Source organism: Candidatus Paceibacterota bacterium (genome assembly GCA_028716825.1).
GTDB lineage: Bacteria > Patescibacteriota > Minisyncoccia > Minisyncoccales.
The window spans coordinates 1-57,671 of record JAQUPA010000001.1 but is presented as its reverse complement, the minus strand read 5'-3'; the positions used below and the strand labels follow the sequence as shown (position 1 = coordinate 57,671).

Here is a 57,671-nt window from a genome sequence, read left to right as displayed (position 1 = left end):
TTCTTCCCCATCTTTCTTTCTTATTTCACTAAGAAACTTATTAAAATCCATATTTTGATTTTTAGTTAGTTTATATTGTGACCTTTAATTTTTGTCTTTTGGTGGACATGGATCATTTCCATAACTATCTCTGCCTTTAATAATCCCCTGTTTGTTATGATAGATTGCTTCTACTTCAACCCTTCTAGCAAGAACACGAGTTTTTTCTTCTGCAATGGCCTGTGTTCTGTGTTTTGAAACCGGCCTATCAACACCCTCTTTTTTTATTGCCCAAGCATCACCCTGAGGAACGCTGTGAAAATTTTTCTTGATCATAAATTTTGAAATAGTTTAAAAATTCGGCCTTTTGTAAAAAAACCAGCCGTTTTATTGCTGGTTTTCGGAAAGCGTAGGTTGTTTAAGGGTTGTCTTTTAAAAAGAGATAACTTAAAGAAAAAACGGTTTCTTAAAAATCCAGCAATCAAGATTACATGCAGGATTTTTTAATTGTTTAATTACTAAATATACTTAATTATAAAAAAATAAATTTAGCAGTCAAGTGTTTAGACTGCTAATTTAAATAGAAAAAGCGGGGGTCTTGCGACTCCCGCCCACATGTTGCGATTGTGTATGTCTAAAGTAGGTCGATCAATCCTGTAAGGATTGCCTCCTTGCGCCTGGTACTCTCGAGCTCCTCTTCGAGGAAAACCTTCAATGATTTGAAGACTCCCTCCAGAGACGCTGGTATCACCGGTTCTGAACCTCCTCTTTCAGCTTCAGGAAAAACCTTATTAGAGTCCCTTATCTACTTTGCTTCGTTTGACAACACTTCCTTCTTCTCCGGTGATAGCTCTCTATAGGCCTCAAGAGCTTGATCCATTGTTAGTCCTTTTCTGTACTGCTCTTTCATAAAGATGGTGTATCCGCTAATTGGCACCTTTAACACCTCCTTTTTTTTATCCTTTGTGTCCATGTATTCTGCATACCGCTTGGTCTTAACCCTCGCTCTACAGAGAGCATTGTCAACCTGCTTTTCGGATATGCCCAGCTTTTTGGCTATTTCCCTGTAAGAAAATCCTTGAATAAATAGCTGAACTACCGCAAATTCAAAGGGTGACAACTTCTCTCGTAAGAAGACCTCCATCTCCTCTCTTTCTATATTGTTGATAAAAATCTCTTCTGGATCTTCCAAGTAGCTGGCCGGCAAATGGTTATTGCCTTCTTCCCCATCTGGGCTAACGTATTTATCTAAAGAGGAATAACCATCAAGAGCTTTGTGCTTCCGGCGATTTGCTAGTATTAGTGCTGTGACTATACTTCGAGAAACGCACAAAAAAGCAAAGCTCTTAAAAGAAGAATCGCGCCCCTCTTGATAACCGCGAATTGCCTTAAAAAGGCCAATCATCCCTTCCTGGAATAAATCGTCTTGATCTCCTCCGGGAAGAAAATACAAACTTGCTTTCGTGCTTGCTATGTATTTATAACGCTCTAACAAGACTCGCTGGGCTTCTTCGTTTCCTTGCTGAGCCAGCTTTACCAAGTCCTCATCGTTTTCAAGCTCCAGTTTGTGGTTATCGTTAAATGACAAGCAAATCACCTCCCCTCCTTTAACTCAACTTCCTCCTTTTTTTATATATTTTAAACCTCTTTTGGCACTATGTGCTAAATAGGTTAATTCTGATGTATACAATAAATTCCGATTTTATTCAAGAATAAACTCAATTGATAAAATAGAGAGCTCTCGGAAGTGTAATTCCGTTTACAGGAACACTTTCGGGGAAAACGGTCTTTTAAAGCCGACCCTCTTCCTCCCATTACTCTTCTCCTTCAACCAAGTTATAGAAAAACAATAAAAAAGCGGATCAATAAGATCCGCTTTTTCTGCTAAGATAATCAATTTTATCTTTCGCGCATTGGTCTTGCAACGTTAACAATGATTTTCCTTCCTTCGAGGTCTGTTTCGTTTAGCTGCTCAATAGCTTTTTCAGCTGCAGCGTCATCTTTCATTGTAACAAAGCCAAAACCCTTTGAACGTCCGGAAATCTTGTCCATGATAACAACGGCTTCTGTTACTTCACCGGCAGCTGAAAAAATTTCTTTCAGCTTTTCATCGTTGATTTCATATGCCAAGTTTCCAACGTAGAGCTTGTTTTTTGCTTCTTCCATACGTTTTCTCTAAATTTTATCCTGTTTAATAACAGGCATTTATCCTTTGAAACCCTGCCAAGCAGGAGCGGTAAAAAACCGCTGTTTCAAAGGACTAATCGACCCCGTTTGATCCCCTCGGAGTACAAAATTTAAAGATAACTTTAAATAAGAAACACGAGAGTTAACTCAAACCAAAGACAGTATAACATAAAAAACTTCCCTTTACAAGGCGGAAAAAATCAAATCTCGAAAATCTTTCAGGAATAAATAATCTTGTTTTTATATTTGAAAATAAAACAGGCGGGAAATCCTTAGACTTCCCGCGTTTTAATATTGTCTCTTGGCCCATAAGGGACTCAATCTCCTTCTAATTTACCGCTGAATGGTATATGTTCTGAAGTATCATGCTCTGTACTCTCACAAACTCCACACTCTTTGTGATCCAAAGTTATGTGGTATTGACTTCCACATTCCCTGCATTCGCTTGGAGACTTTTCTGCATGACTACCATGTGCAAAGGTACTATGGTTAAAGCTTCCACACTTTCTGCAATATTCCTTTTCTTTCCTGCTCTTTGAGCTTCCTATAAAGGAATCTCCTGAAGAACCCCCTGAAGAACCCCCTGAAGAACTTTTTCCTTCAGAGGAACTAAAGAATTCTTCAAAATCAACCAATCCAATTTCTTTAAGAAATACGTATATAATAGCTACAAGAACAAGAATAGCACTTGTTGCTAAGAAATACAGAAAGTATTTCCATTGGAAGTTGAAAATCATTGCAAAGAAGAAGTACAAATCGACAAGGCCGATGGCTGATATAATATATTCGCCGTATGCCGCTATAAATAATACTGCTATTAGCAACATAACAAGGCCCACCCAAGCCCAAGCATAGATATCATCAAGAATGCCAAGAACAGCAGTTATTATAATACCCCCTATCAAAAGGACGGACATTATAATTGCAAAATAAATCCAAAACTTTTTCATTTTCACCACCTTCTCTTTTCCCTTCTCCGAACAACCTTACAAAACATATAAAAATCCCTTAATTTTAAGGAACTAATTTAAAAATGCTTACTTTATTTTATAAAATGATTTTCCTGAAAAGTCAATAAGATGCTAAGATATATTTGAAAACAGAAATAAAAAAGCGGCCGTATTTCAGACCGCATGAACCACCTCCTTTATCTTTTCTTACTTGACCTAGGTTTCCTTCTTGTAAAAAGGAATTCTGGTAACCTCTCTACGTAAATCCACGACCATGATCTCGTCATCCTGGATGAATATACGTAAGACATTACCGTCCTCGAAGGCGACCTCGAAGGAAGGAAAATTTGGTATAATGCAGAGCTCTCTTATGTTGGCCTTCTGCCCTGAAAGATCGGGAGAAACTATGACAACGGTTCCGTCATCTTTTTCGAGCTCCGCAGTTACCACGCTTCTGCCCCCTGCAGAGATCTTTTTGTAAACCCAAACACTTAAAGGTCCTATGGAAAGCTTCATCTCTTTCACCTCCTTTCTCGATGCTCTACGTCATTATCTAATTCTTCGGCTTGGCATGAAACTATGTTTAGCCACTCGTCGAACAGATCGAAATTCTTCTTCCACATCTCATCTATATTTGTGAGTATCTTTTTCTTGCGACGGGCGGAAGAAGTTTCGTCTGCTTTTTTGGAAAGTTGTTCTATCTCTCGCAAGACACTCTTTCGCTCTTCTTCGTTCCAAAAAAGCCTCTCATCCAACGAATCTGCGAAATTCAATCTTATCCCCCCCTGTTCCTTAAGACCTTAATATTCTGGTTAACTCATCGGATAAGTTATAATACTTTTTCCAGGCCTCGTCTCGTCTTCTCCGGGCTTCTTTAGCCCTTTGGAAAATATTCCTTTCTGCGATGATCTTCTCAGCTTTGTTTACTGAATGACTAGATACAATTTCTCGCCATTCTTCCTTGGCTTCATCTATCTCAGTCTTTGCTTCCAGCACTTCATTAAGCGCTGAATCCACAGCTTTTCGCAATTGGTTAGCTCTATTTTTATCCACCTTCGCACCTCCTAAACTCTTTATGTTATATACTAGACTAACCCTTTTATTATACAATAAATTCTTTATTTTTCAAGTTTAATATAAAAGCGGAGTGTAAAGCCCCGCTTTTACGAATTTATTTATTAAACAATTAAGCCGCTTTTTCTTCTTCAGCGTCAAAAGATCCTTCCTCAATTTTTGATCTTAACTGTCCCTCTTTAATTTCTATCTCTTCCTTTGTCGTCAAATCGGTTTCTGCATTTACTTGTGGAGTAGTTTTGGATTCTAATTCTAAAATTTCATCGCACATCTTTATAATTTCTTCATTTTTTATCAAGACCGGCATCATCTCTTTTTGCTTTTGATCTGAAAAGCCAAGTTTACGTATTTGTTCTCCTATAATATTCATACGTTTTCTATTAATCATTGGCTGCTCAGCTTTTTCTAATACTTCGCTTGTTTTCTTTAACTGGTCTTCTAAATTCTTTTCATTATTTTCTTGTCCATTTGGTGGTTGGTCTAAATTTGAAAATGGTCCTTCCATGGTTCTTATAAGTTTTTAAAAAGACCTTTGTTTCGGGGCACTGGGAATCGAACCCAGGTCACAAGACCCCCAGCCCTGCATAATAACCATTATACTATGCCCCGGCTTCTGATTGAAACTATTTCGTTTTTGAAAGGGTCTTGATACACTTTGTGCAAGCTTTGACGCGCTTGCCAGATGGCAAACGCACCCATTGTAAATTTGGATACTTCCTTTGTTTGCTTGTGGGATTATATTTACCTCTTAATTTCTTTCGAACGGTTTTTACAGTATATGTTTTCCCGCAAATTTCACATTTCCTCATGTTTTTTATAAAATTACCTTTTCCTTTTAACATATTTCTTGTTTTTTTTCAATGATTGCTCAAAATCAAGCAAAAAGCTTATTCTTGAAAATTTCCAATATTTAACATAAAATAGATGATTGGATTAATTTCTGGGATGTTTCCAGGGATTTCTCTTTTATTTGCTTAAAATGGGAAAAAATACTAAAAACGGGAAGGAAAACGTTCTGAAAATAGCGATGTTCAGCATACACTCCGACCCCCTCGCACATCTTGGTTCTCAAGAAACTGGAGGACAAAACATCTACGTAAGATCTTTAGCCGAAGAACTCGGCAAATTAGGACATAAAGTAGATGTCTTTACTCGTTGGGACTCCACAAATAAAAAACATATTTCTCAAATCAACAAAAACGCAAGAGTGGTTAGGTTAAGAGGCGGTAAGAAAAGTTATGTCCAAAAAACCGAACTTTTTAATATATTGCCAGAAGTTTATTTAAATTTCTTGAAATTCATTGAAGTTAAAGATAACTACGATGTTTTCCATGGGCATTACTGGGATGGAGCATGGATGGCGTTAAAAGCAAAATGCCAATTTTCAAAACCGCTTATTGAAAACTTTCATTCTTTAGGAAAAATCAGGCAAGCCACAAAAAAGAAATATTTAACGAACAAAAACGAAACTGATTATTTTCAGAAAAGATTTGACGTAGAAAAAGAAACGGTAGAGAGAGCTGACGCAGTCGTAAGTCTTGCAAAAAGCGAAAAAGAATCGCTGGTTAAAATCTATGATTCCATTCCAGGAAAAGTAAAAGTTATCCCTGGGGGCGTAAATCTTCAGAAATTTAAGCCACTTTCAAAAGAAAAAGCGAGAGAGAGCTTACGAATAGACCAAAAAAACTTTGTACTTTTGTACGTTGGCCGACTTGAGTGGCGTAAAGGAATTGGATCTTTAATAACCGCAACCAAACTTCTAAAAAAGAAAATTCCAAATATTAAAATTGTTATTGTTGGAGGGAAAATACATGGCAAAGAAAAAAATGTTTTAGATTTTAAAGAATATGAAAGATTACTCGAGAAAGCAAAAAAAGAAAAAGTTGAAAATCTCATTAAATTTACCGGTATGATAAATCACAGAAGATTAAGAAATTTTTATTCTGCCGCAGATGCTTTGATTGTCCCCTCTTACTATGAACCGTTCGGTCTTGTAGCACTCGAAGGAATGGCAACAAAAATACCTGTTATTGTATCTGCCGTTGGCGGATTAAAAGAAATAATTTCTCATAAAAAAACAGGCCTTTTATTTAAAGCACGTAGTCCCGTTGACATAAAAAACAAAGTCCAAATGCTATATTCTTCAAAAAGACTCCAAGAAAAACTCATTAAAAATGGCTATAAATACGTATCAAAAAATCACTCTTGGCCTTTTATCGCAAAAAAAATTAGCGACGAATATAAAAAGTATATATAAAATTCAATGAAAATAGTTCAAATTTCTGCCTTTGAAGAACCCGTTCCTGCAAAAAAATATGGAGGCGTTGAACGTGTTGTCTATAGCATAACAGAAGAACTTATAAATAGAGGGCACGAAGTTTATCTTTTTGCGTCGGGAGATTCTAAAACAAGCGCTAAACTAGTACCGGTATTACCGAAAGCCATGAGAAAATATCCTTTAAGCAGAGATTCAAGATTTAGAGAAACAATGAAATGGGTTGGCATAAACAAAGCAATAAAAAAAATAAAAGAATTAAAACCCGACATTATTCATAGCCATCTTAATTGGAGGTTCATTTGTGTAGCAGAACTACTTAACACACCAACCGTAAGCACTCTACATGGACCAATTAACGACAAACCTAGAAAACCTGCATATAAAGAATTAAAGCACTTAAATTATGTCTCAATAAGCAATGCTCAAAGAAAATTTTTACCAGAATTAAACTTTGTGGCCACGGTTTATAATGGCATTGAAGTTAAAAAATTTGATTTCTCAAAAAAGGGCGGGAATTATTTAGCTTTTCTCGGCAGAATGTCAGAAGAAAAGGGAGCGATTGAAGCGATAAAAATCGCGAAAGGAGCAAATCTTCCCATGAAGATGGCATCAAAAATAGATGTTGTTGATGAACCATACTTTAAAAAAGGAGTAAAACCATTGATTGACGGAAGAAAAATAAAGTTCATTGGAGAAATCGCCCATACAGAAAAAGTTAAACTTTTAAAAAATGCAAAAGCTTTAATCCTACCTATAAACTGGGAAGAGCCTTTTGGTCTTGTAATGCCAGAGGCTATGGCTTGTGGAACGCCAGTAATCGTTTTTGACCGTGGCTCTGCAAGAGAAGTTGTAAAAAATGGAAAGACTGGTTTTGTAGTAAAAAACGTAAAAGAAGCAGTGAAAGCAGTAAAAAAAATTGATACAATAAAAAGAGAAAATTGTAGAAAGTGGGTTGAGGAAAAATTTACTGTTGAGAAAATGGTAGATGGATATGAAAAAATCTACAGAAAAATAATAAAACCTAAAAAATAATTTTAAAAAATTATGGTAAAAAAAAGGAAACTCAAAATAGCAATGTTTTGCAGCAACGAATATTCAACTCCCCCACCAGGAGAATCTATTTATGCTCCTCTCTGGTTAACGTCGTGGATCGCAGAAGGAATGGTAAAAAGGGGTCATAAAGTTTATCTTTTTGGATCTTCTGATTCTAAAACAAAAGCAAAACTTATTTCGGAAGAAAAAAAATCTCTATATAAAAATACGAAAAAGTTTTCAAAAAGCAATGTAACTCATAGTAGCATGGTGGGAATGTATGAAAATATTTTAGTTGGAAAAATGTATCAAATGGCCCAAAAAGGAATGTTTGACTTAATTCATGTCCACCCTTATCGCCGAGCTTTCCACCTTGCTCCCCTTATTAAAATACCAACTGTTATCACTATACACGATCCCTTAGACGATCCTTTTAGAAAATTTATATTCCAATATTATAAAAAATACCCTCAACTATTTTTTGTCTCTATTTCAAAAGCACAAAGAAAAGCTGCTCCGAACCTTAGATATGCTGGAACAGTTTATAACGGCATAGAAATGACAAAATATAAATTCAATAAAAAGGACGGGGATTTTTTTCTCACAGCAGGAAGATTAACTAAAGAAAAGGGAATTCATGTCGCTTGTAAAATAGCAAAAATAACAAAAGTACCCCTAAAGATTGCTGGACAAATAACTGACGAGGAATATTTTAAAAAAGAAATAAAGCCGAATCTAAAATACAAAAATATTCAATATATCGGAGTTGTCCCTTATAAAAAAATGCCGCAACTTTACAAGAAAGCAAAATGTTTTCTATTTCCTATTCAGTGGGAAGAGCCTTTCGGGCTTGTAATGACAGAAGCGATGGCATGTGGAACACCAGTTATAGCATTCGGACATGGTTCTGTGCCAGAAATTATCAAGGATAAAAAAACAGGATTTATAGTAAATAATTTAAAACAAGCAGTAGATGCTGTGGAAAAAATTGGTCAAATTAAAAGAAGTGATTGCAGAAAGTGGGTTGAAAACAAATTTGGCGTAGAAAAGATGATAGATGAATATGAAAAAATATATTATAGAGTGGCTAAAAAATAAAAATGAATAATGTTGAAAAAATTCCTCAAATACCCGGAGAAGAAGAAAAAATAACGCCCGAACAGAAAAAGCAATTGAGATATTCAAAAAAAATAATTAAGGAAATTTTAAATACTAAAGGGATATGGACAGAATAAATACTACGCAGAAAAAAAATAGCGTAAAAATTGAAAAAAATCTCTGGATAGCAAATGGCTATTATGTTGATTTTGACGAACTAGATCAGTTTAGAATTATCGGCCCAAATAATCATTTATATTGTGGTTTAGTCGATATACCCCTCCATAAAATAAAAATAAAAAAAGTAGAAAATATAAATCAACACCTTGAAATTCAAGGAAGTTTTCTCGCAGGCAAAATCAATCTTTACTATCCCATAATGGATGATATTAGAACATTAAGAAAACTAGTAGAAAAGACAGGAAATTTTCTACAACTAAGATATAAATTTTTTAGCAAGGCTTACCCAAGAATCATAAAAAAAACCTCTAGTAAAAAACTAACAAAGATAATCTTCAAAAGAACTTACGGAGAATATTGTTATCAAGTAGATTTTTTATTCCCAAAAAAAATCAAAATAAAAAAAATAACCTCTCCCCTTTTGGGGTTTGAGCTAAAAACGGAAGGGAAAGAAATACCTTTTGTTATCCAGGCAAAAACAAATGAAATAAACTACAAAATTTTTAGGAAGTTTTTTCTCTACTCTGCTAAAGATTTCAATTATGAATTCTTTGGAAAACATAAAAAAACTGTTAAAGGAATAATGGAAAGAACAGAAATCGAAATAAAACACTTAATAACATGGGGGAAAACGTCTGGAGACCGGTTTGGAACTATTTTCCCAAGAGATTGGATGGAAAGCGCAGTACTTGGAACTCACGACCTAAGGCCTGAGGTTATAAACTATATGTATGAAAAATCAATCTCTCACGTGAATAAAAAAGGCGAAGGTTGGCACGAAGAACTAATTGGCGAATATAAATATGAGCATGAAATCGCCGGAAAAGATATTTATGACAGAAGGATGATAGATATCGAACCAAATTATATAATCGGATTAAATTACTTACCAGAAACATTCCTTGCTAAAGAAAATAACAATAAAAAAATAAGAAAAGTTGCGAAATATATCCTAGATGAGGCAAAAAATAAGGACCTTATAACTTTTAAAAAAATACCAGAAAAATTAAGAAAAAACGAAGAAGAATATTATCCTTTCGGTAATTGGAGAGATTCTCATTGGGCCTTCAAGAAAATTGACCCTATTATTGCTCCTTTTGATGTAAATTGTGTTTTCTATCCTGCAGCACTTTTAACGATTAAAAAATTCCAATCAAAATTGGGATTACAAAAAAGGGCAAAAGAAATAGATAGGCTGATTAAAAAATGGACGGACAAAAAAATTGATTATAAATTTATAAATAAAAATAAAAGAGATAGAATAGGTTATGCGCTTTGTTTATATGGCACAAAAAAGAAAAAAGGAGGTGTTAGTTTTGATAAAATGAAAATTAATAATCTGGATGAAGCTTATCTTTATACTTATCTTGACGGTACACAAAAAGAAATAAGAAGTTTCTGCGAAAGATTGCTTTCAAAAGAATATTTTTACACACCTTCTGGACCTATGGTTATTGCAAAAAATAACAAATATGGATATACAACTCAAGAATACCACGGGCTTGTAATATGGACAAAGCAAACCGCTTTCTGTGTTTTAGGACTAAGTCGTCATCTTAAAAAAGCTCTTACTGAAAACTGGCCAAAAGATTTACAAAAATTGATCAAAAAAACTCTCCTAAATATTTGTGAAGACACAATAAAAACATTTGCGGAACTAAAAGCAGTCCCCGAGGTTCATTTTGACGAAAGGGGAACACCGAAATTTTTTAACGAACAACCAGAAGCCTACTACAGAATGAGTAAAGTTCAGCTCTGGTCTGCTGTTGGAGCAAGAAGAATTATAAGAAAATACTACGAATTAAAAACAGACCCTACCTACAAAAATATTTAATTTAGATAAATTTCCTTAAATGCTCAGCTGCTCTTTCCGGCTCAATCGTACAAATCTCAATTCCGGTTCCCAACTCAAAACCAGCTGGGATATCTGTTTTTGGTAAAATTTCAAAGTGCCAATGATAGTGACTATAATCCTTTCCATCACAAGGAGCTGTATGTAAAAAGAAATTATAAGAAGGATCTTGGAGCCCTTTAAATAAAGATTTTAAAGCAATATTTAAAGCTTCTGCGAAATTTGTCTTTTCTTCTTCTTCAAACCTTTCAAAGTAAGCTTCGTGTTTTTTAGGATAGATTCTCATCTCAAATGCTATGGTGGAAGCGTAAGGGCAGAGAACAACAAAATCTTTGTTTTCAAAAATAATTCTTTGTTTATCTTTAATGTCCCATCTCATCATTGTACAGTGGGGACACTGGCCGTACTTTTCCCAATATCTTTTTGAACCCTTAAGAGATCTTTTGATATCGGGGTCAATTATTGGAATTGCGATGAGCTGGGAATGAGGATGAGATATGGAAGCGCCCGCCTCTTTACCATGATTATGAAAAATAGAAATATAGCTAACAAATTTCTTGTCCATTAAGTCAACATATCTTTTATGATAACAATCAATCACTTCTCTTGTCTCTTTAATAGAAAATTCTGCCATCTGCTTTTTGTGGTCTTTTGTAATAATAACTTCGTGGTACCCCACCCCATTCATTCTTTTGTAGGGTCCAACTTCTCTCTCGTCTAATTTACTTTCTTCAGAAAAAGCAGGATATAAATTAGGAATTACAGTAATATTTTGTGATTCATAAACTGGTGATAATTGACTTTTTAAATTACAAAATGGACATTCGCCTTTCTCCCAATTTTCTTTACGTCTTTCTTTTTGAAAACTCTCTGGTCTTTTTGCTCTGCCGGTTGCAATAACTATCCAATCCTCAGAAACAATATCAAATCTCAATTCAGAGGATTCTTTTTTTGTTTTTTTCATAATTTTTCTACTTTAAAAGGGTAACCCTAAGATTACCCTTTTAAATTATAGCTTTTTTTCTTTTCTTAGCCAAACTTTAATAACCCTCTGGCATTTGCGGCATTTGAGGAACACCTGAACTCTCTTTTTTCTCAGGCTTATCAGTAATTGCACTTTCTGTTGTCAAAATCATTCCAGCAGCAGAGGCTGCGTTTTGTAAAGCACTCCTTACAACTTTTTTTGGATCAATAATGCCAGCTTCCATTAAATCTTCAAAATCATTGTTTTTGGCATTGTATCCAAAATTTTGTGATTTTTCTTTGACTCTCTGCAAAACAACTCCATCGTCCTGACCTGCGTTCTTTGCAATTTTCCTTAAAGGAGATTCTAAAACTTTCTTTAAGATTGAAAGTCCTATCTTCTGATCCCCTTTTAATTTTAGAGCATCAAGCGCAGAAATACATCTTACAAGGGTCACTCCCCCACCGGGAACAATGCCCTCTTCGATAGCTGCTCTTGTAGCAGCAACTGCGTCTTCAATTTTCTGTTGTTTTTGCTTTTGTTCAACTTCTGTAGCAGCGCCTACCTTAATGACAGCGACTCCACCTTTTAATTTCGCCAATCTTTCTTGTATCTTCTCTTTATCAAAATCAGATTCTGTAACTTCAAGCTCTTTTTGTATTTGCTCTATTCTTGCCTCTATGTCTTTTTCTTTACCTTTGCCAGCAACAATTGTAGTTTGCTCTTTCTGTGAAACTACTCTTCTTGCCTGACCAAGCTGGTTCATCTCAACATTTTCTAATTTCAAACCCATGTCTTCTGAAATTACCTGCCCACCAGTTAAAATTGCAATATCCTGGAGCATTTCTTTTCTCCTGTCTCCAAAACCAGGGGCCTTTATCGCAAGAGTATTAAATACTCCCCTTAATTTATTTAAAATTAAAGTTGCCAAAGCCTCGCCATCAATGTCTTCTGCCACAATTACAAGGTCCTTTTTACCGGCTTGGGTCATTTTCTCAAGCAAAGGCACAATTTCGTTTATCGCAGATATTTTTTTGTCAGTAATTAAAATGTAAGGGTCTTCATAAACTGCTTCCATTCTATCTGGGTTTGTAATCATATACGGAGAGATGTAGCCATTTTCAAACTGCATTCCTTCAACAATTTCGCTATCCAAACCAAAGGTTTTTGATTCTTCAACCGTTACAACTCCGTCTTTCCCAACCTTGTTAAAAACCTCTGCAATCATTTTGCCCATTTTCTCATCCTCTGCTGAAATTGTAGCAACCTGTGCCATCTCTTCTTTTGTTGAAATCTTCTTTGAAACATCACCAAGCTTCTCAACTATTGCATCAATCCCCATATCGATTCCTCTTTTAAGTTCGAGAGGATTAGTTCCAGCTGTGACATTTTTGAAACCTTCTGAAATTAAATTTTGTGCAAGTAAAGTGGCTGTGGTTGTTCCATCTCCTGCAACATCATTAGTTTTTGATGCAACCTCTTTTACGATTTCAGCACCCATATTTTCAAACTTATCTTCAAGCTCTATTTCTTTTGCGATTGTAACTCCATCGTTTGTAACTTCGGGTGAGCCAAAACCTTTATCTAAAACAACATTTCTGCCCTTAGGTCCTAAAGTTACAGTAACAGCGTTTGCCAACTTATTTACTCCTTTTAAAAGCTTTGTTTTTGCTTTTTCTGAATATAAAATTTGTTTTGCCATGAAATTTAAATTTAATTAATAATTGCTAAAATATCTTCTTGTTTTGCGATTAGATATTCTTTTTCATCGACTTTAATTTCATCTGGACCGTATTTTCGAAAAAGGACTTTATCGCCCTCTTTTACTTCCATTTTTGCTCTCTCCCCTGACTTTAATTGTTTGCCGGGTCCTGTGGCAACAACTTTTCCTTCCTGCGGTTGTTCTTTCTCGGCTGTCTCTGGAAGAATAATACCTGACTTTGTTTTTTCTTCCTCTTTTAAAGGTTCAATTAAAATATAATCCGAAAGTGGTTTTATATTCATAATTATTTTTATTCATTAAATTAGCACTCTCGACCTTTGACTGCTAATCTAGTATTTTAAGGAAATAAAAATTGTTGTCAAGGGTTTTTATGAACAAAAACAGCCCCGCGACGCGGGGCTGTTTTAAATTAGCTAAAATAGCTATTAACTTTTAGAGTCCTTTCTTCCTTCTTGCAATATCCATTGCGTTCTGGAGTTTTGAACCCAAAAGTTTTTCTTTGAGTTTCTTTCTTGCAACTGCTCCATAACCCAATGCGGAAGAAACAAATGTTAGAGCTACTGCCGAAGAAGCACCTGTGATTGGAATTTTTGGAAGTTCCTTCTCAACATACGCTCCAAGGACCTCACCTTCAGGTGTTGGAGTTGGAGTTGGAGTTGGAGTAGAAGTAGGTGTCGGAGTAGGAGTTGGCGTTGGTGTTGGTGTTGGAGTAGGAGTTGGTGTTGGAGTTGGTCCCGAAGGAACAATAATTTTAACACAAACTTTGTTACTAAAACGAACTCCTAACCTATCTGCTCTTAAAGCCGCGTCATTACAGATATAAGTATCTTTTGGTGTATTACTTTCTACTTTTGCTCTAAAAGTTGCAATACCATGCGCTCTTGGAGCTCTTCCTGGAGCATACCAAGCAAGCATTCTTGAAACTTTATATCCTGCAATATCTACTCCACTTGGGTACCAAAGAAAATATTGCGATGGTTCAAGCCCCCATGGGTTAGATAAATATTCTCTGTAGCTTTTTTTGCCATCAGCAGTATTTGCTAGCAAAGCATCATAAAGCCAGACATTATTTAAGGATTCGTCACCAACGTCATAAGTAAGCCTATACTCAACTGTATCTCCCCTTCTTCCTTCAACAGTGCCTGTTGACCAACCGCTATTTCTTGTAACGTTTCTTATTTCTTTATGTAAAGTAGCAGAAGGTGAACCCCAAACCTTGATTGGATTTCCACAAGACTTAACTACCGCCCAAGAAAACCTACCATTTACAATATGAATAAAAGCAGATAGTCTTGAGGAATTAAAACTCACAGAGGGATGTCTCCAATAGATTGGCAATCCAAAAACATCTGGTGTAGATCCTGAAAGATTACTTCTTCCTGCAGAAATAACATTTCCGGAAGCAACAACTGTGCCATTCGCCAAAACGACTCTCCCATCTTTATAAACCCAACCATCAACAGTTTGACGATTTGCGCCATCAATGTTTCCGTTGAATTCATTTGGATAAATTCCAAGAGTCTTGAAAATAACACCAATATCACCATGTCTACCATCGCTTCCTGAGTTAATTTTTGCAGCTAAATCAGAAAGAGAGTATGTTCCACCATATATTACATCGTTGGAACTGGCAGCAAGAGCTGTTTTTGGTGCAAGACCAATTGGCAAAAAAGCAAGCTGAAATACGCATGCTCCCAAAAACAATATTTTTGCTTTCTGAATTAAAAAATTCTTAATATTTTTCATTTTTTTGGTTTTTTTTATTTTGACCTTTTTTGAATACTTTATTAAATATTCTTTTACATTTACTATTATACGAAATAAAGATAACTTTGTCAACAACATTACCTATTTCTGAATTTTCAACTTTAAAGTGAAAAATTCAGAGATAGGGAGGCTAGGTAATACTACCATAGCCTCGCCTTGTATGTTTACTTTCGGCCCTCTGTGAGAGCCTTTGCTTCCTCGAGGGAAGTACATACCTCACATGAAGCCGAAAGATAAATTTTGCGTCCTTTTGTTGCTTGTTTTTTATTATCCAATTTTCACCTCCTTTCGTTCACCTATTTGAAGTTACTAATATTATTAACAAATTCAAATAGGTGGGAGAGGACGAAAGAATTCGTCCTCTCCGTGGCCATCCATGTAGGTCCGAAGACCCAGGGGAAATAGCCTCAATGTTTCGAATGAGAGAAAAAGTGGTTGCGACCTCCTCAGACCTTTGCCACCCGGAAAGCTTTTGTGAGCTAACCTTTTGTAAGCATTTGGTCCGAAGAGATCGCAATCTAACCTTTCCCCTCACTTTTTATCTTAATGTGCTATCTTTATCCTTTCCATCTATATTATAACATATCATATATATTTTTGTCAATGGTTTAAAGGTTAAATTAAGACTTCTCATAAGAGAAGTCTTAACATTATTTATATTTAATTATTATTTCTTATCTTTAAAATACCATTCCAAAACCTCTCTCGCGATAGGTTCTGCAACATCAGAGCCTCCGCCGCCGTATTCAACAAAAATTAAAAGGAAAATTTCAGGTTTTTCATATGGAGCAAAAGACACAAACCAAGCATGCGTTAAGTCTCCCCTATCTGATTCTGCAGTACCCGTTTTGCCAGCCGAAGATACTGGTAGAGAATTTAACTGACGGCAAGAACCGGAAGAAGAGGTAACACAAGACTTCATTGCATCTTTCACTATTTTGATATTTTCTTTACTTATAAAGTCTTTTTGTAAAATTTTTGGCTTTATGTCTTTTAAAACTTTTCCTTTGGAAGTTTCAATTTTATCTGCAACTTGGGGTTGATAAATTTTACCACCATTTGCAATTGCAGATAGTGCAACTGCCATATGAAGCGGAGGGGAGGAAAAAAATCCCTGGCCAATTGAAGCGTCATAAACATCAGAAATTGACCAATTCCTGCGCATTTGTTTTTTCATTTTTTTTTCAAACCAATCTTTAGAAGGCACAAACCCAGCAATTTCACCCGGTAAATCAATCCCCAATTCGTCTTCTATATAAAATAAATCTAAATATTTTTTAATCTTTGACATTCCAAGCCCCTTAATATCTTGATAACCTCCTCCAACTGTGAAGAAAAAAACATTACAAGATTCTGCAATGGCTTTTTCTAAATCCGTCAAACCATGAGTTTTGTTGTCTTTTTTTATTGTGGGTTTTTCTGGATACCAAGGGTTTGGAATTATAACTTCGCCAGTACAGTTAATTGTTGTCTGAGAAGATACAACTTCTTCCTCTAAGGCGGCGGAAGCAATTAATGGTTTTATAATTGAGCCCGAAGGAAATCTTCCGCTTATGGCTTTATTTATATTATAAATACTCCCCCTCTTTTGAAGATTGCGAAGATAACTTGCGGATAATGATTTTTTTGAAAATACATTATTGTCATTTGAAGGTATTGAAACAAGCGCGAGAACCGCTCCATTTTGAGGATTTAGGGCAATACCTACAGCATCATTGCCAGAAGATTTTCTCTTTAATTCTCTGTAAATTTTTTTCTGAAGTCCAGCATCTATGTTTAAAACAAGACTATCCCCTATCTCTGGCTCTTTTTTGACCTTGTCTGAGACAATTTTCCCTTTGGCGTTCACCACTTTTTCTCTAACGCCTTTTTTGCCCCGTAGATATTTTTCATACTCTTTTTCAACTCCATCTTTCCCAACCCAATCACCTGGTTCATAATAATCAGTATCTCCTTTTAGATCTTCTTCTGTTGCTTCTCTCTCATAACCAAGAATAAAAGAGAAATAAAAACTATCTATATAATTTCTATAATATTTTTTTTCTTTCTTTTTTTCTGTACTTTTTGCCTCTTCATCTTTAGCATTCTTAACAAGCACTTTTTTGTCTTTAGAATATATAATGCCCCTTGGTGCTTCTGTGTAAACTTTCCTTAAATAATTTTCCACTGCCGCCTCGCTCATCTCTTCTCCTTTTGCAGATACAAAATAAACGGTCCTAAAAAGTAATAATAAAAATAGCAATATAAAAACAGAAAAAACAACAAAAAAAACGCCATTTTGTATCGGCAACTCTAGTTTACCTTTTTCTTTATTTTTTCTTTCTTTGGTATCGAGTAATATCTCTTCTGGCTCTAGGATTTCTTTAAATTGTGTTTTTACTTTGTAGTCCTTCATATAAGATACAACTTATAGTTTATAAAAAAAATCGCCTTTTTGAAAGGCGTTTTCTTCTTTGAGCTCATTATCTTGGCGACGACCTACTTTCTCGCAAAAGCAATATCATCGGCCTTGGACGACTTAACTTCTCTGTTCGGGATGGAAAGAGGTATTGCCCGCCCAGTATTATCACCAAGATAATGAGCTCAAAATTTACCTTGTTAAATGGAGCTGAAGCATTTTCTCGCTTCGCTCGAAATGGAGCTGAAGCATTTTCTCGCTTCGCTCGAAATAAGAACTTCTTTGGTGCGAGGTTTAATGGTTTATTAGTACTGCTCGGCTTAATTTCTTACGAAACTTACACCTACAGCCTATCAAGCCCGTCGTCTTCGGGCAACCTAAGAGTCCTAATCTTGAAGTGGGCTTCGAACTTAGATGCTTTCAGCTCTTATCCCTTCCCAACATAGCTACCCAGCAATGCTCTTGGCAGAACAACTGGTACACCAGAGGTTGGTTCATTCCGGTCCTCTCGTACTAGGAATGACTCTCCTCAAGACTCTACGCCTACGGCAGATAGAGACCGACCTGTCTCACGACGGTCTGAACCCAGCTCGCGTAACGCTTTAATTGGCGAACAGCCAAACCCTTGGGACCTTCTCCAGCCCCAGGATGCGCTGAGCCGACATCGAGGTGCCGAACAGGGCCGTCAATATGGACTTTCAGGCCCTACCAGCCTGTTATCCCCGGGGTAGCTTTTATCTGATAATCTTCCTCTTTTCTATAAAAAGAGGTCGGTTCATTAAGTTCCAGTTTCCTGACTGCGCGGCTTTTCCGCCTTGCAGTAAAGCCGGCTTTTGCCTTTATACAATCACTCCGATTTCCATCCGGAGCTAGCCGACCTTAATAAACGCCTCCGTTACTTTTTAGGAGGTAAGCGCCCCACTTAAACTACCCAGCACTCACTGTCCTACAACAAAGTTGAAGTTAGAATTATATCCTCGAAAGATGGGTATTTCACTGACGGCTCCGTTCTGGCCGAAACCAGAACATCAAAGCCTCCCCACTATACTACGCATCCAAGAATAAAAGCCAATGAGAACCTATAGTAAAGCTCCCGGGGTCTTCTCGTCTTGCCGCAGGTAATCGGCATCTTCACCGATACTGCATTTTCACCGGGCTCCTCATTGAGACAGCTCTCTGGTCGTTATGCCATTCATGCGGGTCGGAACTTACCCGACAAGGGATTACGCTACCTTAGGACGGTCAGAGTTACCGCCGACGTTCACTAGGGCTTCACTTAGTTAGCTGTCTAACAAAGTTAAAAAACCGCCAAGCTTAACCTTCTAGCACTGGTCAGGCATCAGCCCCTATACTTCCTGTTACCAGTTATGCAGGGACTTGTGTTTTTGATAAACAGTCGCCAGAGAAACTTTCGCTGCGGCCTCCGCAAGCGGAGGCAGATCTTATTGCAAACTTACGATCGCTTTTTTGCCGAGTTCCTTAATGAGGATTCACCCGTTCGCCTTGGTGTTCTTACACCTGTCCACCTGTGTCGGTTTGTGGTACGGATCCTTTATTAATTAACCCTACGAGACTTTTCTCGGGAACGAGCTCACTCGAATTCCCCGATATAAAATCGGGATTTTCTCAAGCCTTGAAGTTGCTTTACGGATTTACCAATAAAACCTTCTTAGCTAAAGAACGGAAATCCAATAATCCGCTCGAGCTACTTCGATCCGTTATCCCTTCGGAATTAATAAAGAAGGGTCGGAATATTGACCGACTTCCCATCCCCCAAGACCTTTCGGTCAGAAGGTTAGGACCGCCTAACCCTTGGCTGACATACATTGCCAAGGAAACCTTGGACTTTCGGCGTCCCGGAATCTTACCGGGATTGCGGTTACTCATACCAACATTCTCTCTCCCCTCCGCTCCACCCTGACTCGCGTCATGAGCTTCACTGCAAAGGAGATGCTCCCCTACCACTCATAAAACGTAAACGTTTTATGAATCCGCATCTTCGGTATCTTGTTTTAGTCCCGCTAAATTTTCGGCGCCTCTCCGCTAGAACAGTGAGTTGTTACACACTCTTTAAAGGATTGCTACCTCTGAGCAAACCTCCTGCCTGTCTGAGTAGAGAAACTTCCTTTTTAACACTTAACAAGAATTTAGGGACCTTAGATTGCGGTCTGGGCTGTTTCCCTTTTGACCATGGAGCTTAGCCCCCACAGTCTAACTTTCTTTTCAACTAAACGGTATTTGGAGTTTGGTTGGATAAGCCAGTCCGAAGACCGAGCAGATCCATCCAGTGCTCTACCCCCGATTAGTTTACGAAAAGAAGCCAACCCTAAAGCTGTTTCGGGGAGAACCAGCTATTCCCAGGCTCGATTAGCTTTTCACTCCTTACCACAGGTCATCCAATGGAATTGCACGACCAACTGGTTCGGGCCTCCCCACTGACTTTCGTCAGGGTTCACCCTGCCCATGGCAAGCTCGCCTGGCTTCGGGTCCTATGTTTACGATATTTTTTCGCCTATTTAAGACTTGGTTTCCCTTTGCCTACACTCCATAGAGCTTAAGCTACCGCAAAAATAGACTCGTTGGTTCGTTCTACAAAAAGCACGACGTCACCCCGCGAACGGGGCTCCGTCTCTTTGTAAGCTTGTGGTTTCAGGTTCTTTTTCACCGCCCTCATCGGGCTACTTTTCACCTTCCCCTCACGGTACTGGTTCGCTATCGGTATTGAGAAGTATTTAGCCTTTCCCGATAGTTCGGGATGGTTCCTCCGAGGCTATCATTTCTCGGAGTACTCAAGAAAAGCATCAAGAAGTGTAAACCATTTTTGCCTACAGGACTATCACCTTCTACGGCAATCCTTTCCAGGAACTTTCGGCTAATAGTTTACTTTGTAAACTTCCTCAGAAATTTTTCTCTCAAAAGAGAGAAAAATTCCCGACGATACTTCCTTACAACACCGAGCATATAACAAGTTATGCACTCGGTTTGGGCTAATCCCTTTTCGCTCGCCGCTACTAAGGGAATGCTCTCCAAAAACTTCGAAAATTTTTGGAGCTTTTTTTCTTTTCCTCTGGGTACTGAGATGTTTCACTTCCCCAGGTTTGCTCTCTGACTTACGTCAGAGTGGTTCGGTTTATCACCGAATCGGGTTTCCCCATTTGGAAATCCCCGGATCAAAGGTTGCTAACCACCTCACCGAGGCTTTTCGCAGGCACGCCACGTCCTTCATCGCCTTCTCAATCCAAGGCATCCACCACAAGCACTTAAGTAACCTCGCACCAAAGAAATTCTTATCTTACCCTATTGAATAGCGACTTTGTCGCTCCCGCTTTGCGGGATTTAATAGGGTAAATTCAATTTTTAAAGTTCTTTCCTGTCAATCTTCTCAATTAAAAAACGCCGCAGAAGCGGCGCCTTCAACCAAAAAACTTGGTCTTCTAGCCGCTTCTTTTAAAAACTAACTTTATTCTCATATTCTTTTGCATTTTTTCTACTTTTCTATTTTATTATTTTTAAAACTAATTGTCAAGCCTTCTTTTTTTATTTCCCCTTATATCTTTTCTGAGCCTCTTCAATCATCTTTTCGGCCCCTTCTTTTGACTTAAAATCTTTCAATTTAACCCATTTTTCTGGTTCTAAATTTTTATAATTTTCAAAGAATTCTTTAATTTCTTTCTTTGTATGCTCTGGGACATCTTCGATCTTCCTTGTTGTGATTCTTGGGTCGATTTTCTCTTTTGGCACTGCAATAATTTTTGTATCAATACCTGCCTCATCCTCCATTTCTAAATAACCTATAACTTCTGACTCGACAATACACCCTGGAAAAGTAGGAAAACTAGAAATCAAAACAACATCTAAAGGATCCCCATCTTCCCCTAAAGTTTCTTTAATTGAACCATATTCAAATGGAAAATACATCGCAGAATAAAGAGTTCTATCTAACTTTATTGCTCCAAGCTCTTCATCATATTCATATTTTTGCCTTGAACCTTTTGGAATTTCTACGAGAACTTTTATTTCCATGTTTTTCGCATTCAAATGCGTAGTTATTTTTTATTTTCTTTAGTTTTTTCTTCTTTTTTGGCCTTTTTATTTTTTGCTGAATTTTTGGTTGTTTTTTTATCTTCTTTTTCTACATTTTTCTTTGCCTTTTTCTCTTCTTCGTCTCTTTTTTCTTCTTTTTCTTCTTTTTCTTCTTCCTCGCCCTTTTCAATAGTTTTCACATCTATCTTCCAACCAGTAAGATCGCTTGCAAGCCTCACGTTTTGACCGTCTCTGCCAATAGCCAAAGATATTTGATCCTCTGGAACTCTTACCTCTGCCTTATTTCCTTTTACTTTTACGCTAATAATTTTTGCTGGAGATAAAGCATTTTCAATAAACTTTTCAGGTCTCTCATCCCAAGGAATAATATCAATTTTTTCCCTCCCAAGCTCCTGCATGACAGCGTTAACTCTCGTGCCGCGCTGACCAACGCAGCTTCCAACTGGATCAACGCCTTCCTCACTTGCAGCAACTGCAATTTTAGAACGAGAACCCGCTTCTCTTGCAACGGCCTTAATTTCAACTATATCAGAAGTAATTTCAGGCACTTCAATTTTAAAAAGTTTTGATAAGAATTTAGGGTGCGATCGTGAAATCGCAATTTCAGGGCCCCTTGGGGTTTCTTTGACAGCGATACAATAAAAACGCATTCTTGCTCCAACTTTATAAAACTCTCCCGGAATTTGTTCTTCTCTGGGCAAAAAAGCGATAGTCTTTCCGACGTCAACAAAAACCTGATCTCCTTCTTTTCTTTGTATTATACCAGAAATAACTTCATCTTTTTTCTGATCAAACTCAGAGTATATCGCTTCCCTTTCCGCTTCTCTAATCCGCTGCAAAAGCACTTGCTTTGCTGTCTGTGCTGCAATTCTGCCAAATCTTTCTGGTTTTTTTAAAGGAAATTCTATTTCGTCCCCCGGCTTTACATCTTTTTTTGTCTTTACGGCTTCTTCTATTTTGATATGACGAAATTCATTGAACTTAACCTTCCTCTCTCCTTCCCCTTCTTCAAAATCTTGCTCTCTTTCTTCGTTTTCTTCTGTTTTTTCTTCTTCCTCTTCTTCAACCTCATCTTCATCTAAAATCATATCATCATCAACTACTTTCTTTACTAAACAAAAATTCACCTTTCCGCTGTCCTTATCAAACTTAGCATGATATTTTTCCTCTTTCTTGCCATACTCTTTTTTATAGGCAGCAGCAAGGGCAGTCTCTATAACTTCAATTACTTTGTCTTTGGCAATGCCTTTTTCTTCTGCTATTTGCATTATCGCAAGCGACAATGTTTTTAAATCTATTTCTTCCATATTTTTAATAATATTAATTTTATTGCATCCGGCAAGACTTTTATCCCGTCAAATTTATGCCCCGTGAGCGACTCGAACGCTCAACCTTATCCTTAAGAGGGATCTGCTCTACCAATTGAGCTAACGGGGCAATTTAAACTGACTCCTATCCCCCGCCTGCCATCACCTACGGATCAGGACGTTGGCGGGCAGGTGCCAGTTGAGCTATCCCGAATTCGTTAAAATTTTAATTTTATTAAGAACTCGAGGATTCACGATTTTCTAAACCATAAATTTAAAGAAAATCGGGATGGATACAATCCTTGGTTAAAAAAACAGACAATAAATATTGTCTGTATCTTGTTTATATAAAATTTAATTATTTTTTTCAAGGGTCAAATACTCAAATCAAAATATTACCATCCTGGTTTAATAAAAAAGATTCGTTAAAAAATTAAATTCGCTAAAAACAATCTAAATCTTGAAGAGTTTAAATGGCTTAAGGATTACATTGGATTTTATGCCAAGGACCCATGTTTTGAAATATATTCTCACTGCCAGTAGCAAACGTTATGACCGAATTTACAATAATCCAAGACATAATAACTATCAGAAAACCAATTATCGCTCCTGTAATGGTCTTTCTTGCTTTTGTCACCCATTCAGGATTCCCATGTGCTGTAACAAACATAATTCCCCCAACAATAAGCATTATTGCAAGCACAACAGCAGCAATTCCAGTTAAGAATACAATTACGCTTCTTATCATTACAAAGAGATGACAAAGACCACAGCTAGGCTCACCATCTCCACCACAAGGCACCAAGCCAGCTGCCTGAATAATAAATGGAGAAATAATAAAAATAAATATTAAAAGAAATAATTTATAATTTTTTTTCATATTTTTAATTTTTATGCGCCCGGCAGGATTTGTCCCGAAAATCTCTGAAGTAGAGCGAAGTTAGATTTTCGCGATCCCGTTTGTCTGTAAATAAATCTATTTGGGGAAATTTCGAGATAACGGGATCCTCGAAATTGTAATTACTCCCTTCACTCGCAGACAATTTCGGGAAACCCGCATCCTTTAATCTATTTTTAGCTATCTCGTGCCCTCTGAGGGATTCGAACCCCCAACTCGACGTCCGAAGCGTCGCGTGTTATCCATTATACCAAGAGGGCAAAAATAAACAACAACGCAAAATTCTACCATCACTGATAAAATTTTAAATAAAATTAAAAAAATAGTCAAAGATTGTTTCACGTGAAACAATACTATCAAATGTTTCACGTGAAACATTTGAAAATTAAACATCAAAAAGATAGAATAAAATAAGCGCAATTCATTATTCGTTATTCAAAATTCACAATTATGGAAATCCCAAAAGAAGTAAAATTAGTAATAAAAAACCTAAAGAAAGCTAATTTTGAAGCTTATATTGTAGGTGGCTGTGTTAGAGACGTTTTAAGGAAAGCTATCCCAAAAGACTGGGACGTTGCAACAAACGCAAACCCAAAAGAAATTCAAAAGGTGTTTCCAGACAGCTTTTATAAAAATAAATTCGGAACAGTTACCGTAAAAATTCCTACAAATAAAAAAGACATTTTTGAGGTTGAAATTACGACTTATAGAAACGAGGAAAAATATACCGACAAAAGACACCCAGATAAAGTAAATTGGGCAAAAACAATAGAAGAAGACCTTGCAAGACGTGATTTTACGGTAAATGCAATCGCGCTCAAGCTAACAGATGGCAAGAAAAAAGAAATAACAATTACTGATCCTTTTTTAGGGCGGAAAGACCTTAAAAACAAAATTATAAAAGCAGTGGGGGAGCCAAAAAAAAGATTTTCAGAAGACGCATTAAGGTTATTGCGCGCCGTAAGGTTTGCAACAACCCTTGGTGTTGATTGGAAAATAGAACAAAAAACCTTAAGCGCTATTAAAAAGAACGCCCCATGGTTACAAGCAATATCAAAAGAAAGAATAAAAGAAGAATTTGAAAAAATTATAATGTCTGAATATGCTTATGATGGCCTTATGCTCCTACATAAAACAAATCTTTTAAAATATATTATTCCTGAGCTTGAAAAAGGTTTTGGAGTTTCCCAGAACCGCCATCACATATATACAATTTTCCAGCACGCACTTTTATCTCTAAAGTATGCTGTAAAATACAATTACAATTTAAATGTAAGGCTGGCAGCTCTTTTCCATGATATTGCAAAGCCCCAGACAAAAAGCGGGGAGGGGCCGGATGCAACTTTTTATAACCATGATATTGTTGGAGCAAAAATTGCAATGGGAATTTTAGAAAGACTAAGGTTCCCCAAAAAAACCGTAGAAAAGGTAGGCACTTTAATAAGAAATCATATGTTTTTTTACGACCCCGAGGTTGTGACAGAATCCTCCGTAAGAAGACTACTCAAAAAAGTAGGCAAGGAAAACATGGAAGAACTTGTACAGTTAAGAATTACTGATAGAAAAGGCTCTGGCGTTCCAAAAGCAAGGCCATATAGGTTGCGTCATTTTGAATATATGGTATCCAAGGTCTCACGAGACCCAATTTCTGTTCAAATGTTAAAAATAAACGGAAATGAAATAATGAAAATTCTTAAAACAAAATCAGGACCAAGAGTAGGATTGGTTTTAAATGCCCTTTTGTCCGAAGTGCTTGACGATCCAAAGAAAAATAAAAAAGAATTCTTAAAAAAACGAACAAAAGAATTAGCAAAACTTAATGAAAAAGAACTAAAAGCTAAAGAAAAAAGAGTGAAAGAGAAAAAAATTGAAGTTGATCAAGAAGACAAAAATAAATTTTGGATTAAATAACTTATGCTGAATATAGGAGAACTAAAACCTGGTGTAATTTTTATTTTAGGAAAGCAACCGTTTGAAGTAATTGAGGCAAAACACTTACACCTTGGAAGGGGTGGAGCGATCTTACAAACAAAAATTAAAAATTTAAAAACAGGAGCCTTTCTTAAAAGAAATTTTAAGCCCGGGGATAACTTTGAAGAAGCGGATGTTTCACGTGAAACATTTAAATATATTTATAACCATAGAGGACAATATTTCTTCTCTAATCCTAAAAATCCTTCAAAGCGATTTTTTCTTCCGGAAGAGAAAATAGGGGATAAAAAAAGATTTTTAAAGCCAAATATAATGGTTGAAACAATTGAATTTAATAATGAGGTCCTTGATATAACACTACCAATAAAAATAAACCTGGAAGTCAAAGAAGCTCCATCTTCTTTTAAGGGAGATACAGCCCAGGGAGGTACAAAACCAGTAATTCTCGAAACTGGCGCTGAGATAAAAACGCCGTTTTTCATAAAAAAAGGGGACATTGTGGTTGTAAATACCCAAAAGGGGGAATACGTTGAGCGCGCCAAATAAACTAATGGCATAAAACTAATAACAAATAGCACAACAAGTAATGAGTTTAAAAAAAAAGATTAAAGAAACTCTTGAAAAAAATAATTTAAAGCCGAAAAAATATTTTGGACAGAATTTTTTAATTGAAAAAGGAATATTAAATCAAGTTATAGAGACTGCAGATCTTAAAAAAGAAGATTTTATTCTTGAAGTAGGGTCAGGACTTGGAACCCTTACAAAAGAATTGGCAAAAAGGGTAAAAAAAGTAATCGCCTTTGAAAAAGATAAAGAATTGGCTCGAATTTTAAATCAAGAATTTGATATAAAAAATATTAAAAACGTAAAAATAATACCGGAGGATATTCTCAAATCTAAAATAGAAAATTTTGGAACAAAATATAAAGTAGTAGCAAATTTGCCCTATTATATTACTTCTCCTGTAATTAGAAAATTCTTAGAAATGGAAAATCCTCCTTTTTTAATGGTATTTATGGTCCAAAAAGAGGTTGCAAAAAGAATATGTCAAAAACCGCCAAATATGTCTCTTCTTTCTGTGGCAGTTCAGATTTATGCAACGCCCAAGATAGTAAAAATAGTTAAAAAAGATAGTTTTTGGCCAAAACCAAAAGTTGATAGCGCTATTTTGAAAATAAGCCCTCTAATTAAAGCTAAAAATGAAATAATGAATGCTAATCAATTCTTTAAAATTGTAAAAGCAGGGTTTTCTTCGCCCCGAAAACAGCTTAAAAATAATTTCCAGAAAGTTTTAAGTAAAAAAGAAATGTTTCACGTGAAACATTGTCTTGATCTTTCAAGAAGGGCCCAAAGTTTGTCGATAGACGAATGGACTAAAATTTACAAAACCCTTGCAAAAAAGAAATAAAACGAATAAAATAAGAAAATAATTTCCTTTTTTTATGGAGGAGCCTCTGAAACAAAAAATAAAAAATCTCTATTATCGTTCTTGGTCTTTTTGCAAGAATCCTAAAAACAAAAAAGTAGTATTTATTTCGCTCTTTTTAATTTTAATAGGCCTAATAATTCCTTTCCGTTTTGCGTTTGCTCTTTTCGGTGCTGACCAATTTATCCCAAAATCTATACTTCTTTTGTTATTCCTGCTTGTCGTAGGACCAATTGCTCTTATGGCTTTCTTTATATCCTCTTTAGCAGGAATTTTTATTAAAGCACTTACAGATACTCTAATATGGTCAGCAACAAATAAAATCGGGGGATTCTCTCTCACAAAAGCAGATAATCCTTTCATTAAAGCTGGACTAGACGTTACTATGCCCCTGGCAAACATGATCTTCATTTTGGCTTTTGTTACTATTGCAATTGCTACAATTTTAGGAATTGAGGCTTATGGCATTAAAAAATTACTCCCGGTATTAATTATTATGGCTTTACTTGTCAACTTTGCGCCTGTTTTTGTAGGGCTTATTGTAGATGCTGGAAATATTATTGTTTATTATTTTGTCCGGGGCATTGGCTTTGAAAAATTAGTAGACGCAGATAACGATTATATAAGCTTATTTATTTCCACTGCTTCAGCAGGATTTAGTGGTGTAATGCCAGCAGCAACGTTTTCTCAGTATTTAACTTGGGCAGTACTTGGAAAAGCTCAATGCGAGGAGAGATACGGCTCATGCGGAGAACTTTCTGGTCCTCGTGGAAACTTAGGAGGTGAGTGGTCAGATTTCGAAGCATGCATAAAAGATAAAGCTCCAAACGCAGAAGAAACTGGTTGGGCAATTCTCGAAAGTTTGAGTGAAAAATATAGCGAAGACGAGGCAAATAAAATATTAGCTGAATGTGCAGGGGCAAGTAATCAACCTAATCCGGGAATCTTAGCACCAACAATTTATCTTATAGGAGCAGCTGTTGCAATGGTAATGGCAATAGGGACTTTAATGACAATGACAGCTCTCTTTTTAGTAAGAAACCTTGCAATTTGGCTACTTGTAATTTTAGCGCCGCTTGCATTTGCCGCTTACATTCTTCCTGCAACAAGGGACTATTTTAAAAAATGGTGGCAATATGTTATCCAGTGGTCCTTTATCGGAGTTGCTGCTTCTTTCTTTTTATACCTTGCAACTCAAATGTTAGAAGTTTCAAGTTCAATAGATATGGCTTCGATCGTGGGAGACGAACTTCTTGGAAATATTATTGCTTTATTGGTCACGGTAGGTTTTCCTGTTATCGTAATGGTAATTGGCCTTTTTGCAGCAGTAAAAAGTGGCGGCACGGTTGGTGCTAAAGTTATCGGTGGAGTCAAAAAACTTGGCAAATTAACAGCTGTAGGCACAGGAGCTGCTATTGGATATACTGCCTTGAAAGGAGCCGAAAAAGGGAAAGGCGTTTTTGGCAAACCAGGAACAAGTTTATATAATTGGGCGAGCAAGCTCGAGGATAGTAAATGGACGCCTATAAAACCAGGGGCACTTACTGGACATCGCCCTGAAGAAGTAGAAAAACATCACAAAAAATGGCAGCCAAGGTACGCAAACCTTGATGAAAAGAGACTTGGGGCAGCAGCAACAGAACTTGCCGGAAAAGAAATAGGAGGATATTCAACAATTGGCAAAAGAAGAGAAGCAAGAGCTTGGGCAATCCTTGAAGCCGCCCAAAAGCAAGGCATAGACATTGATCAAGGAGCCTGGGGTAAATTAAAAGGAAAGCTAGAGAAAAATCCGAAATATAAAAAGTTACTAGAAAAAACCGAGATAGCAAACCCTCATATTGTTTCAACAAACCCATCACGAGGATTAAACAGAAGAGAAAATCTTGATTTACTATTTAGCAAAATGACGCGCCACGAAAAAACTAGTGCATCCAAAAAGAGTTACTGGGATGATAGTTTAAATAATGGCGCAGGCGGCATAAAAGATAGGCTTGTTGTAGAAGCCACAATAAGGTCCTCTGATATAAAAGATTTAAGCACAATACTTTCAAGCCCAGAAAAAGGAAAAGCTATTCATGCTCGATTAACAGAAGGAGCACCAGACCGAGCAGCTGACCCAACAGGATATATAACCACGGTTAAAGCAAATATACAAAACATTGTTCAAAATCCTTCCCAGGCAAATGAATTAATTGAAAAACTTGGCGGACCAAGAGCAAAAGGAGGAACAGGACGACCAAATGCGCAACTAATAAGAAAGTCTGGTATCGACCTTACGTCATAGCAGCCCATAAACTTTTAATTTTTTACCAAAATACTCATTAAAAATATGGATGATGAAAATCAATTGCCAGAGAACATAGAAAATGCTCTTAAAGATAGAAAAAATTTTGAGAAAGTTTGCGACATAGCAAGACGGTTCCAAATTAAGGGCGAAGGCGACGAAGGCATAGATAAGCTCGATACAATATTTGAAAAAGTTCTAAATGGAAGTTTGTCGCAAAATAAAGTGGCAGGAGAAATTAAAAAAGAATTTGGTTTTAGCGAGGAGTTAAGCCGAGATATTGCAAAAGAAATGGAAACGCAGATTTTCTCAAACTACAAAGAGGGTCTTGATATGCTTTATCCAAAAACAGAAGGGGAACCCACAATACCAGGGGAAGACACAATTGACACAATCATTGGAAAAGCCGAAGAGAGAGCAAAAACAGAATTCCCGTCATTAAAGATATCTACCGAAGAAAAAACTTCCCAAATAGAAAATACACCGGAGGTTAAAAAAGAAAAAAAAATACAAGTAAGGAAAAAAACTGATCGAGATGAAATTAACGAGATTTTAAAAGGACTTTCGGAAGAACTAGAATCAGCAAAAACAGAGGGAGAAACGCTTGGTAAAAAAATCAAAAAAGAATAAATGCAATATTACGTTCCCCAATTTATAGAATCAGAATCAAAAATTATAGGACCTCTTTCTCTGAGACAATTTTTCTTAATGGCTGGTCCATTAATTTTTGTTATAGTTTTATATTTGATTTTTAAAAATATTTTTATTTCTTTCCTTTTGGGTATTCTGCTTATCGGAGGAGGAGCAGCCTTTGCCCTGTTTAAATATCAAGGGCAAGATTTAGTTTCAATATTCTCATACGGTATTTCTTATTTTTTAAACCCAAAAGAATATATTTGGTTTAAAAAAGGCCAAGAAATGGTATCCTTAAAAGAGGTTGAAAAAGTTATAGAAAAAAAAGAAGAAACCGTACCCCAAAGAAGGGCAGAAGAAAGTAAATTAAAGAAAATGGCTTGGATGTTAGAAGCGAAAAAGAACGAAACAGAAGAAGAATTTCGGCCCGAGAACAATATTATTAAAAATAAAGAATAATTTTAAATATTATGATTGGAGCAAAAGCAACAACCCAGGACTTTGTGACAATAAAAAAAATAAAAGAAGATGTCGTCATCTTAAAACAAGGCGGCTGGAGAAATATTTTAATGGCCTCATCCATTAATTTTGACTTAATGTCTGACGAAGAAAAAGAAGCTGTTATTTATCAATTTCAGAGCTTCCTAAATTCTCTTGATTTTGAAATTCAAATACTTATTCAATCAAGAAAATTAAACTTAAAACCCTACTTAAAACAATTGGAAGAAGTTGAAGCAAAACAAGAAAATGAGCTTTTAAAAATCCAAGCAAATGAATATCGTGAATTTATAAGATCGCTCTCTTCAATGGCAAATTTAATATCAAAAAATTTCTATATTGTTGTGCCTTTTTACCCGCCAGTAAAAGAAATGTCAGACAAAGAATTTAAAAGATGGAAAAGTCAAATTAACTTAAGGTCTCAATATGTAATAAATGGTCTTCGTGGGACAGGCGTAAGCGCTCTCTTGCTCGGAAGCGATGAAATTGTAGAACTACTTTGGGGTTTTTATAATCCCGACAAAACCGACAAAGAAACAATGCCAATTTTCCCGAAAATAGACTAATATTTTTATGTTCCCAACAAAAAAACAAGAAGAAGAAAATCCAGAGACAAAAAAAGAACTTCAAGTAGAAAAAGAAGAACGGCTTATCAATATTTACGACATTATAGCGCCATCAGCTGTTGGGGTTTTCCAAAATTATATAAAAATAGGGGAAAAAATCGCAAAAACTTTTTTTGTTTTAACATTCCCTCAAACAGTTGCCACGGGCTGGCTTTCCCCAATCATAAATTTGGACGAAATAATTGATATTTCAATTTTTGTCTATCCCGTATCAACAGAAAAGATTATAAGACAACTACAGAAAAAACTTACAGAAGTTGAAGCACTAATTATGGAAAGAGAAGAGAAGGGATTAATTAGAGACCCAGGGCTACAAGCTGCTCAACAAAACATTGAAGAACTGAGGGACAAATTGACAAGGGCTGAAGAAAAAATGTTTAAAGTTGGAGTATATTTTTCAATATATGCGGACAAGAAAAGCCAGCTTGAAAAAATAGAAAAAAGTATAACTCAAATTTTTGAATCAAGTCTTATTTACACAAAATCTGCTGTTTTCCGCCAAAAAGAGGGTTTTTATTCTGTCTCGCCCCTTTCAATGGACCAGTTAAACACAAATACCTCAATGAACACCTCGCCTCTATCTACCGTTTTTCCTTTTGTTTCGTTTGAGCTCACTTCAGACAGAGGCATACTTTATGGGATAAACCGTCATAATAATTCTCTTATTATCTTTGACAGATTTTCTCTCGAAAATGCAAATATGGTAACTTTTGCAAAAAGCGGTAGCGGAAAAAGCTATTTCCAAAAATTAGAAATCTTCCGCTCTTTAATTCAAGATATCGATGTTATCGTAATTGACCCTGAAAACGAATATAAATACCTTGCAGAAACAGTAGGAGGATCTTATTTTAATATTTCTTTGAGCTCAAGCCACCACATAAATCCTTTTGATCTGCCTCCTGCTGTTGAGGGAGAACCAAAAGAAGGAACTTTCCGTTCAAATATAATAAACCTTGTGGGACTCTTGCGTTTAATGCTCGGAGGCCTAACTCCAGAGGAAGATGCAATTATAGACCAAGCAATAAATCTTACTTATTCTGCAAGAGATATTACTGCTGATTCTGACTTTTATAATCAAACTCCTCCGCTTTTATCTGACTTGCAAAAAGTCCTTGAAGGAATGGAGGGAGGGGAGTCTATCGCAAAACGTCTTGAAAAATACACTACAGGCGCTTACTCTGGATTTTTAAACCGGCACACAAGCGTAGAATTAGAAGGAAGTAAAATGGTAGTCTTTTCAATAAGAGACCTTGAGGAAGAATTAAGACCAGTCGCAATGTATTTAATTTTGCACTATATATGGAACATCATAAGATCAGAACTCAAAAAAAGATATCTTATTGTGGATGAAGCTTGGGTTATGATGAAACACGAAGAAGCTGCTTCTTTCCTTTTTGGAATAGCAAAGCGTGCAAGAAAATATTATCTTGGTGTTTCAACAATCACCCAAGACGTTAATGATTTTATGATATCTGAATATGGAAAATCAATTATCTCGAACTCTTCTCTCCAAATGCTCTTAAAACAATCACCAGCGACCATAGACACGGTAAGTCAAACTTTTAATTTAACAAAAGAAGAAAGATATTTACTTTTGCAGGCAAGAGTTGGCGAAGGACTCTTTTTCGCAGGCGCAAAACATGCCGCCATAAAAGTAGTTGCCTCTTTTGGAGAAGACCAAATTATCACTACAAATCCAGAACAAATTTTGGCGATAAGAAAAGCCAAAGAGGAGTTAGAAGAAGGGATCGAAGGGGTTGAAAGGAAAACAGAAAATAAATAAAGCTTGATTTCTTTTATGGAACAAGAAGAAAATAAAGTAAGTTCTCTGAGCCCGATTTTTCTTATAATGTTAACTTTCGCAATAATCTGCGACCTTGCAGATATTTTTGCGAATCTTTTTGAGCTAATTGTAAGCGCATCAATACCCTTCGTAAGCGTTTTTATAGATCTTATTGCTGCAATAGTTATTGGAACTTGGTTAAAACGTCATGGGGCTACACCAACAAAAGGACCTGCTAGTGTTAAAAAATCTGCAGAGAAGGTAAAAGACGAGGGACAAAGGGTAAGCGGCGTCTTAGGAAAATCAAAAGCCTACTTAAAACAAATAATAGTTTCTTTCATCTTAGAACAAATACCTTTTATAGGAGGTCTCCTGCCAATGTGGACAATAAACGTAATCTCTGTTCTTAAAGAAAGAAGAACACTTTATTTGGTAATCGCAGCCACTATGATTATGGCTCCTCTGTTTATAATGGGCTTTGGAGAAATGATGAAGCCAGAAGTCTGTGCTACTCCAAACGGGGCAACTACTGACTTAAGCGGAAACGGATTCCCAGTTAAAAATCCATCTCAAGAAGCAATTAACAGAATAAACTCTCCTCCCTGCTATACTCCAGGCAGTTCTCAAAATTCGGGAGCCAGCTGCCCAGATGGAGGCATGTTCGGAGCACAAAGAAGTGGCGGCAGAAGGCATGCGGGCTTAGATATAACCGTGCCCCGAGGCACTTGTCCAAGATCAATAATTACAAACCCCTCCTCTGCCCCCGAAGCTTGTAGGGTTTATGCCATAAAAGAAGGAAAAGTCGTCTTGATAATAAAAAATTTTTTTGCAGGGACTGACAGTGTGATGATTAACCACGGAGACTATGTTGCGCACTATACAGAAATCACTCCGTTAGTTAGTATGGGGCAAGAAATACAATCAGGCCAACACATTGGAAATATAATAGCAAACACCTCTGGAGGAAGTGCGATGTGCCATTTTGAGCTTTATACAGCTGGAACAACCAATTCTACACAATGGTATGGAAATGACGTCCAAAAACCCACCCAACTTTTAGAACCTCATACCTTCTTAAGATCGCTTTTAAATAAATGATGAGAAAAACAAAAATTAAGTTATTAACTTTTTTTGTTACTATGCTAACAATCCTAATTTTTATTAAGGCTTCTGCTCAAGATTATTGCGGAGACGCAAATTGTGTTGAAACAGTAATAGCGGGTGCAGAAATAAGTTCTGATATTAAAGCAAAAATCGAACAAAATAAACCAATATATCAAGAAGCTGCAAAACAAGTAGGAATTCCTTGGCAAATGTTAGCAGCGGTTCATTTTAGAGAAGGAGGCTGCAGTCCTGAAAAATCTCCAGTCTCTGGTGAAAAATTAGGAACTAAAAACCCCGACAATGGCACTGTATACACCACGTTAGAAGAAGCAACCTTAGCAGCTGCTAATTTTCTTAAAAACAAAGCAAAATCAGTATATAAAATGGAGTTGAATGAAAACCCCAACGATGATGCTATTGGATATGCATTTTTAGCTTACAATAGAGGATACATGTACAGAGATGGGCTAGATAAAAACGGGAATTCTTGCCCCGGACAACCAAAAAATACTCCGTACGACAAATCTCCTTATGTGGTAAACCTTTTAGATGGACAACACCAAAATATGACTTGGAACGGCTGCATAGACAGTGGGATGACTCACGCTGATTCAAATATTGGCGCAATGACAATTTATAAATTATTAAAAAATGACGATTGTGTGTCAGGAGAAAGCGTTGATAAAGCTGCTCTAGATGCTAGTCTAAAAGAAATGTTAAGCTCTGGTGCGTACGGAGGAAATGGTAACGCCGTAAATAAATATTTAGAAACTTTTGAGGTTACGGTTTGGAATGGCACTTCAGAAGTAAAAAGAAAAATAACAGCACATAAATTGGTTGTTGGTAGTTTAAAATCAATTTTCTCAGAACTTACCAAGATGAAATACCCTATCGTTACCCTCGGTTGTTTCAGAGAAGCACAAGGCGCTAGTTCCGGCAACTCATCTTCGATATCAGCTCATCGCTTTGGGATTGCTTGTGATATAAATGAAAATTATAATTTTGGTGATTGTGGTAATGGACCATATAAAGTTACTCCTGAAGTAGCTACGGTTTTTGAAAAACATGGCTGGCCAATTTGGGGGCTCTGTAAGGAACAATGTGGGATGGGAGACTTTAATACCTTCTGCGACGGAATGCATTTTTCTACCCAAGAGCCATCGGTGCCAGGAATAATGAAATAAAAGAATTAAAACATGAGCATATTTAATACACGTAAACAAACAATCTCTTTCTTATTTGCAATTCTTGCATTAATTATAATCATTGCACTTTTCGCTATATTCTTTATAAATCAAGGGGGTATTGGAGAAAAAAAACAAAGCACGGGAGACACAAACGAGAAAACCACAAACCCCGAAGAAAACACAGAATCAGAAGTAAATTATAAAAAAGCAGACAAGCAATTAGAAAATTTTTATAGCAAAAATCCATTAACTAAATACTTACCGTATTATAATGACCATTTTGAAATTAAATATTATCTCAGTGGCAAAAATAAAGCATCATATAAAATAAAACTCCACGCCTATTTAAACGACGCTGACCAATTTGAAAACTATAAAGAAGATTATGCTCAGTATAAAATAGAAGCATTGGAATGGATAAAGTCAAAAGGGGTTGACTATAAAAAATTAGACATAGAGTGGCAACCAGAAGACCCAAAAAACATAAGCATTGAAGAAAATAGCCCTGCTAATGTTTCTAATTGTAAAACATGCAAATAAAAAAGAAGATTTTTATTATCACAGGATTAATTTTAATAATATTAAGTATCTTGTCTTTTTCTTTTTTCTATAAAAAAGAAAAAGCGCCAGAAGGTTTAATTTTTACTCAATCATTTAAAGACGGACTTGATCCATTAAATTCAGAAGAAAAATATATAAATATTTTTAAAAAAGCACAAAATTTAACAGATCTGCCTATAAAATATCCTATAAAACTGCCGAAAGAATATAAACTTTTTAAGGTTAATTTATGGCGAGGAGAAAAAACTCCTGAAAAAATAGAAATTTATTACGATGTTAATAACGAAAGCTTATCAGAAAAAAATACAAAGTTTATAAAGAAAGGAGGAAAATCATATTCAGATCATGGGCTTATTGTTCTTAATAAAGACAAAAAAACTATTTTAATAGAAGGCACAATAATTAAGCCTTATTTTTTAGAAAATAATTTTTATCTACCCAAGAATCAACTAGAGGAAAAAACCCTTATAAATGGTAAAAAGGCGATTTTATTTAAGTATAACCAAATAGATGAGTCTACTAGAGATATAGAATATTCGTACACTATTTATCTTGGCTACGCAAAAAGAGATGAAAAAACTTATTATTATTTAATAAGTTCTAATGCTCCGGAAAATACAATTCTGGAAGCCGCAAATTTTATTATTAAAAACGAAAAAGAAAGATGAAAACAAAATTATTAATTTTTTTAGGAATTTTTACTATTATATTATTTTTTGTGGTGATGTTCTGGTTGCTAGGCGGAACTTCCTTCACAAAAGAAACAAAAACTTCTATATTATACAGCTCTCCCTCAAATAACAGCAACGATGCCCCGATAGATAAAAATGTTTTTATATATTTTAATTCGCAAATAAAAAGCATGAAGGGAATTGTAATAGAAACATCTCCTGTCTTTGAATTTAAAACATCTATTGAAAACAAAACATTAAAAATAGAACCAATAAATTTTCTTGAGGAAAACAAGAATTACAAGATAACTCTAAATACAAAAAACCAAAAAAATCCGCCCCTCAAGGGGCTACCGTTTGTTATTAATTTTAAAACAGGAAAAGAAACAGAAGCTTCCTTAAAACAAGATTCTGCTTTAATGCTTAAAATGGAAAATAAAATCCCTTTTTTTAGCCAATATTTTGACTTAACTTTCTTAGAAGATAAAAACGCTTTTGCAATTATAATTAATTCAAAAGACTGCAAACAGGCCAAAAAAAGAGCCCTTAATTATTTAGAAACAAATAATGTTGACATAAAAAGCACAAAAATTATTTGGTACCAAGGAGATAAAGGCAATGCTTCTTGCGTTCCAACAAAATAGGGGATAAAATAAAAAATATGAAAAAGAGAAATAAAATCATTTTTGCCTTATCTATTCTTTTTGTTTTTGCACTGTTTTTTATTTTTAATTTATCTTTTGCAGCAGATTGGGGAGGCTGGGAGGTAACTTATCCATGGAATCCGCCTGAACCAAATCTACCAGAATATATAAAGTATGTTTATCAATTTTCTTTTTGGGTTGGCGCTTTTTTAGCAGTAATTATGATAATAATCGGCGGTATAGAATGGTCAGGCGCAGCTGCCAATCCCCAGCTCAAGGCTGCGGCAAGAGATAAAATAACACGTTCAATTATAGGCCTACTTGCTCTTTTTAGTATTTATATTGTCCTAAGAACAATCAACCCGGATCTTGTAAGATTGAAAGATGTAGTCATAAAAGAACCTACATTAAGTAATGCTGGCGAAGAAGATAAAATAAAAAAAGATTTAATGGCTGGGAATTTTATCTATACTGCGAATGGTATTGCTATCGCAAATTCAATAATGCTCGGAAAATTAGGAAGTATGGGGAATTCTTTTGATCTTCCTGTTAATAGTTCAGGCGCATATGCAAAATTATTAACTCGTGCACTCTGTAGTCCTCCTGATGCAGACGAATTTAAAAACTTTAAATGTACAGAAGGACTACCTTTAGAAACCTGTGAGTGTCAGGGTAGGGAAGGAGGACTTTCAAATAGTTGTGGTAACTTTTGCATGGGTCTCTGTCAAAAATACCATAAAGATAATAAAAATGTATACGGAGTAATAGCGCCAAAAGACAGAGCATTAGGTGGGCTTCCTTCTGAATGTACCAAACTTAATCATGTAGATGGAGGAGATCCAGTCGCTTGCAGCTGCTATCAGGCCCATGAAGATTCGTTCAGCTCAGTGCAAACTTTTCAATTAAGCGCTTCGGGCAAAAACCCTGCTTTTTGTCTATGTAAGAATGACGGCACCACAGCTGCTTATTTTAAAGGACAGAATAATTTAGAAAATATTCCTGAATGCAGAAGCGGAAACCATGATTTTTGCATGGATTATTGCAAAAGATTAGAGGGATATAAATTTGGGTATACTTCTGCTTGCGAAGCAGAGTATGCATACGAAAAAGGCTACTATACGGCACCAGACCACCTTGACATAATGCCAAGATGTACCTGTATTAAATAAAATAATGCGAAAATCTATATACAAAAAAGTTACTAAAACTTTTACCTTTTTTTTGATTTTAATCGCGATTATATCTTTCTTGGAATTAGCCTCTCCTAAAACAACCTATGCTCAAATAGAGCCAGAAGTTGAGTACCCAGAAGCTTTTGGCAAGGCCCCAACAACTACTCTTCCTGATTATATTGTCTATATTTATAGATTTGCCGTAGTTAGCGCAGGAGCCTTAGCAATGTTAATGTTAATAATCGGAGGGCTTCGATTAATGACATCTTCTGGAAATCCTACAAAGCTAGAAAAGGGAAGGGAGCAAGTATTAAATGCGATCTTAGGGCTTATAATTATATTGTTTTCAGCTTCAATTTTAGCGCTAATTAACCCAAATCTTTTAACATTAAAAGACCTAAACGTTAAAGAGTATGTTTACGAAGGGCCTTCTTTAAAAGAAATGGTGGAAGAATATATGTCTAAATATTATCCTTCTTCTGGAAGCCCCTCAAGCAGTAGTGGGAACTCTTCTGATATTTGGGACACAAATGCAGCCACGACTGAGGAAATTGAAAATTATCTAAAAACAAACTTTCCTAAAAGCCCATTAATAGGAAAGGGGAATGTCTATGTTGAAACGGGCAAAGAATACGGCGTTAACCCAACTTTTATGCTTGGCATTGCTAACGCTGAAACTAGTATGGGCCTTCAAAATCTACAGTCGGGCAATGGGCTTTATGGAACAAATAATCCTTGTGGCATAGCCTGTCTCCCTTGCAAAAGATATGGCTCCTGGGAAGAAGGAATAAGGGCGTGTACAAAAAACGCTGGAACTGAAATGTATAAGAGATTAACTGGCATAAAAGAATTTAGATTAAGGTGGTGTGGTTATGAACGGGACCTCGGAGAAAATCCACCAGTAACTCTCTCTGATGGTGGCCAAATAACTTATGAATGTAAAAATGGAAATTCAAAATGGGAAGAAGAAGTGGGAGTTATTATGAACGCCTTTTAAATTTTTAATACCTACTTCTTTATTAAAAAGCAATGAGGCGACTTTCGTCGCCTCATACACCTCCTTATATATTGCCACATCCTTCTACATACCAGTACTGGCCATTGTAATCTATGATCATTGTTTGTGTGCGGAAAACTCCTTCTTCTGGAATCCACGCATCTACCGTCACGTAAGCGGTGTATTGATGAGAATAGTCTCCCCATTCTACGCTTATGTCCACCACTTGATAGGAGTCACCTGACTTCTCGGCATACTTGTCAATGGCCTTTAGTATGTCGTCTTCAGTGGGCTTTACCGGCGGAGGAACTTCTTTCCCTCCCTTGTCGTAGTAGGTTTTCGTCCCACAGCCTGCCACGAATATAGCTGCTACAGCTATCAGGACGCAAACGAAGATCAAAACAAACATCTTCATCTTCGACACCTCCCCATAGGATCGTATATATTTATAATTAAAATCCAAAAGGATTTTATTTTTTAAAGAGCAAACAAAATACTCAAACTATAAATAGTATACAATATATACAAAAAAAATCAAGAGTTATTTGTTTTCGGCTTCTATTTTGCGATAAACAATTTTTGTTTGTAAAATACCAACCGCAGTAGATAAAGACCAATAAAGAGGTAACGCCGCAGGCAAGGTAAGACAAATAATCACAGTAAATATTGGCAAAAAATAAATCATTTGATTCTGCATTACTTTTTGGAAAGTGCCTTCTTTCTTTTTCTTATCTTTCTTCTTTGTTTTTGGCTTATATTTTTTTTGCATGGAAAAAGTAAGCTTTGAATAAATAAACTGCACAACGCCGGTTAATACGGCCAAAACAGGGCTTGCCTTTGCTAAGTTTATAATTCCCAAAAACATAGGATTAATCTCTCCTGGGTTTTTTACAAATGGATAAAGTAACTTTAACTGCTCAGGGCCAATATTTGTTCTTAAAATCTGGAAAAGAGCAATCAAAATAACTATTTGTACTATCATCGGTGCGAAACTTGAGAAAGGATTAAACTTCTTTTCTTTCCAAAGTTTTCTAATCTCTTCGCTTTGTTTCATCGGATCATCTTTGTATTTTTCCTGAAGTTCTTTCATCTCTTCCTGAACTTCTGCTCCTTTTATTTGAGCCTCCCTTTGCTTTAAAATAGCATGTGTATCAAGTCTCCAAGTCGCTGCCTTTACTAAAATCGTTAATAAAATTATAGCCAGCCCAAAATCAATCATTGGAAGGTTGTAAAAAACAACCAATATATTCAAAAATGGCTGATAGAGAACTTTCTGAAAAATAAAAGTTAGAGGGTTCATATTCAAAGTTATCTAAAAATTATAAATTAAAATTATTCCTTATTTAATCATCTGTTTGTCTCATAACAAAAGATTACTGGCTTTTAACAACTTGTCTAGTTCTTCATCGATTTCTTGGTAAGGCTTACCTAATATCTCTGGAAAAGCCATTATAATTCCATCTACTTCTTTAGTGTTTTTAATTTTTTTTCTTAAGCTTTCTCTTATCCGACGTTTTATTTTGTTTCTTTCTGTGCTTTTCTTTGATACTTTAATTGGCACTATAACCGAAAAGCGAAGAGGGGATTGTTTTTTGCTCTTGGAAATCTTTAAAAGCAAAAAATCTGATTTAAAACTTTCCCCTTTTTTAAATATGGTTTCAACTTCTTTTTTATTTAGACGATTCTTAGAAGGGAGCATTTTAATGAGTTAATTTTTTTCTTTTTTTTGCTCGTCTTCTTTTTAAAACTTTCTTGCCTGGCTTTGTTTTTGATCTCTTTCTAAAACCGTGCGTCTTTTTTCTTTTTTTATTTTTGGGTTGATAAGTTATGCTCATAAGAACGATTTAAATGTTTTTATTTTATCTTTTTTTTGAATTTTAACTTTTTTAGTATATCTTTTTCTCTTGTAAATGTCAAAATTATAAATACAAAACTTGCAATTTGTTTCTTCTTCTTTATAATTTTAGATTAAATAAAATATCCCCAATTTCCACAAGTTTTCCCCATCTTTTTACCTTGACTAATTTTTGGGGAAAAATTAAAATTAACTCTCGATTTTCTTTAATTAAATTTAAACACAAAAAGCCATGGACAACCAACACTTGTGGCACTCTGTTATTAATTCGCTTGAACGAAAATTTTCAAAAACCAACTTAATAACCTGGTTTCGGGATGTTGATATAAAACAACAAAAAGATAATCAAGTTACTATTGCTGTCCCAAATATTTTTGTCAAAGAATGGCTTCATAATAAATTTGAAAAAGACTTACTTAAAACTTTCCAAAATTTTTCTCCCGACATACAAAACATTAAATATGTTATATCAAAATCTTCGGGGCACTTAGACCTCCGAAGATCTAAAAATAATAAAACTCAAACTCTTATTGATGATATTTCACAACCCCAAATAGAATTTTATCAAAACAGAATCTCGGGTCTTAACCCAAAATATACTTTCCAAAATTTTATTGTCGGCCAATTTAACCAATTAGCCCATGCCTGCGCCTTGTCTATTTTAAAAAAAGCAGGATCTATAAATCCTTTATTTATTTACAGCGGGGTAGGGCTTGGCAAAACTCATATTTTAGAAGCAATAGGGAATGAAACTATCAATGAAAGAAAAAAGAAAAAAGTAAAGTATATTCCTTGCCCGAATTTTACAAGCCAAATCATAAATGCGATAAGGAACCAAGGCATAGAAAAGGTTGTTGATATGTATAGTAATTTCGATGTTCTTATTGTGGATGATATTGAATTTTTAGCTGGTAAAGAAAGAACCCAAGAAGTGTTTTTTAGGGTTTTTAATAACGTTAAAGAAAATGATAAACAAATTATTTTATCTTCCGATAGGCCTCCTCATTCTATAGAAAATATTGAAGAAAGATTAAGGTCAAGATTTGAAGGCGGAATGATAGTAGATATAAGTTTCCCTGATTATGAAGAAAGATTGGCTATCCTTGAAGAAAAAATTGAAGAAAGAGGAGGAATTTTACCTCAGGAAATTTTAGAATTTATAGCCAAAAATATTAAAAAGAACATAAGGGAATTGGAAGGGGCTTTAACTAAGGCTTTGATAATTTTTGAACAAGAAAGAAGTTTTGAAAAGGTTAAAAATGCTCTTGAAAATATTATTTTAGAGCCAAGAAAAAAATTATCAGCGGATAAAATTATCCAGACTGTTTGTGATTTCTATAATATTTCCCAAAGGGAAATCTTATCAAAAACCAGGAAAAAAGAAGTTGTATTACCAAGACAAACAATAATGTATCTTTTAAGAGAAGAAATAAATTTATCATTACCATCAATTGGCGTTAAAATAGGAAATAAAGATCACACAACCGTTGGCTACGCCTGTGAAAAAATTGAGGATAAGATTAAAAAAGATGGGGAATTTATCAAAGATATAGAGGTTTTAAAAGAAAGGATATATAGTACTTAATTTTTTCCCAAAGTAATTAATATTTTTCAGTAGTTTTTCCACAAATAATCCTTATTTAAAAAAATAAAAAAAGTCGTTTAAATTAAAAGAAAAAAATAAGTTTTATCACTTTTCCCCAACTATAATAATAGTAATAATAATTTAATAAATATAATATAATAATAAAAAATATGAAATTTAAAATATCATCTGAAGAACTTAAAAAAATTGTTTCTATTTCATCTAGAGTTTGTGGAGTAAATTTAACATTACCAGTTTTAAATAATATTTTACTAACTCTTGAAAATGGTAATTTACAATTTTTCTCAACTAATCTTGAAATTGGTATTTTGATAACTATTCCGGTAAATTCTAAAGAAAAAGGAAAAATATCAATTCCTGGAAAAATCTTTTCTGAATTTGTAAACTCCCTACCAAAACAAGATGTAGAAATTAATACCGATAATTTTATTGTAAATTTAAAGTGCGGTGATTATAATGCTAAAATTTTAGGCCAAGATCCGAAAGATTTTCCGGTTTTACCTGAAATTAAAGAAAAAACCATTACTAATATAAAAAGTAAAGATTTAATCTCTGGTTTTTCTAAAGTTTCTAATATTGTTTCTCCTTTAGATACAAGAACTGAAATTTCAGGAATTTTAGTGAATTTTAAAAAGGATAAATTAATAATTTGTGGAACAGATAGTATACGTTTGGCTGAAAAAACTATTAATCTTTCGGGGAAAATTAAAGATTTTTCAGTAATTATTCCTCAAAAAACAACAATAGAAATTGGATATATATTTTCAGAATATGAGGGTGATGTTGGTATTATTGTTGATAAATCACAAATAAGCTTTAATTTTAATCCAAAAAATAAAAAAGATCCACAAATTAATATTGTGTCAAGATTAATAGAAGGAAGTTTTCCTGAGTATAAAGAAATCATACCAAAGAAAATTAAAACAGAATCTATTTTTAAAAAAGACGAGATTTATAATAAAATTAAAATAGCAGGTCTTTTTTCAAGTAAAATTCAAGACATTAAACTCAAATTTCATCCCAAAAGCAGCAAGTTGTCTATTTTAGCTTCTTCTTCTAATATTGGAGAATCCCAATCGCAACTTAAGGGGAAAATTAAAGGAGAAGAAATGGAAATTAATCTCAATTGGAAATATTTTATCGATGGACTTTCTATTATGAATTCAAGTGAAGTTTTAGTGGGTGTTAATGACGCGACCTCTCCTATTATAATAAGGCCAGTTGGAGATAATACTTATTTTTATATTTTAATGCCAAAAACAGTTTAGCTATAAAAGACTATCTATGAATATTGCGAAATATATTGATCATACAAATATTAAAGAGAATGCGACAAAAAAAGATATAAAAAAAAGTTGCAAAGAATGTATAAAATATAAATTTAGAGGCCTTTGTGTCAGATTAGCTTGGACAAAAACAACAAAAGAAGAATTAAAAGGGGGAGGAATAAAAGTGGTTACTTTAATTGATCCGCCAATTGGTCTTTCCAGTCACAAAGAAAGAATAAAGATGGTAAAAAAGGCAAAAAAAGACGGAACAGACGAAGTGGATATTGTTATGAATTTGGTTGATTTAAAATACGAAAAATACGGAAAAGTTTTAAAAGACTTGAAAGAAATTTGTAAAATTGCTCCTACAAAAGTGATTATAGGAAGTGGATATTTAACAAACCAGGAGATAGAAATAGCATCAAAAATAGTGAAAAAAGCAGGCGCTATTTGTGTTAAAACCGCAACAGAAAAAGATCCGTTAGGTAATTCTGAGCTGGAGGAGAAAGCAAAACACATAAAGATAATGAAAAAATCAGCTCCTGGTCTTTTGATAAAAGCTGCAGGAGCGATTCGTACCTTTAGCGATGCAAGGAAAATGATAAAAAGTGGCGCTGATATTATTGGGACCTCAAGTGGCGTTGAAATTGTGGCACAATCAAAAAAATAAATATTAAATTAAAATTATGGCAGCTCCGGCAGATCTTGATAAATCAGGGACTTTTATTTTTTTATTTTTTTTGTCTATTATTGCTGCGTTCATTGGTTTTGCAAGGGGATTAACGTGCGGCACTTGGCATTGCTCTTATATTTTTCTTTTTTTAGGCCTATTATTTTTAATAGGCGCTATAAGAAGAATATTTTTTTCTTAATTTATTAAATTATGGTTTTGTCTTCTAAAGAGGAATCAGAAAAGGACAGAGATCAGAAAGTCTTTTTGATAACAAGAGCTCAAGAAGAAAAAAAGGCTCAGGATTTGGCAGCAAAATTCAACTTGCCTTATATAAATCTTTTAAGAGCCCCTGTTCAATTAGATGCTCTCTCAAAAATTCCCGAAAAAAAATCAAGAGAAGGTCTTTTTTTAGCTTTCGAGCTTACGGGAACTAAAATTGGAGTCGTTACCACCAATCCAGAAAATAGCTTACTTAAAGAAGCATTAGCAGAGCTTCAGAAAAAAGGTTATGAAAGCGACGTTTTTGTTTGCTCAGCGGCTTCTTTTAAAAGAGGTTTTAAAGAGTATGAAAAAGTTCGTAGTCTCCAAAAAAAAGTTGCAAAAGAAATTGAAATTTCTCCAGAAAGAGTAAAAGACATAGAGAGTGGGTTAGGAAAATTTGAAGAGTTGGAAAAAAAACTAAAAGAAAATAAAAAAAATACTACTTTTTTTATCGAGACGTTATTAGCTTCAGCTCTAAAATTTAATTCTTCTGATGTTCATATTGTGCCAGAGAACGAGGATGTAAAGATTCGTTATAGGATCGATGGCATTTTGCATGACATAATTTCTGTCGATAATATATTTTTTCAATCTATTTTATCTAGAGTCAAGTTATTATCTGAACTTAAGATTAATATCCATGATATCGCTCAAGACGGAAGATTTAGCATAAATTTAGAAGAAAAAGAGATTGAAATTAGAGTATCTATTGTGCCTGGAGAGTACGGAGAAGATATTGTGATGAGAATTTTAGATCCTGACATGCTTTTGTCAATTGAGGATTTAGGATTTTATCCTTGGCACGAAAAAATGATTTTAGAGCAAATGAAAAAAACAATAGGATTAATTTTAACATGCGGGCCTACAGGATCCGGGAAAACAACAACACTTTATGCTTGCCTCAAAAAAATAGCAAAAACAGAACTTAAAATATTGACCATTGAAAACCCAATAGAATATCATTTAGAGAATGTGGACCAAACTCAAATCGATAGCGAAAAGGGTTATGATTTTGCTAATGCCCTAAGAGCAGCTTTAAGGCAAGATCCTGACGTTATGCTTGTGGGGGAGATAAGGGACTCAGAGACTGCAAATACTGCTATGCAGGCAGCATCTACCGGGCATTTGGTTTTTTCTACTCTACATACAAATGATGCCTCGGGAATAGTGCCTCGTTTAATTGGTATGGGAGTTGATTCTGCTTCTGTAGCAGCTTCTTTGAATCTTGCTATTTCTCAAAGGCTCTTGCGAAGGGCATGCAGTAAGTGTTCGGTTAAAAAAGATGTTCCTGATGAAGTTGCTGAAAAAATAAAAATAAACTTGCGAAGAATTCCTAAAGAAATTATTCCTTCAAAGATTCTTGATGATAAAGGAGAAATCGATATTAAAAAGATAAAAATTTTAGAAACGAAAGGATGTGAAGAGTGTTTTGGCACTGGGTATAAGGGCAGAATAGGCGTTTATGAGATGTTTAAAATTACCCCAAAAATAGAAGAAAAAATTACTATGTCTCCTTCTATTTTTGAAATGAGGGAGACTATTATTGAAGAAGGGATGGTCACCACTCAACAAGATGGACTTTTAAAAGTAATAGATAATATTACAACCATAGAAGAACTTGAAAGAGTAACGGGACCCTTGAGTATTTAGGGGAAATTCTATATCATAAATAAACGTCCGCAAATAAAAAACTGCGGGCAGAAAATATCCAAAAATAAAAAAGGAAAATTTTGAATTTTGTCCGAGGATTGGGCTAGTTGATACCGGCCCAACCTATTTTTCTAGACAAAACCCGAAACCCGCAGCAATGCTTTATTTATAACATATTAAATTTTCTTTGTCAATAGTATATGCTCCCTTTTAGTCGAAGGGAGAAAATTTTATATGAAGAAAAAATTTTTTACAGTTCTTCCTTTTCTAATTTATTTATTGTTTTATCTTCTAAATTTTACAAACGCTGCTTCGAGTAGTGTTATTTTAAACGAAATTATGTGGGGCAAAGATCAAGATGGTGAAGAGTGGGTAGAACTTAGAAATTTAAACAATAAAAACATTAATCTTGCGGGCTGGATTTTAGACAACGCGAAGAGTAGTGGCAAGGACTTAGAAATTGAAAGAGGTATTATCCCCGCTAAAGGATATTTTTTGATTTGCGATAACACATCTAAAAAAGATTATTGTGATTTTTATGCAGCGATTTCTCTGTCAAATAATTATAAACAAAACGGAAGACTTGTTTTAAGGAATAAAAAAGCTATCGTTGATCAAACCCCAGATAGTGAAAAATGGCCTGCTGGAGACAGAGAAAATATTTCTATGGCAAGAGTTTTTAAGGGTTCGGAGGTAACGAATTTATGGGTTGATAATAATCCTCCGAGCCCACAAAGCTCAGGTATTTTACTTGAGGCGAATGCGGGCTCTTCGATTATTTCATTAACGGGTAAAGAAATTACTTTTAACGCCTCAAGCTCAAAAGGAAACATTAAAGAGTATATATGGAATTTTGGAGACGGGGCAACAGCTGAAGGGAAAGTTGTTTCTTATAGATATAGTCTTCCAGGAAGATATATTGTTTCATTAACAATAAGCGATGGAAGAAATGAAAAAAGTCATAATATAGAAGTTATTATTTATTCGAGTTCGATTTTTATTTCAGAATTTTCTCTTACAGATAAGTGGATTGAAGTTGTAAACGAATCAGAAAAAGCACAGGATATTTCTGGTTGGGGGATTTCTGATAAAAAAGATAAAATAAAATTTAAATTTTCAAAAGGATCTTATATCTCACCACACAGTTTTATTTTACTACAGTCTAATTTAACTAGTTCAATTGTAAAAAAGAAAGGGGGAATTATTTTTCTTTTTTATCCATCAGGAGACATTAAACAGCAAATAAGCTATAAGGAATTTGATGGTAGTGTTGTCAGGAAAGATAATAATTATTTTTATTCTGGGCTGGAAACGCCAGGGGCAGGAAATGTAATTTCGGGAGCAGAAGTTAGTTTAGAGGAAGAAGTAAACAGCAGTTTAGTTTCCTCTTCTAAAAAAAATTTAGACCTTCAGGAAGATTCTAATAATAAAGATGAAAATAAAGAAAAACCCCAAACTTCTTTCCAACAAGGAGGGGCAAATAGTCCTTTAGACAAAAAAGAAATCTTAAGCGAAAATCTTTTAGCAGAAATAAAAAGCGCAAAAAACCCTTTAATTATTGGGGCAAGTATTGTGACTTTATTTTCTGGTTTTTTTGGGTTAGGATTAGTAAGGTTAAGGAGAAGGTTAAAAGAGGGTATTTTATCAGCGGGCAAAATAGAAGTTAAAATAGAAAATAATTAAATTTTAAAATTATGTCTGGCCATTCCAAGTGGAGTAAAGTTAAACATAAAAAAGCAATTGAAGACAAAAAGAAAGGGAAAATTTTCTCAAAATTAGCAAGATTAATTTCTATTGCAGCTAAAGAAGGAGGGGGTAAGCCCGAGATGAATACAAATCTTAAAATGGCGATTGATAAGGCAAAAAGTTTTAACATGCCTCAAGACAACATAGAAAGAGCTATTAAAAAAGGCACAGGAGAAATTGAGGGGGCAATTTTAGAAGAACTTTTATTGGAAGCTTTTGGCCCTGGAGGCGTAAGTATTTTAATCCAAGCAGTAACAGATAATAAAAATAGGTCTCTTTCTGAGATTAAAAAAATTATAGAAAATTTTAGAGGAAAGATGGCAAGCGGTAGTGTCATTTGGAAGTTTAAGAAGAAAGGAGTAATATCTTTTAAATTTGATAAAAAGGAAAAAGAAGAATTAGAGCTTTTGGCAATCGAAGAAGGAGCAGAGGATATCAAAGAAAAAGAAAATATTTTAGAAATTTATATTAAGCCCGAAAAATTTGAAGACTTAAAGAAAAAATTAGAAGAGAAGAAAATAGACATTGAAAGTTCTTCAATAGAATTTTTACCAAAAGAGGAGATAGAAACAGACGAAGAAACGAAAAATAAATTAGAAACGTTATTTAATTCTTTAGACGAGAATGAAGACGTTCAAGAAATATATTCTGACTTAAAAACATAACAGCATGTTAATATTAGGTATAGATCCCGGGACCGCGACAACTGGTTATGGTATCGTAAAGGTGACGAAAAAAGGTTCACGACCGAAGATTTTTAAATGTTTTGACTATGGTTGTATTGAGACGGATGCCAATGAAGATTTTCTTAAAAGACTATGCATTCTCGAAAAGAAAATAAAGAAGATTGTAAAAGAGCATAAGCCAGACTGCGCAGCTGTTGAGAGATTATTTTTTTTTCAAAATTTCAAAACCGCTATGAAAGTAAGTCAGGCGATAGGAGTTATTCTTTTAACTTTTGAAAAAATGAAGATTCCTGTCTATGAGTATGCTCCCCTTGAAGTTAAAAAGGCCCTAACAAATAATGGTCGCGCTCAAAAAAAAGAGGTAGAAAAAAAGGTAAAAAAAATGTTAAAATTAGAAAAAATAAAAAAAGATGATGCTGCTGACGCTTTAGCTATTGCAATTTGCGCAGCATATAAAATAAAATAATAAACATAAAAATTTATGGAGCTGACGCATTAATTTTATATCGCGTTGCTCAATAAAATTATGGAGCTGACGCATTAATTTTATATCGCGTTGCTCAATAAAATTATGGATTTTTTAGTTCAACAAATTGTAAGTTTCGGAGTTTCTGAACAGACAGTAGCTTTAGTTTTAATGCTTCCTGTTGTCGCAACTTTTATCGCCGCTGCAAGACAAATCATCGGCATTAGAGGTTTTGGTATTTATATTACTTTAATTTTAGCATATGCATTTGTTGTTACAGAGCTAAAATATGGGATTCTTATCTTTTTTGTTGTTATTTTAGCAGGAACCTTTTTCCGTATTTTGATGAAAAAAATAAGAATACTTTATTTACCGCGTATGGCGATGATTTTAACAGGCGTAACCTTTGCGGTATTTTTATTGTTCCTTTTAGGGAGTTATTTTAAATTAGAAGGGCTTTATGTTATTTCTATTTTCCCCATTTTAGTTATGACTCTTATAGTCGAACGTTTTGTTTCGGCTCAAATTGAACGAGGCGATAAGGCAGCTATTTTAATGACAATAGAAACCCTGGCATTAGCAGTTATATCTTATTTTATAATAAATTGGGGCTTTTTACAGCAGATTATTTTAAGCTTTTCTTTGCTCGCAATATTTTTCATTTTTCTTTTAAATTATATTCTTGGCAGATGGACGGGTTTAAGATTAAGCGAATACTTTCGTTTCAGGGAACTTTTGGAATACTTAGAATCTGCATCTAGGAAAAAGTAATTTATGGCTATATTTTCTACTCATGGAGTTCTTGGCATTAACGCTAGGAATCAAAAATATATCAAGACGACAAAAAAAAGTCGTCGCATTTTAGATTCAAAACTACAGACAAAGGAGTTTTTATCAAAAAAAGGAATTCCTGTTCTTGATACGGTTGGCGTTATAAAAACAAGAAAAGAACTTTTTAATTTTAATTGGGATTTGTTACCAGACTCTTTTGCCTTAAAACCAAACAGGGGTTTTGGAGGAGGAGGGATTATGGTCCTTTATGGCAGAAAAAAGAAATTTTATAAACAAAAAGAGGAAGAAAATAAAAATATTAAAAGTGAAAATTTAATTTGGATAAGAGCAGACGGTACCCTCGTTACCAAAGAAGAACTTGAGGCCCATGTTTTTGATATTCTTGAGGGTAATTTTTCTTTATCTTATGTACCAGATATAGCCTTTTTTGAAGAAAGAGCAAAAGTTAGCAAAGAATTAAAGCCCTATATATGGAAAGGAATTCCAGATACAAGAATTGTGGTTTTCGAAGGGGTTCCGGTTATGGCTATGCTAAGATTACCAACAAAAGAATCTAGAGGAAGGGCAAATTTACATGATGGTGCAATAGGAGTAGGGATCGATCTTGTCACAGGCAAGACTTTAAGCGCTGTTCATCACAGAGATTTTATTGATTATTATCCCGGAACCAGATATCTTTTAAGAGGGATACAAGTTCCGTATTTCAAAAAAAGTTTAAACCTTGCAGTTTCTATCCAAAAGCATCTTAAGGCAAAATTTTTAGGAGTGGATATTACAATTGATCGGGAAAAAGGTCCTGTTGTTCTTGAGGTGAATTTAAGGCCAGGTCTTCAGGTCCAAATAGCAAATATGGCAGGGCTTGAAGAAAGGTTAAAAAGAATAAAGGGGCTTTCTTTAAAATCAGAGGAAAGGGGGATAAGAATAGCTCAGCAGCTTTTTGGAGAGGAAGAATATGAAGAAGAAGAAGTATTTGGTAAAAAAGTCTTGGGCGTGATTGAAGAAATTGAGATTCCCTACAAAGAAACAAAAAAAGGGAAAGAAATTGAAAAGAAATATAAAAAATTAGCCAAAATTGACACAGGTGCTTTTAGAACTTCTATGTCAATAGACGTTATAAGAAAATTAAATATTGAAAGATTTGTAACAAAAAAAGTAGTAAGATCGTCTTTAGGGGAAGAAATTAGACCTGTTGTTCCTGTAACTTTTTATCTTAAAGGCGAAAAAGTTGATACAGAGGTTTTTATAGCAGATAGATCACAAATGAGATACGAGATAATTATAGGGAGGAGAGATTTATCCAAATTTATTATAGACCCTTCAAAGACTCGTTATTTAACTAGATAATTAATATGACATTAGGTATTTTAGTCAGGTCAAAACCAGCTGTCTTAGCTTATTCTGAAAAAGGGCAGATTAACCAAGCCGTAGAGATGGCGAAAAATGCCAAGATTTTTGGGATTAAAATAAAGATAATTGATTTTGAAGATTTTAGAAATTTTGGGAAGATAAAAAAAACAACTGATATTATACATGATAAATGTTATAGCCAGAGGAAAGAAGAAAAAATTATTTTTAAAAATTTTCATAAAAAATGTAAAAAAGAAGGATTACCTATTTTCAATGATTACGGGTTAATTAGAGTAGTTGGGAACAAGTGGAAATTGAATGAATTTTTAAAGGACAAAGAAAGTATTAAAGAATGTGTTGTCCCAACTTTTTTTTATGATAAGAAAAAAATTAGAAAATTACTCAAAACATACGGAACTTTAATTTTAAAACCCATCTGGGGGCAAGAAGGAACTGGGGTCATTGAGATCAAAAAAAATAATGGATTTTTTTTGGCAAGCTATAAGAAAAGAGAGGGCGGAGAATTTAAAATAAAAACAGAAAAATTAAAAAATCTTCAAGATATAGAATCCGTGATTTTAGAGCTTTGGAGAAATAATAACTATATAATTCAGCCTAAAATAAACTCAGCTAAATTTGAAAATAACGTTTTTGATATTCGGTTGACCCTCCAGAAAATGAAAGATTGGGAAATTGGTGGTATAGGAGCGAGAGTAGCGGGCAAGGGCAGTTTTTTATGTAATATTGCAGCCGGAGGAGAAATGTTTAATGGCGAATATGCGATAGGAAAAGTTTTTCCACAAAAAAAGGATAATATTATAAAAAAGATAGAATCAACGGCGATAGAAATAGGAGAGTTTTTAGAAAAAGAAGTGGATGGGATAGTGGCAGAAATTGGTTTTGACTTTATGATAGACGAAAAAGGTAGAGCTTGGCTTTTGGAAATAAATTCGAAACCTAGCCCCGAAATTTTTTATAAAAAGGAGTTAGAAAAAATGAGAAGAAAAATGACATTTTGGCCTATTTTGTTTGCAAAATATTACTATGGAAATAAAAAATGATATCGATCTTAAGAGAATTTTTAAAAAAATAAAAATACCTATTTTTGGCGTTTCTGTTTATGCTTTTGAAAGACTTGGCCCTGAAAATTTTATTGGGGACTATGAACTTATATCACTTTATGATTCAAAAGAAACAGACTTTATAAAGAAAGACTTACCGGTTTTTTGTTTAGAGAAGGAAATTGGAAGGAGAATAAAACCGAGAAATTCAACTAGTATAATTTGTCACTCAAGAGTTCAGGAATTTTTACACAAAAAATCAGGCGATAAAAAACCAATAATTTTGGTTTATAAAACATCAATAAAAATGGAAAGAGAAGCAGAAAAGAATAATTTTGAACTCGCAGTTGCTCCTTTCTGTTTTGGGAAAAAATTTCTCGAAAATAAAGTGAAATTTAGAAGAATTTTAGAGGGAATTGGGATAAAGGTTCCGCCTGGGAGAATTGTTCCAATTTCTTTTTTAGCTAATCGCAAACTGAGAGACTTTAAAAAAGAATTTGGTTTTCCTTTTGTGATGCAGCATCCTCAAAAAGGAGGGGGTAAGGGAACTTTTTTTGTAAAAGACCAAAGAAGCTTTAATACCGCAAAGCAGCTTTTAAGAAGAGAAGAAACAGAAGAATTTATAATTACAAAGCTTATAAAAGGGCCTTCTCCTAGTATGACTGGATGTGTTACAAGACATGGTGTTTTATCAACACGTCCACAATATCAAATTTGCGACGAGCCATTGTTAAATAGAAATCCAGGAAGAGGAGGACTTTTTTGCGGACATGATTGGTCTTTGCCTTTTTCAGACAAAGTTTTAAAACAAGCAAAAGAAGTGGTTGATAAAATAGGCAGTTATTTTAAAAAAGAGGGTTATAAGGGAATTTTTGGGCTGGATTTTATATTAGACGCTAAAAAAGAAGAATTGTATGTTGTTGAATGCAATCCAAGGTTGCTTGCTTCTTTTCCGGCTCTTACGATGGTTCAAGTTGAGAATGGCGAGTTACCAATAATTGCTTTCCATTTATTAGAATATACAAAAGTTTCTTATAACATAAATATAGACAAAATTAATGAGCAAATGTGGAAGAAAAAAGAAGGCTCTCAAATGTATTTACACAATCCTTTTAATAAAAAAGCAATACAAAAAACAGAACTGAGGGCTGGTATTTATAAAAAAGACAAAAAAGGAAAGAAAATAAATTTAAAATTTATAAAAGATACTTATAAATTTTCTGATCTTAAGAACGAAAATGAGTATCTTTTTACTGACGGCATTCAAAAAAAGGGGAGTATAATAAAAGGATCTCAAAGATTAAGAATTTTAAATAAAAGTAGTGTTTTGGGTAGTGATTTGCGTACGGTAAATAAAGATACGAAAGAATTTTTAAAAGCAGCAACCCTTGAAATAAGAAAATCTTTTAAAGTATGATTGGTATTTTCGATTCGGGTCTTGGAGGCCTTACTGTAGCTAAGTCTATTTTAAAAAAGATTCCCAATGCCCAAATTTTATATTTTGGTGATACAGCAAGAGTTCCTTATGGAACAAAAAGCAAGAAAGCAGTTTTAAGATATTCTTTTGAAAACACGGATTTTCTAATTAGAAATGGTGCAGAAGCCATAGTTATTGCTTGTAATACTTCTTCTGCTATAGCAGCAAGTTCTATAAAAAGAAAAATAAATGTTTCTGTTTTTGAGGTAGTAGGACCAGCCGTAAAGGAGGCGATTAAATTTACAAAGAAAAGAAAAATTGGGGTAATAGCAACTCCTCGTACGATAAGAAGCCGAGCTTATCAGAAAAAAGTAAACAGACTTTCAAAAAACAAAATAAAAATATATTCTAAAAAATGTCCCTTATTAGTTCCTTTAATAGAAGAGGGATTGTTAGAGGGCAGGATTATAGATTTAGTTTTAAAAAGATACCTTTCTTTTTTGAAGAAAAAAGACATAGACGTTTTAATTTTAGGGTGTACCCATTATCCCTTAATAAAGAAATCAATTTCAAAAATAATCGGTAAAAATGTTAAAATAATTGATTCTGCAGACACTGTTGCATCCGAGGTTGTAAAATCTTTAGAGAATAAGAAAGAAAAAAAATTTTCCCTGAAAGTTTTTTTAAGTGACGAAGGATACAGTTTTAATAAGATAAGTAGGAAGATTTTTAATAAAAAAGTGCCTTATCAGATTATTAATTAATACATTAGTAACTTTATGAAAATAGAAGATTTTAAGAACAAAAAAGTAACAATTTTTGGGTTAGGTGTGATGGGAGGTGGTGTTGGCACCGCAAAGTTTTTATCTAAATCAGGGGCAAGAGTAACAGTGACTGATATTAAAACTGAAACTGATCTAGCAGAATCAGTTGATAGTTTAAAAAAACAAAAAATAGATTTTATATTAGGAAAACACAGAAGAGAAGATTTTACGAACGTTGATTTTGTAATTAAGGGGCCAGGCATACCAAACAACTCTCAATATCTTGAAATTGCTAGGAAGAACAAAGTGCCAATAGAAACAGATATCGGTATTTTTTTTGAATTATGTAAAGCCCCTATCATTGGAGTTACTGGTAGTAAGGGGAAATCTACAACCGCAGTCTTGATTCAAAAAATTCTTAAGACAAAATTTAAAAACGTAATTTTGGGTGGCAATATTGGAGTATCGGTTTTGGACATTTTGGGAAAAATAAAAAAAGACACAATTGTCGTCTTGGAGTTATCAAGTTGGCAGCTAGAAGGGCTCCTACCCCATAAAAAAAGCCCTCATATTGCAGTTATCACAAATATTTTTCCAGAACATCTTAATAGATATAGAGACTTTAAGGATTACGTAGACGCAAAAAAAATTATATTTAAATTCCAGAAAGAAAACGATTATTTGATTTTAAACGAAAATCTTAAGGAATTTTTTCCCCAAGTAAAGTCCAAAATCGTATTTTTCAAGGGAGGGAATAATGAAGCTGCAAAAGCTGTAAGTGCTATATATAATATTAATTCTAGAAAAATAGAAGAGGTAATAAATAATTTTGAGAGTCTTGAGGGTAGATTAGAGTTTGTTGAAGAAATTGACGGTATAAAGTTTTACAATGATACTTGTGCCACACATCCAAACGCTACCATTTATTCCATGGAAAAATTAAAAGAAAAAGAACCTCTTGGTAACATAATTTTAATTGCTGGAGGCGAAGATAAAAATTTAAACTTTGAACAATTTACTCGATTTATAAAAAAAGAGATAAAAACATTAATTTTATTACCTGGCAGCGCAAGCAATAAAATAAAAAGTGAAGTTTCTACAATAAAAGTAGAAAATATCGAAGAAGCGGTAAGAGAAGCGAAAAAAGAAGCACAGAGTGGAGATATTGTTTTATTGTCTCCCGCTGCTGCAAGTTTTAATCTTTTCAAAAATGAGTTTGATAGAGGAAGGAAATTTAAAGAAGCAATAAAAACAATAACCTAAATGATAAAAATTGTTTCCGTCTCCTCTAAAGAGACTCAAAATATTGGTAGAGACCTGGCAGAAAACTTATTGAAAAAAAAACTAAAATCCAATGCCACGGTTATTTCTCTTGAGGGAGATTTTGGGGGAGGCAAGACAACTTTTACAAAAGGATTTGCTAGAGGATTAAATTTAAAAGAAAAGATTAAAAGCCCTACTTTTGTTATAATGAGAAAATATCGGATACCGATAAACAACAAACAACAGACAACAGATATTAAACGACGGAATAATTGTAGGTTGAAAGTTGAAAATTGTAAGTTTAGATATTTTTTTCATTTAGATTGTTATAGAATTCAAAACCCGAAGGAGATTTTGGCTCTTGGGTGGAAAGATATTGTTAAATTTCCTGAAAATATCGTTCTTGTTGAGTGGGGAGATAAAATAAAAAAAATTTTACCAAGAGGCACTATTTATATTAAATTTGATTTTATTAATGATAAAAAGCGTAAGATTAGGATGGTTAATTTATGAAGTTACTTATTATTGATTCAAACGCACTTTTGCATCGTTCGTTTCACGCCTTACCTCCATTAACGGACGAAAAAGGAGAGCAGACTGGCGCTGTTTATGGTTTTTTACTTACTTTTTTAAAAGCAATAAACGATTTAAGGCCGAATTTTGTAGTTGCGACTTTTGATACCCCCTCTCCTACTTTTCGTCATAAGAAATTTAAAAAATATAAAGCAAAAAGAGAAAAAACTCCCAGTGAGCTTTGTGAACAAATTCCCAAAATAAAAGAAATTTTATCATCTCTACCTGTCCCAGTTTTTGAAAAAGTTGGTTTTGAAGCAGACGACATTATTGCAACTATTACGAAAAAAACCCTAAAAGAGCAGATACATCCAGAAATTGAAATATATATATTAACAGGAGATTATGACACACTTCAATTGGTAGATAAAAATACTAAAGTATATACCTTAGGAAAGGGGATAAAAGAAACAGTTATTTTTGACAAAAAAGGAGTGGTTGAGAAATTTGATATTTTACCAACGCAAATGGTAGATTTTAAAGCTTTAGCTGGAGATCCTTCAGATAATATTCCTGGCGCTACAGGGATTGGCAAGAAAAGCGCTGTTGAGCTTTTAAAGAGGTTCAAAAATTTAGAAAATCTTTACAAAGAGATAGAATCTGGTCGAGTCAAAGAAGTGAAAGATCGTATTAAAAAAATTCTTCTTGACCAAAAAGAACAAGTGTTTTTTTCTCAATTATTGGCAAGAGCAAGGGAAGACGTCCCGGTAAATTTTAAGTTAAAAAATGCTAAATTTTCTGTTTTGGATGAAAAAGAGGTAGAAAAATATTTCAAGAAATATGGATTTTATAGTCTAATAAAAAGAATCCCAGAATTGAAAGGAGAAATTTCTCACAAAGAAGAAGGGTTTATAAAAGAAAACAGAGATGGTAAACTTTTTTAAAAAGAACTATTTTTTTAGAAAATGACAAAAGAAGAAGAACTTCAGAGAGAATCTAATTTTATTATGCTTATAAGAAGATTAATTATAGGCGCTTTTATAATTTTGGGCAT

Annotated in this window: 58 protein-coding genes, 3 tRNA genes and 2 rRNA genes (1 of these 63 running past the window's edge); 35 read left to right on the top strand and 28 right to left on the bottom strand. The window is 34.5% G+C overall.

Features of this window, described 5'->3' with window-relative positions; all coding sequences use genetic code 11:
- From PHI88_00315 to PHI88_00265, 11 genes are all read right to left on the bottom strand, one after another.
- Positions 1–51, bottom strand: the 5' portion of a protein-coding gene (locus PHI88_00315; GenBank protein ID MDD5551598.1) for a hypothetical protein. The gene continues 129 nt to the left of window position 1, outside the view; the window shows 51 of its 180 coding nt (coding positions 1–51); it begins with the start codon at positions 49–51; its stop codon lies beyond the left edge, outside the window.
- Between the two features lie 33 nt (positions 52–84).
- A complete protein-coding gene (locus PHI88_00310; GenBank protein ID MDD5551597.1) occupies positions 85–315 on the bottom strand; it encodes a DUF2188 domain-containing protein in 231 nt (76 codons plus the stop codon).
- 469 nt (positions 316–784) lie between these two features.
- Positions 785–1,576, bottom strand: a complete 792-nt coding sequence (locus PHI88_00305) for a sigma-70 family RNA polymerase sigma factor (GenBank protein MDD5551596.1) — start codon at positions 1,574–1,576, stop codon at positions 785–787.
- A 302-nt stretch (positions 1,577–1,878) separates the two neighbouring features.
- The gene (locus tag PHI88_00300) at positions 1,879–2,145 is read right to left on the bottom strand and encodes an RNA-binding protein (GenBank protein ID MDD5551595.1); all 267 of its coding nucleotides are present in this window, start codon (positions 2,143–2,145) and stop codon (positions 1,879–1,881) included.
- A gap of 338 nt (positions 2,146–2,483) precedes the next feature.
- Entirely contained in the window at positions 2,484–3,116 is a 633-nt protein-coding gene (locus PHI88_00295) for a hypothetical protein (protein ID MDD5551594.1), read from the bottom strand.
- A gap of 216 nt (positions 3,117–3,332) precedes the next feature.
- The gene (locus PHI88_00290) at positions 3,333–3,632 is read right to left on the bottom strand and encodes a hypothetical protein (GenBank protein ID MDD5551593.1); all 300 of its coding nucleotides are present in this window, start codon (positions 3,630–3,632) and stop codon (positions 3,333–3,335) included.
- Between the two features lie 5 nt (positions 3,633–3,637).
- A complete protein-coding gene (locus PHI88_00285) occupies positions 3,638–3,871 on the bottom strand; it encodes a hypothetical protein (protein ID MDD5551592.1) in 234 nt (77 codons plus the stop codon).
- A 37-nt stretch (positions 3,872–3,908) separates the two neighbouring features.
- The gene (locus PHI88_00280; protein MDD5551591.1) at positions 3,909–4,133 is read right to left on the bottom strand and encodes a hypothetical protein; all 225 of its coding nucleotides are present in this window, start codon (positions 4,131–4,133) and stop codon (positions 3,909–3,911) included.
- 169 nt (positions 4,134–4,302) lie between these two features.
- Entirely contained in the window at positions 4,303–4,695 is a 393-nt protein-coding gene (locus PHI88_00275; protein ID MDD5551590.1) for a hypothetical protein, read from the bottom strand.
- Between the two features lie 32 nt (positions 4,696–4,727).
- A tRNA-Pro gene (locus tag PHI88_00270) sits at positions 4,728–4,799 on the bottom strand.
- A 14-nt stretch (positions 4,800–4,813) separates the two neighbouring features.
- Entirely contained in the window at positions 4,814–5,032 is a 219-nt protein-coding gene (locus PHI88_00265; protein ID MDD5551589.1) for a L28 family ribosomal protein, read from the bottom strand.
- Positions 5,033–5,217: 185 nt separating this feature from the next.
- Between PHI88_00265 and PHI88_00260 the strand changes: the two genes are divergently transcribed.
- The 5 genes from PHI88_00260 to PHI88_00240 are packed head-to-tail and all read left to right on the top strand — an operon-like array spanning position 5,218 to position 10,612.
- The gene (locus PHI88_00260; GenBank protein ID MDD5551588.1) at positions 5,218–6,447 is read left to right on the top strand and encodes a glycosyltransferase; all 1,230 of its coding nucleotides are present in this window, start codon (positions 5,218–5,220) and stop codon (positions 6,445–6,447) included.
- Positions 6,448–6,453: 6 nt separating this feature from the next.
- On the top strand, positions 6,454–7,500 hold the full coding sequence (locus PHI88_00255) for a glycosyltransferase family 4 protein (GenBank protein MDD5551587.1): 1,047 nt from the start codon (positions 6,454–6,456) through the stop codon (positions 7,498–7,500).
- 12 nt (positions 7,501–7,512) lie between these two features.
- Positions 7,513–8,598: a glycosyltransferase family 4 protein gene (locus tag PHI88_00250; GenBank protein ID MDD5551586.1), complete on the top strand. Its 1,086-nt coding sequence runs from the start codon at positions 7,513–7,515 to the stop codon at positions 8,596–8,598.
- A gap of 2 nt (positions 8,599–8,600) precedes the next feature.
- Positions 8,601–8,735, top strand: coding sequence for a hypothetical protein (locus PHI88_00245; protein ID MDD5551585.1), 135 nt, complete (start codon positions 8,601–8,603; stop codon positions 8,733–8,735).
- Positions 8,723–10,612, top strand: coding sequence for a hypothetical protein (locus PHI88_00240; protein ID MDD5551584.1), 1,890 nt, complete (start codon positions 8,723–8,725; stop codon positions 10,610–10,612). The genes PHI88_00245 and PHI88_00240 overlap by 13 nt, the downstream gene beginning before the upstream one ends.
- 1 nt (position 10,613) lies before the next feature.
- Here PHI88_00240 and galT read toward each other — a convergent pair whose 3' ends face one another.
- The 12 genes from galT to PHI88_00180 all read right to left on the bottom strand — a co-directional run bounded on the left by galT (position 10,614) and on the right by PHI88_00180 (position 23,991).
- Positions 10,614–11,594, bottom strand: a complete 981-nt coding sequence (gene galT, locus PHI88_00235; GenBank protein MDD5551583.1) for a galactose-1-phosphate uridylyltransferase — start codon at positions 11,592–11,594, stop codon at positions 10,614–10,616.
- Positions 11,595–11,670: 76 nt separating this feature from the next.
- The gene (groL, locus tag PHI88_00230) at positions 11,671–13,296 is read right to left on the bottom strand and encodes a chaperonin GroEL (GenBank protein MDD5551582.1); all 1,626 of its coding nucleotides are present in this window, start codon (positions 13,294–13,296) and stop codon (positions 11,671–11,673) included.
- 11 nt (positions 13,297–13,307) lie between these two features.
- The gene (locus tag PHI88_00225) at positions 13,308–13,598 is read right to left on the bottom strand and encodes a co-chaperone GroES (GenBank protein MDD5551581.1); all 291 of its coding nucleotides are present in this window, start codon (positions 13,596–13,598) and stop codon (positions 13,308–13,310) included.
- A 151-nt stretch (positions 13,599–13,749) separates the two neighbouring features.
- Positions 13,750–15,063 carry a hypothetical protein gene (locus PHI88_00220; protein ID MDD5551580.1) on the bottom strand — a complete coding sequence of 438 codons (1,314 nt, stop codon included), beginning with the start codon at positions 15,061–15,063 and terminating at the stop codon, positions 13,750–13,752.
- A 688-nt stretch (positions 15,064–15,751) separates the two neighbouring features.
- Positions 15,752–17,479 carry a penicillin-binding transpeptidase domain-containing protein gene (locus tag PHI88_00215; protein ID MDD5551579.1) on the bottom strand — a complete coding sequence of 576 codons (1,728 nt, stop codon included), beginning with the start codon at positions 17,477–17,479 and terminating at the stop codon, positions 15,752–15,754.
- Positions 17,480–17,549: 70 nt separating this feature from the next.
- A 5S ribosomal RNA gene (gene rrf, locus PHI88_00210) occupies positions 17,550–17,658 on the bottom strand.
- Positions 17,659–17,766: 108 nt separating this feature from the next.
- A 23S ribosomal RNA gene (locus PHI88_00205) occupies positions 17,767–20,757 on the bottom strand.
- 262 nt (positions 20,758–21,019) lie between these two features.
- Entirely contained in the window at positions 21,020–21,505 is a 486-nt protein-coding gene (locus PHI88_00200; protein MDD5551578.1) for an inorganic diphosphatase, read from the bottom strand.
- 23 nt (positions 21,506–21,528) lie between these two features.
- Positions 21,529–22,833, bottom strand: a complete 1,305-nt coding sequence (gene nusA, locus PHI88_00195; GenBank protein MDD5551577.1) for a transcription termination factor NusA — start codon at positions 22,831–22,833, stop codon at positions 21,529–21,531.
- 57 nt (positions 22,834–22,890) lie between these two features.
- A tRNA-Lys gene (locus PHI88_00190) sits at positions 22,891–22,963 on the bottom strand.
- Between the two features lie 348 nt (positions 22,964–23,311).
- The gene (locus tag PHI88_00185; GenBank protein MDD5551576.1) at positions 23,312–23,713 is read right to left on the bottom strand and encodes a pilin; all 402 of its coding nucleotides are present in this window, start codon (positions 23,711–23,713) and stop codon (positions 23,312–23,314) included.
- A gap of 206 nt (positions 23,714–23,919) precedes the next feature.
- A tRNA-Arg gene (locus PHI88_00180) sits at positions 23,920–23,991 on the bottom strand.
- A gap of 190 nt (positions 23,992–24,181) precedes the next feature.
- On the opposite strand from PHI88_00180, the gene PHI88_00175 reads away from it, so the two are divergent.
- From PHI88_00175 to rsmA, 3 genes are read left to right on the top strand one after another with little or no spacing between them, the layout of a single operon-like run.
- Positions 24,182–25,642: a CCA tRNA nucleotidyltransferase gene (locus tag PHI88_00175; protein ID MDD5551575.1), complete on the top strand. Its 1,461-nt coding sequence runs from the start codon at positions 24,182–24,184 to the stop codon at positions 25,640–25,642.
- 3 nt (positions 25,643–25,645) lie between these two features.
- Entirely contained in the window at positions 25,646–26,209 is a 564-nt protein-coding gene (locus PHI88_00170; protein MDD5551574.1) for an elongation factor P, read from the top strand.
- A 40-nt stretch (positions 26,210–26,249) separates the two neighbouring features.
- Positions 26,250–27,071: a 16S rRNA (adenine(1518)-N(6)/adenine(1519)-N(6))-dimethyltransferase RsmA gene (gene rsmA, locus PHI88_00165; GenBank protein MDD5551573.1), complete on the top strand. Its 822-nt coding sequence runs from the start codon at positions 26,250–26,252 to the stop codon at positions 27,069–27,071.
- Positions 27,072–27,143: 72 nt separating this feature from the next.
- Here rsmA and PHI88_00160 read toward each other — a convergent pair whose 3' ends face one another.
- On the bottom strand, positions 27,144–27,500 hold the full coding sequence (locus PHI88_00160) for a hypothetical protein (GenBank protein MDD5551572.1): 357 nt from the start codon (positions 27,498–27,500) through the stop codon (positions 27,144–27,146).
- Between PHI88_00160 and PHI88_00155 the strand changes: the two genes are divergently transcribed.
- Genes PHI88_00155 through PHI88_00100 form a run of 12 tightly spaced genes read left to right on the top strand, consistent with a single transcriptional unit; the run spans position 27,475 to position 39,249 of the window.
- A complete protein-coding gene (locus PHI88_00155) occupies positions 27,475–29,373 on the top strand; it encodes a type IV secretion system protein (GenBank protein ID MDD5551571.1) in 1,899 nt (632 codons plus the stop codon). The two genes, PHI88_00160 and PHI88_00155, sit on opposite strands and share 26 nt — an antisense overlap.
- 45 nt (positions 29,374–29,418) lie before the next feature.
- Positions 29,419–30,003 carry a hypothetical protein gene (locus tag PHI88_00150; protein ID MDD5551570.1) on the top strand — a complete coding sequence of 195 codons (585 nt, stop codon included), beginning with the start codon at positions 29,419–29,421 and terminating at the stop codon, positions 30,001–30,003.
- Positions 30,004–30,465: a PrgI family protein gene (locus PHI88_00145; protein ID MDD5551569.1), complete on the top strand. Its 462-nt coding sequence runs from the start codon at positions 30,004–30,006 to the stop codon at positions 30,463–30,465.
- Between the two features lie 11 nt (positions 30,466–30,476).
- A complete protein-coding gene (locus PHI88_00140) occupies positions 30,477–31,070 on the top strand; it encodes a hypothetical protein (GenBank protein ID MDD5551568.1) in 594 nt (197 codons plus the stop codon).
- Between the two features lie 7 nt (positions 31,071–31,077).
- Positions 31,078–32,913: a DUF87 domain-containing protein gene (locus PHI88_00135; protein ID MDD5551567.1), complete on the top strand. Its 1,836-nt coding sequence runs from the start codon at positions 31,078–31,080 to the stop codon at positions 32,911–32,913.
- Between the two features lie 15 nt (positions 32,914–32,928).
- A complete protein-coding gene (locus PHI88_00130; GenBank protein ID MDD5551566.1) occupies positions 32,929–34,011 on the top strand; it encodes a M23 family metallopeptidase in 1,083 nt (360 codons plus the stop codon).
- Positions 34,011–35,201, top strand: coding sequence for a M15 family metallopeptidase (locus PHI88_00125; GenBank protein ID MDD5551565.1), 1,191 nt, complete (start codon positions 34,011–34,013; stop codon positions 35,199–35,201). Before PHI88_00130 ends, PHI88_00125 begins: the two co-directional genes overlap by 1 nt.
- Before the next feature lie 12 nt (positions 35,202–35,213).
- Positions 35,214–35,744 (top strand): hypothetical protein, encoded by a 531-nt coding sequence (locus tag PHI88_00120; GenBank protein ID MDD5551564.1) that lies wholly within the window; start codon positions 35,214–35,216, stop codon positions 35,742–35,744.
- On the top strand, positions 35,735–36,433 hold the full coding sequence (locus tag PHI88_00115; protein MDD5551563.1) for a hypothetical protein: 699 nt from the start codon (positions 35,735–35,737) through the stop codon (positions 36,431–36,433). The genes PHI88_00120 and PHI88_00115 overlap by 10 nt, the downstream gene beginning before the upstream one ends.
- Positions 36,430–37,080, top strand: a complete 651-nt coding sequence (locus PHI88_00110) for an Ig-like domain-containing protein (protein MDD5551562.1) — start codon at positions 36,430–36,432, stop codon at positions 37,078–37,080. The genes PHI88_00115 and PHI88_00110 overlap by 4 nt, the downstream gene beginning before the upstream one ends.
- 17 nt (positions 37,081–37,097) lie before the next feature.
- Positions 37,098–38,249, top strand: coding sequence for a hypothetical protein (locus PHI88_00105; protein ID MDD5551561.1), 1,152 nt, complete (start codon positions 37,098–37,100; stop codon positions 38,247–38,249).
- 4 nt (positions 38,250–38,253) lie between these two features.
- The gene (locus tag PHI88_00100) at positions 38,254–39,249 is read left to right on the top strand and encodes a glucosaminidase domain-containing protein (GenBank protein ID MDD5551560.1); all 996 of its coding nucleotides are present in this window, start codon (positions 38,254–38,256) and stop codon (positions 39,247–39,249) included.
- 64 nt (positions 39,250–39,313) lie between these two features.
- On the opposite strand, the gene PHI88_00095 is transcribed toward PHI88_00100, so the two are convergent.
- The 4 genes from PHI88_00095 to rpmH form a co-directional block, all read right to left on the bottom strand.
- Positions 39,314–39,712, bottom strand: a complete 399-nt coding sequence (locus tag PHI88_00095) for a hypothetical protein (protein MDD5551559.1) — start codon at positions 39,710–39,712, stop codon at positions 39,314–39,316.
- A gap of 78 nt (positions 39,713–39,790) precedes the next feature.
- Positions 39,791–40,549, bottom strand: coding sequence for a YidC/Oxa1 family membrane protein insertase (locus PHI88_00090; GenBank protein MDD5551558.1), 759 nt, complete (start codon positions 40,547–40,549; stop codon positions 39,791–39,793).
- A gap of 60 nt (positions 40,550–40,609) precedes the next feature.
- A complete protein-coding gene (gene rnpA / locus PHI88_00085) occupies positions 40,610–40,948 on the bottom strand; it encodes a ribonuclease P protein component (GenBank protein MDD5551557.1) in 339 nt (112 codons plus the stop codon).
- 1 nt (position 40,949) lies between these two features.
- Positions 40,950–41,084 carry a 50S ribosomal protein L34 gene (rpmH, locus tag PHI88_00080; GenBank protein MDD5551556.1) on the bottom strand — a complete coding sequence of 45 codons (135 nt, stop codon included), beginning with the start codon at positions 41,082–41,084 and terminating at the stop codon, positions 40,950–40,952.
- A gap of 252 nt (positions 41,085–41,336) precedes the next feature.
- On the opposite strand from rpmH, the gene dnaA reads away from it, so the two are divergent.
- From dnaA to PHI88_00005, 15 genes are all read left to right on the top strand, one after another.
- On the top strand, positions 41,337–42,689 hold the full coding sequence (dnaA, locus tag PHI88_00075; protein MDD5551555.1) for a chromosomal replication initiator protein DnaA: 1,353 nt from the start codon (positions 41,337–41,339) through the stop codon (positions 42,687–42,689).
- 170 nt (positions 42,690–42,859) lie between these two features.
- Entirely contained in the window at positions 42,860–43,978 is a 1,119-nt protein-coding gene (gene dnaN, locus PHI88_00070; protein ID MDD5551554.1) for a DNA polymerase III subunit beta, read from the top strand.
- Positions 43,979–43,994: 16 nt separating this feature from the next.
- The gene (gene deoC / locus PHI88_00065; GenBank protein ID MDD5551553.1) at positions 43,995–44,648 is read left to right on the top strand and encodes a deoxyribose-phosphate aldolase; all 654 of its coding nucleotides are present in this window, start codon (positions 43,995–43,997) and stop codon (positions 44,646–44,648) included.
- 213 nt (positions 44,649–44,861) lie between these two features.
- Positions 44,862–46,562, top strand: coding sequence for a GspE/PulE family protein (locus PHI88_00060; protein ID MDD5551552.1), 1,701 nt, complete (start codon positions 44,862–44,864; stop codon positions 46,560–46,562).
- A gap of 234 nt (positions 46,563–46,796) precedes the next feature.
- Positions 46,797–48,245: a lamin tail domain-containing protein gene (locus tag PHI88_00055; GenBank protein MDD5551551.1), complete on the top strand. Its 1,449-nt coding sequence runs from the start codon at positions 46,797–46,799 to the stop codon at positions 48,243–48,245.
- A gap of 11 nt (positions 48,246–48,256) precedes the next feature.
- Positions 48,257–48,973: a YebC/PmpR family DNA-binding transcriptional regulator gene (locus PHI88_00050; protein MDD5551550.1), complete on the top strand. Its 717-nt coding sequence runs from the start codon at positions 48,257–48,259 to the stop codon at positions 48,971–48,973.
- A 4-nt stretch (positions 48,974–48,977) separates the two neighbouring features.
- Positions 48,978–49,460 (top strand): crossover junction endodeoxyribonuclease RuvC, encoded by a 483-nt coding sequence (gene ruvC, locus PHI88_00045; protein ID MDD5551549.1) that lies wholly within the window; start codon positions 48,978–48,980, stop codon positions 49,458–49,460.
- A gap of 105 nt (positions 49,461–49,565) precedes the next feature.
- Complete coding sequence (locus PHI88_00040; protein MDD5551548.1) at positions 49,566–50,231, top strand: 7TM domain-containing protein; 666 nt, start codon at positions 49,566–49,568, stop codon at positions 50,229–50,231.
- Between the two features lie 3 nt (positions 50,232–50,234).
- Positions 50,235–51,596 (top strand): sugar-transfer associated ATP-grasp domain-containing protein, encoded by a 1,362-nt coding sequence (locus PHI88_00035; GenBank protein MDD5551547.1) that lies wholly within the window; start codon positions 50,235–50,237, stop codon positions 51,594–51,596.
- 5 nt (positions 51,597–51,601) lie between these two features.
- Positions 51,602–52,660 carry a YheC/YheD family protein gene (locus PHI88_00030; protein MDD5551546.1) on the top strand — a complete coding sequence of 353 codons (1,059 nt, stop codon included), beginning with the start codon at positions 51,602–51,604 and terminating at the stop codon, positions 52,658–52,660.
- Complete coding sequence (locus PHI88_00025) at positions 52,644–54,077, top strand: ATP-grasp domain-containing protein (GenBank protein MDD5551545.1); 1,434 nt, start codon at positions 52,644–52,646, stop codon at positions 54,075–54,077. Before PHI88_00030 ends, PHI88_00025 begins: the two co-directional genes overlap by 17 nt.
- Positions 54,074–54,841 carry a glutamate racemase gene (gene murI / locus PHI88_00020; GenBank protein ID MDD5551544.1) on the top strand — a complete coding sequence of 256 codons (768 nt, stop codon included), beginning with the start codon at positions 54,074–54,076 and terminating at the stop codon, positions 54,839–54,841. Before PHI88_00025 ends, murI begins: the two co-directional genes overlap by 4 nt.
- A gap of 15 nt (positions 54,842–54,856) precedes the next feature.
- A complete protein-coding gene (gene murD, locus PHI88_00015) occupies positions 54,857–56,104 on the top strand; it encodes a UDP-N-acetylmuramoyl-L-alanine--D-glutamate ligase (protein ID MDD5551543.1) in 1,248 nt (415 codons plus the stop codon).
- Entirely contained in the window at positions 56,105–56,617 is a 513-nt protein-coding gene (locus PHI88_00010; GenBank protein MDD5551542.1) for a tRNA (adenosine(37)-N6)-threonylcarbamoyltransferase complex ATPase subunit type 1 TsaE, read from the top strand.
- The gene (locus PHI88_00005) at positions 56,614–57,561 is read left to right on the top strand and encodes a 5'-3' exonuclease H3TH domain-containing protein (GenBank protein ID MDD5551541.1); all 948 of its coding nucleotides are present in this window, start codon (positions 56,614–56,616) and stop codon (positions 57,559–57,561) included. The genes PHI88_00010 and PHI88_00005 overlap by 4 nt, the downstream gene beginning before the upstream one ends.
- The last annotated feature ends 110 nt before the right edge of the window (positions 57,562–57,671 follow it).

What these genes read in the sequence shown, in the direction of transcription:
- PHI88_00150 (MDD5551570.1), top strand. Translation starts at nt 29,419, where the DNA reads ATGGATGATGAAAATCAATTGCCAGAGAACATAGAAAATGCTCTTAAA.
- PHI88_00040 (MDD5551548.1), top strand. Translation starts at nt 49,566, where the DNA reads ATGGATTTTTTAGTTCAACAAATTGTAAGTTTCGGAGTTTCTGAACAG.
- PHI88_00055 (MDD5551551.1), top strand. Translation starts at nt 46,797, where the DNA reads ATGAAGAAAAAATTTTTTACAGTTCTTCCTTTTCTAATTTATTTATTG.
- PHI88_00090 (MDD5551558.1), bottom strand. Translation starts at nt 40,549, where the DNA reads ATGAACCCTCTAACTTTTATTTTTCAGAAAGTTCTCTATCAGCCATTT.
- PHI88_00240 (MDD5551584.1), top strand. Translation starts at nt 8,723, where the DNA reads ATGGACAGAATAAATACTACGCAGAAAAAAAATAGCGTAAAAATTGAA.
- PHI88_00225 (MDD5551581.1), bottom strand. Translation starts at nt 13,598, where the DNA reads ATGAATATAAAACCACTTTCGGATTATATTTTAATTGAACCTTTAAAA.
- rnpA (MDD5551557.1), bottom strand. Translation starts at nt 40,948, where the DNA reads ATGCTCCCTTCTAAGAATCGTCTAAATAAAAAAGAAGTTGAAACCATA.
- PHI88_00265 (MDD5551589.1), bottom strand. Translation starts at nt 5,032, where the DNA reads ATGTTAAAAGGAAAAGGTAATTTTATAAAAAACATGAGGAAATGTGAA.
- PHI88_00025 (MDD5551545.1), top strand. Translation starts at nt 52,644, where the DNA reads ATGGAAATAAAAAATGATATCGATCTTAAGAGAATTTTTAAAAAAATA.
- deoC (MDD5551553.1), top strand. Translation starts at nt 43,995, where the DNA reads ATGAATATTGCGAAATATATTGATCATACAAATATTAAAGAGAATGCG.
- PHI88_00170 (MDD5551574.1), top strand. Translation starts at nt 25,646, where the DNA reads ATGCTGAATATAGGAGAACTAAAACCTGGTGTAATTTTTATTTTAGGA.
- PHI88_00275 (MDD5551590.1), bottom strand. Translation starts at nt 4,695, where the DNA reads ATGGAAGGACCATTTTCAAATTTAGACCAACCACCAAATGGACAAGAA.
- PHI88_00155 (MDD5551571.1), top strand. Translation starts at nt 27,475, where the DNA reads ATGCCCCTGGCAAACATGATCTTCATTTTGGCTTTTGTTACTATTGCA.
- PHI88_00005 (MDD5551541.1), top strand. Translation starts at nt 56,614, where the DNA reads ATGAAGTTACTTATTATTGATTCAAACGCACTTTTGCATCGTTCGTTT.
- PHI88_00260 (MDD5551588.1), top strand. Translation starts at nt 5,218, where the DNA reads ATGTTCAGCATACACTCCGACCCCCTCGCACATCTTGGTTCTCAAGAA.
- PHI88_00200 (MDD5551578.1), bottom strand. Translation starts at nt 21,505, where the DNA reads ATGGAAATAAAAGTTCTCGTAGAAATTCCAAAAGGTTCAAGGCAAAAA.
- PHI88_00110 (MDD5551562.1), top strand. Translation starts at nt 36,430, where the DNA reads ATGAAAACAAAATTATTAATTTTTTTAGGAATTTTTACTATTATATTA.
- PHI88_00220 (MDD5551580.1), bottom strand. Translation starts at nt 15,063, where the DNA reads ATGAAAAATATTAAGAATTTTTTAATTCAGAAAGCAAAAATATTGTTT.
- PHI88_00010 (MDD5551542.1), top strand. Translation starts at nt 56,105, where the DNA reads ATGATAAAAATTGTTTCCGTCTCCTCTAAAGAGACTCAAAATATTGGT.
- PHI88_00245 (MDD5551585.1), top strand. Translation starts at nt 8,601, where the DNA reads ATGAATAATGTTGAAAAAATTCCTCAAATACCCGGAGAAGAAGAAAAA.
- PHI88_00105 (MDD5551561.1), top strand. Translation starts at nt 37,098, where the DNA reads ATGAAAAAGAGAAATAAAATCATTTTTGCCTTATCTATTCTTTTTGTT.
- murD (MDD5551543.1), top strand. Translation starts at nt 54,857, where the DNA reads ATGAAAATAGAAGATTTTAAGAACAAAAAAGTAACAATTTTTGGGTTA.
- PHI88_00030 (MDD5551546.1), top strand. Translation starts at nt 51,602, where the DNA reads ATGACATTAGGTATTTTAGTCAGGTCAAAACCAGCTGTCTTAGCTTAT.
- dnaA (MDD5551555.1), top strand. Translation starts at nt 41,337, where the DNA reads ATGGACAACCAACACTTGTGGCACTCTGTTATTAATTCGCTTGAACGA.
- PHI88_00115 (MDD5551563.1), top strand. Translation starts at nt 35,735, where the DNA reads ATGCAAATAAAAAAGAAGATTTTTATTATCACAGGATTAATTTTAATA.
- PHI88_00060 (MDD5551552.1), top strand. Translation starts at nt 44,862, where the DNA reads ATGGTTTTGTCTTCTAAAGAGGAATCAGAAAAGGACAGAGATCAGAAA.
- PHI88_00100 (MDD5551560.1), top strand. Translation starts at nt 38,254, where the DNA reads ATGCGAAAATCTATATACAAAAAAGTTACTAAAACTTTTACCTTTTTT.
- ruvC (MDD5551549.1), top strand. Translation starts at nt 48,978, where the DNA reads ATGTTAATATTAGGTATAGATCCCGGGACCGCGACAACTGGTTATGGT.
- galT (MDD5551583.1), bottom strand. Translation starts at nt 11,594, where the DNA reads ATGAAAAAAACAAAAAAAGAATCCTCTGAATTGAGATTTGATATTGTT.
- PHI88_00300 (MDD5551595.1), bottom strand. Translation starts at nt 2,145, where the DNA reads ATGGAAGAAGCAAAAAACAAGCTCTACGTTGGAAACTTGGCATATGAA.
- PHI88_00185 (MDD5551576.1), bottom strand. Translation starts at nt 23,713, where the DNA reads ATGAAAAAAAATTATAAATTATTTCTTTTAATATTTATTTTTATTATT.
- PHI88_00310 (MDD5551597.1), bottom strand. Translation starts at nt 315, where the DNA reads ATGATCAAGAAAAATTTTCACAGCGTTCCTCAGGGTGATGCTTGGGCA.
- PHI88_00135 (MDD5551567.1), top strand. Translation starts at nt 31,078, where the DNA reads ATGTTCCCAACAAAAAAACAAGAAGAAGAAAATCCAGAGACAAAAAAA.
- dnaN (MDD5551554.1), top strand. Translation starts at nt 42,860, where the DNA reads ATGAAATTTAAAATATCATCTGAAGAACTTAAAAAAATTGTTTCTATT.
- PHI88_00120 (MDD5551564.1), top strand. Translation starts at nt 35,214, where the DNA reads ATGAGCATATTTAATACACGTAAACAAACAATCTCTTTCTTATTTGCA.
- nusA (MDD5551577.1), bottom strand. Translation starts at nt 22,833, where the DNA reads ATGGAAGAAATAGATTTAAAAACATTGTCGCTTGCGATAATGCAAATA.
- rpmH (MDD5551556.1), bottom strand. Translation starts at nt 41,084, where the DNA reads ATGAGCATAACTTATCAACCCAAAAATAAAAAAAGAAAAAAGACGCAC.
- PHI88_00215 (MDD5551579.1), bottom strand. Translation starts at nt 17,479, where the DNA reads ATGAAGGACTACAAAGTAAAAACACAATTTAAAGAAATCCTAGAGCCA.
- rsmA (MDD5551573.1), top strand. Translation starts at nt 26,250, where the DNA reads ATGAGTTTAAAAAAAAAGATTAAAGAAACTCTTGAAAAAAATAATTTA.
- PHI88_00130 (MDD5551566.1), top strand. Translation starts at nt 32,929, where the DNA reads ATGGAACAAGAAGAAAATAAAGTAAGTTCTCTGAGCCCGATTTTTCTT.
- PHI88_00160 (MDD5551572.1), bottom strand. Translation starts at nt 27,500, where the DNA reads ATGAAGATCATGTTTGCCAGGGGCATAGTAACGTCTAGTCCAGCTTTA.
- PHI88_00140 (MDD5551568.1), top strand. Translation starts at nt 30,477, where the DNA reads ATGATTGGAGCAAAAGCAACAACCCAGGACTTTGTGACAATAAAAAAA.
- groL (MDD5551582.1), bottom strand. Translation starts at nt 13,296, where the DNA reads ATGGCAAAACAAATTTTATATTCAGAAAAAGCAAAAACAAAGCTTTTA.
- PHI88_00125 (MDD5551565.1), top strand. Translation starts at nt 34,011, where the DNA reads ATGAGAAAAACAAAAATTAAGTTATTAACTTTTTTTGTTACTATGCTA.
- PHI88_00295 (MDD5551594.1), bottom strand. Translation starts at nt 3,116, where the DNA reads ATGAAAAAGTTTTGGATTTATTTTGCAATTATAATGTCCGTCCTTTTG.
- PHI88_00050 (MDD5551550.1), top strand. Translation starts at nt 48,257, where the DNA reads ATGTCTGGCCATTCCAAGTGGAGTAAAGTTAAACATAAAAAAGCAATT.
- PHI88_00175 (MDD5551575.1), top strand. Translation starts at nt 24,182, where the DNA reads ATGGAAATCCCAAAAGAAGTAAAATTAGTAATAAAAAACCTAAAGAAA.
- PHI88_00290 (MDD5551593.1), bottom strand. Translation starts at nt 3,632, where the DNA reads ATGAAGCTTTCCATAGGACCTTTAAGTGTTTGGGTTTACAAAAAGATC.
- PHI88_00255 (MDD5551587.1), top strand. Translation starts at nt 6,454, where the DNA reads ATGAAAATAGTTCAAATTTCTGCCTTTGAAGAACCCGTTCCTGCAAAA.
- PHI88_00145 (MDD5551569.1), top strand. Translation starts at nt 30,004, where the DNA reads ATGCAATATTACGTTCCCCAATTTATAGAATCAGAATCAAAAATTATA.
- PHI88_00035 (MDD5551547.1), top strand. Translation starts at nt 50,235, where the DNA reads ATGGCTATATTTTCTACTCATGGAGTTCTTGGCATTAACGCTAGGAAT.
- PHI88_00250 (MDD5551586.1), top strand. Translation starts at nt 7,513, where the DNA reads ATGGTAAAAAAAAGGAAACTCAAAATAGCAATGTTTTGCAGCAACGAA.
- murI (MDD5551544.1), top strand. Translation starts at nt 54,074, where the DNA reads ATGATTGGTATTTTCGATTCGGGTCTTGGAGGCCTTACTGTAGCTAAG.